49 protein-coding genes, 2 tRNA genes and 1 pseudogene (1 of these 52 running past the window's edge) are annotated in these 57,671 nt (G+C 62.3%); 28 read left to right on the plus strand and 24 right to left on the minus strand.

Annotation, left to right across the window (positions count from 1 at the left end; translation table 11 throughout):
* Both NLI84_RS01945 and NLI84_RS01950 read right to left on the minus strand, forming a co-directional pair.
* Positions 1-545, minus strand: the 5' end (the start) of a protein-coding gene (locus tag NLI84_RS01945) for an amino acid permease (RefSeq protein ID WP_255987806.1). It extends 826 nt beyond the left edge of the window; the window shows 545 of its 1,371 coding nt (coding positions 1-545); the start codon lies at positions 543-545; the stop codon falls past the left edge of the window.
* Between the two features lie 459 nt (positions 546-1,004).
* Complete coding sequence (locus NLI84_RS01950) at positions 1,005-1,409, minus strand: hypothetical protein (protein ID WP_255987808.1); 405 nt, start codon at positions 1,407-1,409, stop codon at positions 1,005-1,007.
* A gap of 1,273 nt (positions 1,410-2,682) precedes the next feature.
* Between NLI84_RS01950 and NLI84_RS01955 the strand changes: the two genes are divergently transcribed.
* Entirely contained in the window at positions 2,683-5,202 is a 2,520-nt protein-coding gene (locus NLI84_RS01955; protein WP_255987809.1) for a pectate lyase-like domain-containing protein, read from the plus strand.
* A gap of 249 nt (positions 5,203-5,451) precedes the next feature.
* Here NLI84_RS01955 and NLI84_RS01960 read toward each other — a convergent pair.
* Positions 5,452-6,550, minus strand: a pseudogene (locus NLI84_RS01960) (IS3 family transposase).
* Between the two features lie 82 nt (positions 6,551-6,632).
* On the opposite strand from NLI84_RS01960, the gene NLI84_RS01965 reads away from it, so the two are divergent.
* Together NLI84_RS01965 and NLI84_RS01970 are read left to right on the plus strand one after the other, a co-directional pair.
* Positions 6,633-6,791: a hypothetical protein gene (locus tag NLI84_RS01965; RefSeq protein ID WP_255987811.1), complete on the plus strand. Its 159-nt coding sequence runs from the start codon at positions 6,633-6,635 to the stop codon at positions 6,789-6,791.
* 1,027 nt (positions 6,792-7,818) lie between these two features.
* Positions 7,819-8,553, plus strand: coding sequence for a hypothetical protein (locus NLI84_RS01970; protein WP_255987812.1), 735 nt, complete (start codon positions 7,819-7,821; stop codon positions 8,551-8,553).
* A gap of 38 nt (positions 8,554-8,591) precedes the next feature.
* On the opposite strand, the gene NLI84_RS01975 is transcribed toward NLI84_RS01970, so the two are convergent.
* From NLI84_RS01975 to rsmI, 3 genes are all read right to left on the minus strand, one after another.
* Positions 8,592-9,260, minus strand: coding sequence for an integrase arm-type DNA-binding domain-containing protein (locus NLI84_RS01975; RefSeq protein ID WP_255987813.1), 669 nt, complete (start codon positions 9,258-9,260; stop codon positions 8,592-8,594).
* A 167-nt stretch (positions 9,261-9,427) separates the two neighbouring features.
* A tRNA-Leu gene (locus NLI84_RS01980) sits at positions 9,428-9,512 on the minus strand.
* A gap of 49 nt (positions 9,513-9,561) precedes the next feature.
* A complete protein-coding gene (rsmI, locus tag NLI84_RS01985) occupies positions 9,562-10,437 on the minus strand; it encodes a 16S rRNA (cytidine(1402)-2'-O)-methyltransferase (protein ID WP_255987814.1) in 876 nt (291 codons plus the stop codon).
* Here rsmI and NLI84_RS01990 point away from each other — a divergent pair.
* The 4 genes from NLI84_RS01990 to NLI84_RS02005 are packed head-to-tail and all read left to right on the plus strand — an operon-like array spanning position 10,432 to position 13,198.
* Positions 10,432-11,673, plus strand: a complete 1,242-nt coding sequence (locus NLI84_RS01990; RefSeq protein WP_255987815.1) for a penicillin-binding protein activator — start codon at positions 10,432-10,434, stop codon at positions 11,671-11,673. The two genes, rsmI and NLI84_RS01990, sit on opposite strands and share 6 nt — an antisense overlap.
* The gene (locus NLI84_RS01995; RefSeq protein ID WP_255987817.1) at positions 11,670-12,008 is read left to right on the plus strand and encodes a YraN family protein; all 339 of its coding nucleotides are present in this window, start codon (positions 11,670-11,672) and stop codon (positions 12,006-12,008) included. The genes NLI84_RS01990 and NLI84_RS01995 overlap by 4 nt, the downstream gene beginning before the upstream one ends.
* 19 nt (positions 12,009-12,027) lie before the next feature.
* Positions 12,028-12,618 carry a phosphoheptose isomerase gene (locus NLI84_RS02000; RefSeq protein ID WP_255987819.1) on the plus strand — a complete coding sequence of 197 codons (591 nt, stop codon included), beginning with the start codon at positions 12,028-12,030 and terminating at the stop codon, positions 12,616-12,618.
* 1 nt (position 12,619) lies between these two features.
* The gene (locus NLI84_RS02005) at positions 12,620-13,198 is read left to right on the plus strand and encodes a BON domain-containing protein (protein ID WP_255987820.1); all 579 of its coding nucleotides are present in this window, start codon (positions 12,620-12,622) and stop codon (positions 13,196-13,198) included.
* 45 nt (positions 13,199-13,243) lie between these two features.
* Here the strand turns inward: NLI84_RS02005 and NLI84_RS02010 are convergent, their stop codons facing one another.
* Positions 13,244-13,819 (minus strand): arylesterase, encoded by a 576-nt coding sequence (locus NLI84_RS02010; protein WP_255987827.1) that lies wholly within the window; start codon positions 13,817-13,819, stop codon positions 13,244-13,246.
* A gap of 64 nt (positions 13,820-13,883) precedes the next feature.
* On the opposite strand from NLI84_RS02010, the gene NLI84_RS02015 reads away from it, so the two are divergent.
* The 3 genes from NLI84_RS02015 to NLI84_RS02025 all read left to right on the plus strand — a co-directional run bounded on the left by NLI84_RS02015 (position 13,884) and on the right by NLI84_RS02025 (position 17,456).
* Positions 13,884-14,564 (plus strand): ABC transporter ATP-binding protein, encoded by a 681-nt coding sequence (locus NLI84_RS02015; protein WP_284699774.1) that lies wholly within the window; start codon positions 13,884-13,886, stop codon positions 14,562-14,564.
* Positions 14,561-17,026, plus strand: coding sequence for an ABC transporter permease (locus tag NLI84_RS02020; RefSeq protein ID WP_255987833.1), 2,466 nt, complete (start codon positions 14,561-14,563; stop codon positions 17,024-17,026). The genes NLI84_RS02015 and NLI84_RS02020 overlap by 4 nt, the downstream gene beginning before the upstream one ends.
* 103 nt (positions 17,027-17,129) lie before the next feature.
* The gene (locus NLI84_RS02025; protein WP_255987834.1) at positions 17,130-17,456 is read left to right on the plus strand and encodes a hypothetical protein; all 327 of its coding nucleotides are present in this window, start codon (positions 17,130-17,132) and stop codon (positions 17,454-17,456) included.
* Positions 17,457-17,540: 84 nt separating this feature from the next.
* Here the strand turns inward: NLI84_RS02025 and NLI84_RS02030 are convergent, their stop codons facing one another.
* The 8 genes from NLI84_RS02030 to edd form a co-directional block, all read right to left on the minus strand.
* The gene (locus NLI84_RS02030; protein ID WP_255987835.1) at positions 17,541-18,632 is read right to left on the minus strand and encodes an ABC transporter ATP-binding protein; all 1,092 of its coding nucleotides are present in this window, start codon (positions 18,630-18,632) and stop codon (positions 17,541-17,543) included.
* Positions 18,633-18,694: 62 nt separating this feature from the next.
* Complete coding sequence (locus NLI84_RS02035; protein WP_255987836.1) at positions 18,695-19,552, minus strand: carbohydrate ABC transporter permease; 858 nt, start codon at positions 19,550-19,552, stop codon at positions 18,695-18,697.
* Positions 19,545-20,444, minus strand: a complete 900-nt coding sequence (locus NLI84_RS02040; RefSeq protein WP_255987838.1) for a carbohydrate ABC transporter permease — start codon at positions 20,442-20,444, stop codon at positions 19,545-19,547. Before NLI84_RS02040 ends, NLI84_RS02035 begins: the two co-directional genes overlap by 8 nt.
* Before the next feature lie 110 nt (positions 20,445-20,554).
* Complete coding sequence (locus NLI84_RS02045) at positions 20,555-21,799, minus strand: ABC transporter substrate-binding protein (protein WP_255987839.1); 1,245 nt, start codon at positions 21,797-21,799, stop codon at positions 20,555-20,557.
* Between the two features lie 242 nt (positions 21,800-22,041).
* The gene (locus tag NLI84_RS02050) at positions 22,042-23,112 is read right to left on the minus strand and encodes a porin (RefSeq protein WP_255987840.1); all 1,071 of its coding nucleotides are present in this window, start codon (positions 23,110-23,112) and stop codon (positions 22,042-22,044) included.
* 241 nt (positions 23,113-23,353) lie between these two features.
* Positions 23,354-24,358, minus strand: a complete 1,005-nt coding sequence (gap, locus tag NLI84_RS02055; protein ID WP_255987841.1) for a type I glyceraldehyde-3-phosphate dehydrogenase — start codon at positions 24,356-24,358, stop codon at positions 23,354-23,356.
* A 222-nt stretch (positions 24,359-24,580) separates the two neighbouring features.
* Positions 24,581-25,204, minus strand: coding sequence for a bifunctional 4-hydroxy-2-oxoglutarate aldolase/2-dehydro-3-deoxy-phosphogluconate aldolase (gene eda, locus NLI84_RS02060; protein WP_255987842.1), 624 nt, complete (start codon positions 25,202-25,204; stop codon positions 24,581-24,583).
* 91 nt (positions 25,205-25,295) lie between these two features.
* Positions 25,296-27,119 (minus strand): phosphogluconate dehydratase, encoded by a 1,824-nt coding sequence (edd, locus tag NLI84_RS02065; protein ID WP_255987843.1) that lies wholly within the window; start codon positions 27,117-27,119, stop codon positions 25,296-25,298.
* A gap of 332 nt (positions 27,120-27,451) precedes the next feature.
* Here edd and zwf point away from each other — a divergent pair, with 332 nt between their 5' ends.
* The 7 genes from zwf to lpdA all read left to right on the plus strand — a co-directional run bounded on the left by zwf (position 27,452) and on the right by lpdA (position 38,869).
* Positions 27,452-28,903 carry a glucose-6-phosphate dehydrogenase gene (gene zwf, locus NLI84_RS02070; protein WP_255987846.1) on the plus strand — a complete coding sequence of 484 codons (1,452 nt, stop codon included), beginning with the start codon at positions 27,452-27,454 and terminating at the stop codon, positions 28,901-28,903.
* Positions 28,904-29,107: 204 nt separating this feature from the next.
* Positions 29,108-29,806: a 6-phosphogluconolactonase gene (pgl, locus tag NLI84_RS02075; protein ID WP_255987847.1), complete on the plus strand. Its 699-nt coding sequence runs from the start codon at positions 29,108-29,110 to the stop codon at positions 29,804-29,806.
* A 117-nt stretch (positions 29,807-29,923) separates the two neighbouring features.
* A complete protein-coding gene (hexR, locus tag NLI84_RS02080) occupies positions 29,924-30,775 on the plus strand; it encodes a transcriptional regulator HexR (protein ID WP_255987849.1) in 852 nt (283 codons plus the stop codon).
* Positions 30,776-30,814: 39 nt separating this feature from the next.
* Positions 30,815-32,461, plus strand: coding sequence for a glucose-6-phosphate isomerase (pgi, locus tag NLI84_RS02085; protein ID WP_255987850.1), 1,647 nt, complete (start codon positions 30,815-30,817; stop codon positions 32,459-32,461).
* A 106-nt stretch (positions 32,462-32,567) separates the two neighbouring features.
* Positions 32,568-35,225, plus strand: a complete 2,658-nt coding sequence (gene aceE / locus NLI84_RS02090) for a pyruvate dehydrogenase (acetyl-transferring), homodimeric type (protein WP_255987851.1) — start codon at positions 32,568-32,570, stop codon at positions 35,223-35,225.
* 112 nt (positions 35,226-35,337) lie between these two features.
* Positions 35,338-36,969, plus strand: coding sequence for a dihydrolipoyllysine-residue acetyltransferase (gene aceF / locus NLI84_RS02095; protein ID WP_255987852.1), 1,632 nt, complete (start codon positions 35,338-35,340; stop codon positions 36,967-36,969).
* 109 nt (positions 36,970-37,078) lie between these two features.
* Positions 37,079-38,869: a dihydrolipoyl dehydrogenase gene (lpdA, locus tag NLI84_RS02100; RefSeq protein WP_255987853.1), complete on the plus strand. Its 1,791-nt coding sequence runs from the start codon at positions 37,079-37,081 to the stop codon at positions 38,867-38,869.
* A 56-nt stretch (positions 38,870-38,925) separates the two neighbouring features.
* Here lpdA and NLI84_RS02105 read toward each other — a convergent pair whose 3' ends face one another.
* Positions 38,926-39,696: a class I SAM-dependent methyltransferase gene (locus NLI84_RS02105; protein WP_255987854.1), complete on the minus strand. Its 771-nt coding sequence runs from the start codon at positions 39,694-39,696 to the stop codon at positions 38,926-38,928.
* A 73-nt stretch (positions 39,697-39,769) separates the two neighbouring features.
* Here NLI84_RS02105 and NLI84_RS02110 point away from each other — a divergent pair, with 73 nt between their 5' ends.
* From NLI84_RS02110 to cysE, 11 genes are all read left to right on the plus strand, one after another.
* Entirely contained in the window at positions 39,770-39,892 is a 123-nt protein-coding gene (locus NLI84_RS02110; RefSeq protein ID WP_255987855.1) for a helix-turn-helix transcriptional regulator, read from the plus strand.
* A 123-nt stretch (positions 39,893-40,015) separates the two neighbouring features.
* Complete coding sequence (locus NLI84_RS02115; protein WP_255987856.1) at positions 40,016-40,921, plus strand: citrate synthase; 906 nt, start codon at positions 40,016-40,018, stop codon at positions 40,919-40,921.
* Positions 40,922-41,197: 276 nt separating this feature from the next.
* A complete protein-coding gene (locus tag NLI84_RS19095; protein WP_308445811.1) occupies positions 41,198-42,769 on the plus strand; it encodes a lytic polysaccharide monooxygenase in 1,572 nt (523 codons plus the stop codon).
* Positions 42,770-43,023: 254 nt separating this feature from the next.
* Positions 43,024-43,578, plus strand: a complete 555-nt coding sequence (locus tag NLI84_RS02130; protein ID WP_255987857.1) for a hypothetical protein — start codon at positions 43,024-43,026, stop codon at positions 43,576-43,578.
* On the plus strand, positions 43,575-45,368 hold the full coding sequence (locus tag NLI84_RS19100; RefSeq protein WP_255987858.1) for a M64 family metallopeptidase: 1,794 nt from the start codon (positions 43,575-43,577) through the stop codon (positions 45,366-45,368). The genes NLI84_RS02130 and NLI84_RS19100 overlap by 4 nt, the downstream gene beginning before the upstream one ends.
* Positions 45,369-45,470: 102 nt before the next feature.
* Entirely contained in the window at positions 45,471-46,013 is a 543-nt protein-coding gene (locus tag NLI84_RS02140) for a glutathione peroxidase (RefSeq protein ID WP_255987859.1), read from the plus strand.
* A 199-nt stretch (positions 46,014-46,212) separates the two neighbouring features.
* Complete coding sequence (locus tag NLI84_RS02145; RefSeq protein WP_255987861.1) at positions 46,213-47,322, plus strand: S-(hydroxymethyl)glutathione dehydrogenase/class III alcohol dehydrogenase; 1,110 nt, start codon at positions 46,213-46,215, stop codon at positions 47,320-47,322.
* A 133-nt stretch (positions 47,323-47,455) separates the two neighbouring features.
* Positions 47,456-48,295, plus strand: a complete 840-nt coding sequence (gene fghA / locus NLI84_RS02150; RefSeq protein ID WP_255987862.1) for an S-formylglutathione hydrolase — start codon at positions 47,456-47,458, stop codon at positions 48,293-48,295.
* Between the two features lie 727 nt (positions 48,296-49,022).
* Positions 49,023-49,715: an aspartate/glutamate racemase family protein gene (locus tag NLI84_RS02155; protein ID WP_255987863.1), complete on the plus strand. Its 693-nt coding sequence runs from the start codon at positions 49,023-49,025 to the stop codon at positions 49,713-49,715.
* A 1-nt stretch (position 49,716) separates the two neighbouring features.
* Positions 49,717-50,604 carry a DMT family transporter gene (locus NLI84_RS02160; RefSeq protein ID WP_255987864.1) on the plus strand — a complete coding sequence of 296 codons (888 nt, stop codon included), beginning with the start codon at positions 49,717-49,719 and terminating at the stop codon, positions 50,602-50,604.
* Complete coding sequence (gene cysE / locus NLI84_RS02165) at positions 50,588-51,175, plus strand: serine O-acetyltransferase (protein ID WP_255987866.1); 588 nt, start codon at positions 50,588-50,590, stop codon at positions 51,173-51,175. Before NLI84_RS02160 ends, cysE begins: the two co-directional genes overlap by 17 nt.
* A gap of 519 nt (positions 51,176-51,694) precedes the next feature.
* Here the strand turns inward: cysE and NLI84_RS02170 are convergent.
* From NLI84_RS02170 to rpmI, 8 genes are all read right to left on the minus strand, one after another.
* Positions 51,695-52,201: a hypothetical protein gene (locus tag NLI84_RS02170; RefSeq protein ID WP_255987867.1), complete on the minus strand. Its 507-nt coding sequence runs from the start codon at positions 52,199-52,201 to the stop codon at positions 51,695-51,697.
* A gap of 451 nt (positions 52,202-52,652) precedes the next feature.
* Positions 52,653-52,729, minus strand: a tRNA-Pro gene (locus tag NLI84_RS02175).
* A gap of 61 nt (positions 52,730-52,790) precedes the next feature.
* Positions 52,791-53,147 (minus strand): MerR family transcriptional regulator, encoded by a 357-nt coding sequence (locus NLI84_RS02180; protein ID WP_255987868.1) that lies wholly within the window; start codon positions 53,145-53,147, stop codon positions 52,791-52,793.
* On the minus strand, positions 53,113-53,430 hold the full coding sequence (locus NLI84_RS02185; protein WP_255987869.1) for an integration host factor subunit alpha: 318 nt from the start codon (positions 53,428-53,430) through the stop codon (positions 53,113-53,115). The genes NLI84_RS02180 and NLI84_RS02185 overlap by 35 nt, the downstream gene beginning before the upstream one ends.
* 61 nt (positions 53,431-53,491) lie before the next feature.
* On the minus strand, positions 53,492-55,846 hold the full coding sequence (gene pheT, locus NLI84_RS02190) for a phenylalanine--tRNA ligase subunit beta (protein WP_255987871.1): 2,355 nt from the start codon (positions 55,844-55,846) through the stop codon (positions 53,492-53,494).
* 60 nt (positions 55,847-55,906) lie between these two features.
* Complete coding sequence (pheS, locus tag NLI84_RS02195) at positions 55,907-56,899, minus strand: phenylalanine--tRNA ligase subunit alpha (protein WP_255987873.1); 993 nt, start codon at positions 56,897-56,899, stop codon at positions 55,907-55,909.
* A 121-nt stretch (positions 56,900-57,020) separates the two neighbouring features.
* Complete coding sequence (gene rplT, locus NLI84_RS02200) at positions 57,021-57,380, minus strand: 50S ribosomal protein L20 (RefSeq protein ID WP_148716753.1); 360 nt, start codon at positions 57,378-57,380, stop codon at positions 57,021-57,023.
* 16 nt (positions 57,381-57,396) lie between these two features.
* On the minus strand, positions 57,397-57,594 hold the full coding sequence (rpmI, locus tag NLI84_RS02205; protein WP_148716754.1) for a 50S ribosomal protein L35: 198 nt from the start codon (positions 57,592-57,594) through the stop codon (positions 57,397-57,399).
* Positions 57,595-57,671 lie beyond the last annotated feature (77 nt).

A 57,671-nucleotide genomic window follows, 5' to 3' on the forward strand; every position in this document is an offset into this window, starting at 1 on the left:
TCGGGGCCACCGCTGCCGGAGAACAGCATCCAGCCGCCGAAGCCTATCATGCCGACGATGGCCACCACCTTGATGATGGCGAACCAGAATTCCATCTCGCCGAACGCCTTGACGTTGGTGAGGTTGATGGCGTTGATCAGCACGAAGAAGAAAGCCGCCGACATCCAGGTGGGGATCTCGGGCCACCAGTACTGCACATAGATGCCGACCGCCGTCAGCTCGGCCATGCTCACCAACACATAGAGCACCCAGTAGTTCCAGCCCGAGGCGAAACCGGCGAAGTCACCCCAGTACTTGTAGGCGAAGTGGCTGAAGGAGCCGGCAACCGGCTCTTCCACCACCATTTCGCCGAGTTGGCGCATGATGAGGAAGGCGATGAAACCGCCGATGGCGTAGCCGAGCAGCACCGAGGGGCCCGCCATCTTGATGGTGTCGGCGATGCCAAGAAACAGGCCGGTACCGATGGCACCGCCCAATGCAATGAGCTGGATATGGCGGTTTTTCAGGCCGCGCTTCAGCTCTTCGCCATTCTGTTGAAGACTCATTCTTCCATCCTTACGCCGAAAAAATCACTCGTAAGAGTTGTTGACCCACCTACCGATGCTCAACTGACCCATCCAAAAGTCATATTTCCAATACGATATGCTTCGCTGGTTTTCTGCGTATTGCCATGGGTCAATTGACCCTTGCGACTTCACGCCATTGCTTGCCTGGATGACTTCCTGAACCCCATACCGCCCAAACCCGCCACCAGCGCCGACGGCCATGCCTTGAAATACGCGCGGACCGTCGAGGTTCTGCTGGGCCACCTTGAACGCGCCATTTTCACCGCCTGGCCGCAAGAGCGCGCTTCACGGCCGTGCCACTTGCCCACTCGGTGTTCCGGCACCGCCTTCACGACGGACGGCGGATCCGGGGCCAGCTCTGCGACGGGACTGGAATCCCGCTCCGAGCGGCCGATGACAACCATGGTCATCACCAAACTTGCAGCGATGGGATATTCATCACTTGCAGTGCATAAAGCGGGTAACTAGCCACCATGCAATCAAGCACGCCGCGGCAAGGGCTGCAGCGCCAGGCGGATAAAGCAAGCCCATCGCCAATGCGTCGTCGTCAGAAGGATGGCTATTGAAGTACCAGAGCATCAGCACGGGAAAGATATTCATCACCAACAAGGTGATCAGAAGCCCTACGCGGCGCAATCTCTTAAAGAAGGCCAACATGGCAAGTAGAAATAACGGCGCAGCCAAAAACAGATAGTTACTCAGAAAATGACCGTTTGTGATGGATTCAGATCTAAGAAAAAAAAATGTTGCCACAGCGACCGCCGGGAAAGAAAGCAATGTGGCGAGCAGCGCCCAGAAGGCAGTCTTGGGAATTCCACCTGATTTCGCGCGATAGTTTGGCATGGGCACTAGCGATTAAAGTGAGGGGCGTCGCTTGGCCAGACAGGCGACAAGCGCTCGATGCAATGGTCAGGTGCCTGAGACTGCACCAAAACCACTGCGACTTAGCCTGCATGGCGAGCGAAGCGGAAAACACGCCAAGTTTGCTCCTCACTCTTATGGAGTACGACGCTGAGCAGACACGGCCCCGTGAACTCAACTTGAACCTGCGCATATCCACTTCCCTGCCGTAAACGAGGCGGCGAATCCGGTTTCCATTTGACTGGAACGGAACTGAATAGGCCAGCCGACCACGCCCACAGAACTCCAGGCGGGATATTGCCCTCAGCTCATCGGGCGTCCGACCTACGTAGCCTTGCTTGACCGTCAACTCAAAGGCCTGTTGGAACTGCCGCGCTTCCAACTTCTGAAGGAAGTCTTGAGCCACCTGTATTGCAGCCACCGGGGGTGCTCAGACTTGGCCCACCAAACGGCAGCGCCGACTGTCGATACAGCGAGCACCACTGCTGCAAAAATTGACCACCCGGACCTTAACTGCACTTTTGAATCACCTAAAGAAAAAAATAGGGCCTTTTCGTCCCGGATGAGCGGGAGGAGGTCAAGGTCAGCGCGCCGGATGATCGCTGCTTACAGCATAGTTATGCCGACATGAGCCTCAGGCATATTGGCATGCCAGCCTTCTTAACCGTAGATGCAGCCCCCTTGGCAACTTCTTACCGCCTCAACTGGTGATAGCCACAACCTACCGTGAGTAGTCGATTGGTGACTCAGTCAATGTCTACTGTTCGGCCTGCGCCGCCGTTGCTTACAAATATCAATCCGGGAGCCCGTGTAACTGCGCTCAGCGAGCGATCAAGCGCTTATAAGGCGCTGCGACTTTGTGTTTTCATCATGCCCGGCACTACGCTTCTGACGCCGGCTTCAAACCGGGTTGAACTGAAACGGATTGCTGCAATGCAACGTAAATCCGTGCGTAAGTTGCTGACTAATTTGTATTTTTTGCGCGGTACACCTCCACCTCTCATGCACTGAAATTCAACGTCTGTCGGTTGCAACCGTGTAGTTAAGATCAATGGGCTACGGCTGTAGCCCGCGTTGCCAGCCAATGCTCGCCTTGGCGAAGGCACGCTGTAGGGTGTTGCATTTACTTGTGTCAGTTTTCGGTTCAAACAACCATGACAGCGCTTTCAAAAAGTGTGACCAGAACCGGAGGAACAATTAAATGCAAGGCAAGAACAAGTATGAAGTAGGCCGGCAACGCTTGCTGGCGTTGACGATGGCGGCCATCACCGCGATTCCGGCGCCGCTGGTGGCAGTGGGGTTGGCGGCGATTGCTCCCGCAGCCCACGCGGCAGCGACCACCGGCTACACGCAGCTTGCGGGTGGCAAGGTCCAGTTTTATGTGAATGGTGCTGCATGGGTGGATATCCACTACACCGTCGCGGGTGGCGGCCAGCTGAATGTGCGCATGACCAATAGCGGCACCAACAACACCTATACCGTGAGCGGTATCCCCACTAACGCAAAGGTCACCTATTCCTTCACGATAGGCGCGAGCGACGGTTCCGCGATCGATACCGCATGGTCCAGCTTTAACTATACCGGCGCCGCCACGACGCCCACACCGGCACCCACACCCGTACCCACGCCAGTCCCGACCCCGGCACCAACACCGGTGCCGACGCCGACGCCGACGCCATCAGCGTCTTATGGTGCAACGAAGTTGAGTGGTGGTGTCGTCGCGTTCTATGCCAATGGTGGGAACTGGGCGGACATTCATTACACGGTGAATGGCGGCGGTCAGATCAATGTGCGCATGGTCAATAGCGGCACCAACAATACGTACCAGATCACTGGCGTGCCGGCCAACGCCACCATCGTCTATTGGTACACCATCGGCCAGGCCAACGGCTCCGCCGTAGATACCCCGAAACAGACCCTCACCTACACCGGATCTCCCGCAACGCCGACGCCAACTTCGGTGCCGACTCCAGCCCCTACACCCGCGCCTACACCCGGCCCTACTCCCGCGCCGACGCCTGTACCAACGCCGGCCCCTACACCAACGCAAGTACCGTCGACACCCACTTCTGACACGCCAGACTTTGGTTCCAATGTGCAGATTTTTGACACCAGCACGCCGATCGGAACCATCCAGACTGCATTGAACAACGCCTTCAACCCGCAGCTTAGAAACCCCGATGCACAGTTTGGCCCGCAACGTTATGCCTTTATGTTCAAGCCGGGCACCTATCGCGGCGTCTATGCCAATCTGGGCTTTTATATGTCGGTGATGGGCCTGGGCAAGCATCCTGACGATGTGACGCTGACCGGTAACGTGAATGTCGACAGCGGCTGGAACTACGGCGACATCTCCAATGCCACGCAGAATTTCTGGCGGTCGGCAGAAAACATGGCCATCGTTCCGGACGGCGGTACGAATCGTTGGGCCGTCTCGCAAGCGGCGCCGATGCGGCGTATCCATGTCATGGGTAACCTGCACCTCGGGCCTTCCAACCAGGGCGATGGCCAAGGCTATGCCAGTGGCGGCTATCTTGCGGACAGCAAAGTGGATGGCAGCATCAGCTCGGGTTCGCAACAACAGTGGTACACCCGTGACAGCAATATTGGCGTTTGGTATGACGGCGTGTGGAATATGGTGTTCTCTGGCGTAGCCGGCGCACCTGCACAATCGTTCCCCGCGGTTTATGGCACCGCCAGTCCGTACACGACGCTGGCCACGACGCCGGTATCCCGCGAAAAGCCGTATCTGTATTTCGACACGGCATCGGGCAAATACCTGGTGTTCGTACCGGCATTGCGCACCAACGCTTCCGGCGCAAGTTGGGCGAATGGTTCAACGGCGGGTACAGCCATTCCGATGAGCAAGTTCTACGTTGCGAAGCCCACGGACACATCGGCCACCATCAACGCTGCACTGGCGCAAGGCCTGAACCTGTTCTTTACGCCAGGTACGTATCAGTTGTCGGCACCTATCCATATCACCCGGGCAGAAACCGTGGTGCTGGGTATAGGCTTCCCGACCCTGGTGCCCAGCAACGGTGTGACCGCCATGCAAGTGGATGATGTCAACGGCGTGCGCATTGCCGGCCTTCTGTTTGATGCCGGCACAGTGAACAGCGCATCGTTGCTGACCGTGGGCCCGGCCGGATCATCGGCAAACCATGCTGCCAATCCGACCACGATTCAGGACGTGTACTTCCGCATCGGCGGCGCTGTGGCAGGGAAGGCCACCAACAGCCTGACGGTGAACAGCAACGACGTGATCCTCGATCATATCTGGGCATGGCGTGCCGATCATGGCATCTCGCCGACCGGGTGGACCGTGAACCCGGGCGAAACGGGCGTGATCGTGAACGGGAATAACGTGTTGGCGACCGGCCTGTTTGTCGAGCATTACCAGAAGCACAACGTCGTGTGGAACGGTCAGGGCGGCAAGACCATCTTCTTCCAGAACGAACTGCCCTATGACGTACCCAACCAGGCCTCCTGGATGAGCACACCCACCACCAATGGCTACGCCGCCTATTATGTGGCCAGCCACGTGACTTCACACACGGGTTACGGCATGGGTAGCTACTGCTACTTCAACGTGAACCCTGACGTGAATGCATACCACGGCTTTGAAGTGCCCAATGTGCCCGGTGTGTCGCTGCACGACGTATTTACGGTGTCGCTGGGCGGCGTGGGTACCATCACGCATGTGGTCAACAACGTAGGCGGTATGGCGCAGGGCGTTTCGACCCAACCGCAGAACGTGCTGAACTACCCCTGATCTGGCACTGGATCAGCCAGGGGCGGCGTAACTACCAGGCCCTCCTGGCCCATAGCCATAAGGGACTCAGCCTGATGATGAACCCCGCATCGCAAGATGCGGGGTTTTGTTTTACCCAGGCTGCCCGACGCAATCATGCTGAAACACCCTGGTTTTCATGGCCAGTCCATGGCCGCTTTCCGGGGTAGAGCAAACTTGAGCTGCCGGGCGCATCAACTGACCTCCCCCTGGCTAACCGAGCGGTCGAACCTAGAGATTCCCAGCTTCAAGGTGGGCGAGTCGGAACTCGCTCGGGGTCAGGTCTCCCAGCGAACTGTGCGGCCTGAATTCGTTGTAATCCGGTCGCCATCGTTCGATCTTGTCACGCGCATCATCCAGCGACAGAAACCAGTGCACGTTCAGGCACTCGTCCCGCTGACTGCCGTTGAATGACTCGATAAACGCATTATCCGTGGGTTTGCCAGGACGCGAGAAGTCCAGCGTCACCCCATGCGCATACGCCCATTGATCCAGCGCCACCGAAATGAATTCGCTGCCATTATCGACCCGAATCCGCTGCGGTAGCCCGCGCAGCGCTTGCACATGCCGCATCGTCGCCACCACGTCAGCGGCTTTCAACGCAAAATCCACCGTGATCGCCAGACTCTCCCGGCTAAAATTATCGACCACAGTTAACGCCCGGATTTTCTGGCCGTTGAACAACGGATCGGCGACGAAATCCATGCTCCAGCACGCGTTCAAGCTGGAGTCACCGGTCGCTCCTGTCGGTGCGCGGCGGCCACACGGCGTCTCGGTCGTTTACGCCGCAGATTCAGCCCTTCCTCGCAGTAAATCCGGTAGGTCTTCTTGTGATTGATCAGCCAGCCCTCGCGCCGCAGCAGTACGTGGATACGTCGCGCCCCATACCGGATACGCGTGGCGGCAACCTCCCGGATCCGCTGGCGCTCGGCGCGATCATCGCGTGGCCGTGGCCGATAAAAATAGGTGCCTTGGCGCAGTTGAATGACTGCCGTGGCGCGTCGAATGCTGACGCGGTAGGCGCCAATCAGGAAGTTCGCCAGCTCGCGTTTGCGAGCCGGCTTCACAGTTTTTTTTGGATGACCTCCTGCAGCATCTGCTTGTCCAGGCTCAGGTCGGCCACCATGCGCTTGAGGCGGGCGTTTTCTTCTTCCAGCTGTTTCAATCGTCGCAGCTCGGTCACGCCAAGACCGCCGTACTTCTTCTTCCAGTTGTAGAAGGTCGCTTCGCTCACGCCCATCTTGCGGCATACCTCCGCAACCGTCGTGCCCGACTCGGCCTGGCGCAGCGCAAACGCGATCTGCTCTTCGGTGAACTTCGATTTTTTCATGACAAATCTCCTGCCCGGATGGGCTCAAATTTGCCAGAGATCTCTACTTTCCAACGCTACGGTTTTTCGGGAGGAGGTCACAATGAAAACAATTTATCTATTATTTATTTCTATCACCTTCAGCACCACTCTCGCTTTTGCAGAGTCTCGCCCTTTGGCAAGTAGAGAATCGGCGAAAAGATACGCACAGGCAACTCACTTTGAAAACGTCGTACTTGAAGTGCTGGGCTCTTACGTATGATCCTCTGAAATCCCCATGAATCAAAGGATAGCGACGGCAAAGTTTGTCCGAAGCCATTTGGACGAGAAAAAATTCTAGGCATATATATAGATATTCTGGTATCTGAGCACACCACCGAAGAGCTAAATGCACTTGCCGATATTTACTCAAGCCCGATTGCTTTTAATTTTCGTTCGAAACACCTAGCTGTAAAAGACAATTACTGGATATTTGACGGAGAATATCGGCGTACGACAAAGCAAGCACAAGCATCTGCCGAGTTGGAAGTGCAAGAAGCCGAGGCTAGATTAGATAAGAATGAAGCAGAGCTTCAGCCAGAGATCGAACAATCAATCCTTTCGGCTGTGGCTACGACGGTATTAGCTCCATCTCCACCGAGCTGGCCAGCCCGCCCCCGCCCAAGGCGTGGGCAACTCTCACCACCAGCCAGCCCTCACCGTCGATTTCTGGCTTGAAACCCGATACCGTGACCGGAGTTTCCGGGTATAGGTTCGGCCGGCCGTGTGCCAGGGCTGACGAAAACTGCGTGGTGTATGTCGCTATGCTAGCCTGACTTACCCGGGGTTTTCCTTAGGCCCTTGGTCAGGCAGATGATTGCAAAATGCAATACGGCTGCTATACCCACCAACATCGCAGAAGCAATGAAGGACACAGAGTGGACACCTTTGGCCCCCCACGTGACAACGCCCCATTCATGCCCCCAGTCAATTCCACGCAGCCCTATCACAACGGCCAAAAGCCGCAGAGCATTTTTGGCTCAACGTCTGGAATCTCATCTTATGGAGGCCTCCCCGGCCTCCCCGGCCTCCCCGGCCTCCCCGGGATGCCCGGGATGCCCGGGATGCCCGGGATGCCCGGGATGCCCGGGATGCCCGGGATGTCCGGAATGCCGGGATTCGGCGGTTCCCAAAGCCATCCCGTGCAGTCGTATCACTCCCCTTCTATTTTTCAGACGCAACCGCTGCCCTCCAGTTACATACCACACTTTGGAGGAGTGCAATCTCCTGTTGAAACCATGGAACAACCCATGGAGGAGGAAAAGCGAACAGGCAAGGGGATACGCATTTTGCCGAAACGCCTCAGTGACGAGAAGATCCAAAACAAGATCGATAAAACAATTACAGCGCAAGGCCAGCTTGACGACAATCAGAATCGACTTCATCAAGCCATGCGTGATTCGATGAGCTCGCGAAATCGCAATCTATCTGATGCACAAAAATACCACGGCCTAGCCAAGACCGCAGAAACATCCAAACAAAGAGAACAATATAAAGATGAGGCCGACAAGCATGAGCGATTTGCAGCTGGCTGGTACAACGAAGCACGACAGTACTACTCATATTTCAAAAAATATGGAAATTTGTCCAATGAAGAAAAAGGGCAACGAGCATACTTCCCTCAAGTCCAATTATCCAATCAAACAGAGGGCAAACTACGCTACCCTGACCTATTGAAGGTAGTAAACAAAAATGGCTTGCAACACAATTCATTTGTTGAGTTCAAAACCACTCGACCAGAAATGGATCAACAACAAGCCGTTTATCGAATGCTGGATAAATCAGCCACGCGTGTTCAGGCGGGGGGCCAGTCAAGTACCGTGCAAAACCTAGGAACGATAAAAAACTATAAAATAGCGTTCTCTTCCGCGCCTGGCATTTCTCAGACACAACGTACTGATATTACTAACGAACATAAATCTACGCCAGATCGAATGCCACTCGCCGTGCCGCTATCGATAAAGCAAATTCCAACCAAGCGTTAACCTCGGACAAGGCGACAATTGCCGATGTCGCCCTTGATCTATTGTGCGAGCTCCAATTCAACCGCACTGGTCAGCCCGCCCCCACACAAGGAGTGGGTCACCCTCACCACCAGCCAGCCCTCTCCATCGATTTCCGGCTTGAAGCCCGACACCATGACGGGAGTTTCCGGGTACAGGTCCGGCCGGCCGTGGGCCAGGGTGAGCGAGAACTGGGCGACGCCGCGCTGTAGCGGCTCCCATTCCGCTTTTGCTGCCCGCGTGGCGGTGGCCTTGGTGGCGTAGGTGTGGCGCAGCACGCGGACGTTGTCGGCGCTGGGATCTGTGCCTCGCCCTGGTGTCACCCCTTTCCGATCCACTGTCACGCTCTGTTTCTTCGCCGCCTTGGCATCGTGGTAGTAGGCACGCACGGACGAGAATGCATCCCGATCGGCGAAAGTGAAGCGGTGGCTATCGCCGCTGGCGCGGGTGATGGTGACCGTGAGGATCGGCTGGCCGCTGGCTGTTTGCGCCTGGCCAGCCCGGCAGAACAACAGGCGGTCAGCCTTCACCGTAGCGATGGCATCGCACTGCTGGGCGAGGCGCGTTTTCAACCGCAAGTAGCGCGAGCCGCTGGGGTTCACCAGCAGGAACAGCCCTTGGCCATCGGCCAGCTTGGTTGGCTTATCGGTCGGCGCAGTGTTACGGATTTGCAGGTCTGTGAGTGGCATTTGGGGGTAACTCATAATCGAACCGGTTACACCCCCAAAGTTACCCCCCCCCACACCTCCCTGGATTCAATCGGAATGCGCTAGACGGTGCTGGAATAAAAAACCCCCGTAAAGCTAGGCTTTACGGGGGTTTTCTGGACTTCCCAGGATAACCTAGGAAGGGTGTCTGGTGCCCGGGGTCGGACTCGAACCGACACACCTTGCGGCGGGGGATTTTGAATCCCCTGCGTCTACCGATTTCGCCACCCGGGCAGGGAAGAGCGCGATCATAAACGCGCGGCTCGACGCTGGCAAGCGCGAATCAGTCGCCTCCGCTCTGTTGCTTGAGCGCGAGTGCGCGTTGGTAGAGCGCGTTGCGCGGCGCGCCGGTGATGGATTGGGCGAGTGCGACGGCCTGCTTCACCGGCAATTCGGCGACCAGGGGTGCGAGCACATGATCGTGCGCACCCTCCTCGCCTGCATCGTCTTGCTCGGCTGCGGCGTCGATCAGCAGCACGAATTCACCACGCTGCTGGTTGCTGTCGGCTTCGACGAAACCCGCGAGCGCCCCCAGCGGTGCCCGGCGTATCGTTTCGAAGGTCTTGGTCAGTTCGCGCGCCAGCACGGCGGTGCGCTCAGGACCAAAAGCGGCGACGAGATCAGCCAGCGTATCGAGGATGCGATGCGGCGCCTCATAGAACACGGTCACGTGCGGCTGGCCCGCCAGCGGTGCCAGCGCATCCTGGCGCTGCTTGGCCTTGGGCGGCAGAAAGCCATAGAACAGCGTGTGCGGGCAGGTGAAGCCGGCGGCGGAGAGTGCAGTGGTCAGCGCGCTGGCGCCAGGCACCGGCACCACCGGGTAACCGGCGGCATGTACGGCGGCAACCAGCACCGCGCCGGGGTCGGAAATGGCCGGCGTACCCGCGTCCGACACCTGCGCCACGGCCTCGCCAGCGGCGAGACGGGCGATGATGCGCTCGGCCATCGCGCGCTCGTTGTGCTCGCGCACGCTGATCATCGGCGTGCCGATGCCGAAGTGCTTGAGCAAGTGGCCGGTCACCCGCGTGTCCTCGGCGGCGATCACGTCCACCTGGGCGAGGACTTCGCGCGCACGCGACGAAAAATCCCGCAGATTACCGATGGGCGTGGCCACCACATATAATGCAGGCCTTGTGATGATGAAGGGCTCGTTATGCACGCTCTCGGTCTCCTTGCCCGGCCATGGCGCCGGCTGATCGCGCCCGTACTATACGGCGCAGTACTGGCTGCGGCCAGCGGATGCGCCAGCCAGCAGGCGCCGCACCGTGAAACGCCGTTGGTATTGCGACCAACGCCGATGCCGACTCCGGTGGTGGAGCTGCAACCGCTGACGGACGCAGCCGCACCGGCGCCAGCCCCTGTTGCCACCCCGACAGCGGCACCGGTGGTGCGGGGGCCGGACTATATCGCGCTGTTGCTGCCCACCCGGGCCAAGAACTGGCGGGTAGCGGCCGAGACCATCCAGGCCGGCGTACTCGCGGCCCAGCGTACGCTGGCGGCCCAGTCCACGCCACCGGTGCGGACCATCGAGACCGAGGACAACGAGCAGGACATCCTCGCGGCATTCCAGCGCGCCAGCCAGGATGGTGCCGTGGCGGTGATCGGCCCGCTTTCCAAAACCGCGATCGGGCTGATCGCCGACGGGGCCGACATCGACATCCCGGTGGTGGCGTTGAACGCCTTTTCCGAGGAGACGCTGCGTCGCCCCAACCTCTATAGCTTCAATCTGGCCGTCGAAGGCGAAGCACAGCAGGCAGCGCGGCTGGTGGCCGATCGCGGCGTGCAGCGCCCGGCGGTGATCGTCGCCGACGGCAGCCTCACCCAGCGCATGGCGCAGGGCTTCAGCACGGCTTGGCGCGCTGAGCGTAACGCGCTACCTGTGGTGCTGCCGATTTCCAGCGCCAGCAACTTCAACGACCTGCGTGCCCGTATCGATGCGTCCGGTGCCGATGGCGTGTTCCTTGCCACCGACAGCCGTACCGCGCGCCGCCTGCGCCCCTTCATCGGCAACGACCTGCGCGTGTTCGCCACCAGTCAGATCGATCCGGGCAACCTGGGCTCGACCGCGTTGGTCGATCTTGCCGGCATCAGCTTCTACGACATCCCCTGGCTTGCCCGCAAGGATGACCCGACCTACGACTTCTACGCCCGGAAACGCACGCGCTCCAACGATCTTGAGCGGCTGTTCGCACAAGGCGTCGACGCCTATCGCCTGGTGATCGCCCTGCGCAGCTCGCTACCGGCCAACGTGCGCATCGACGATGGCCTCACCGGCAAGCTCAGCATCGACGCCAACGGCGTCATCCAGCGCGAGCTCACCGTGCGCACGCTGGTCGCCAATCCGGCCGAGCTGCCGCCCGAACCCACGGTCGAACCGTTGCCGACCTTGCAATGACGCAGGATGGCGCCGCCGCCGAAGAGCGCGCAGCCCAGTACCTGCAACACCAGGGGCTGCGCATTGTGGATCGCAACTGGCGTTGCCGGCGCGGCGAGATCGACCTGATCGCGCGCGACGGCGTCACGCTGGTGTTCGTCGAGGTGCGCGCCCGGGCCAGCCGCGCCTTCGGCGGTGCCGCCGCCAGCATTACCGCCGCTAAACGGGCGCGCATCATTGCCGCCGCAGAGCAATACCTGCTCGGCGTGCGCCCCACTCCGCCATGCCGGTTCGACGCGGTCTGCATCGACGGCAACGAACTCGACTGGCTGAAGAACTGTTTTGACGCGGGCTGAACCCCGCCCAAGGAAGACGATGGATTTGAACGAACGCGTGCACCGGCACTTTCTGGACAGCATTGCCGCCCAGGAAGCCACGGCCGCACTGGCGACACCGGCGATTGCCGCTGCCGCCGAGAAACTGATGCAGGCGCTGATCGCCGACGGCAAGATCCTTGCCTGTGGCAACGGCGGCTCCGCCGCCGACTCGCAGCATTTCGCCGCGCAGATGGTGGGCCGCTTCGAGCGTGAGCGGCCGGGCCTGGCCGCACTGGCACTGACCACCGATAGCTCCGTGCTCACCGCGCTCGGCAGCCACGACGATTTCGACCTGGTGTTTTCCAAACAGCTGTACGCACTGGGTCGCGCCGGCGATGTGCTGCTGGCGATTTCGCCCTCCGGCAACGCTGCCAATGTGATCTCCGCCGTGCACGCTGCGCACGACCGGCACATGAGCGTGATCGCCCTCACCGGCCGCGATGGCGGGCAGATCGGGGAACTGCTGGGCGGCGACGACGTCCACATTTGCGTGCCCGCAACCCGCACGGCCCATATCCACGAGGCGCACATCACCGTGCTGCACGCGCTTTCGGATGCCGTGGACTATCTGCTCCTGGGAGGAGAATAAGTTGTCGAAGAAGCCCCTCATCATCACCCTGATCGTTGCCGCACTGGGCCTCACCGCCTGCGTGCCAGCCGTGTTCGTTGCCGGCGCCGCCGTGGGCGCACTAGTCGGCTCGGACCCGCGTTCGCCCCAGACCCAGACCAGCGATCTGAAGATCGGTGCCGAGATCAGCGCGCGCATCATCGATGCCTACAAGGAACGCGCGCACGTCAACGTGAACGTGTTTGGCGCTCGCGTGCTGCTGACCGGCGAAGTACCGGACGATGCGGCACGACAGAACATCGCGCAACTGGCGTCGACCTACCCCGGCGTGCGGTTCGCGCACAATGAAACCGTGGTGGCGCCCCCGTCCTCGACCACCGATCGCCTCAACGACACCCAGCTCACCGCACGCGTGCGGACCGCCATCCTCACCGACGCCGGGGACGCCCATGCCATCCACTTCCTGGTCACCACCGAGCGCAAGGCGGTCTACCTGATGGGCCAAGCCAGCCCCGCCTTGACCGATATCGCGGCACGCGCCGCCAGCTATATCAGCGGGGTGGAGCGCGTGGTTAAGTACGTGGACGTGAAACAGCCATGAACCAAGGGCGCCTTAGGGCGCCCTTTTTGCTGGATGGCCTGCGCGTTACAACAGGGGCTTGATATCCCGCACAATCATCTGCATCAGCAGCGGTTGCCCCTCGGCGGTAGGATGCAGCTGGTCCCGCTGGAACAGTGTGGGCCTAGTGATCACCGGCGCGAGCAGAAAGGGCGTGAGGCCCGTCTTGTACTCCTTGGCCAGCGCCGGGTAGATGGCGGCGAAGGCGGTGGTGTAGTCCGGACCGTAGTTGGGCGGCATCTGCATACCCACGACGTGCACCTTGGCGCCGGCCCGCTGCGCGGCCTGGATCATGGTGGCAAGATTGGCCTTGGCGGCGGAAACCGGCAACCCGCGCAATCCGTCGTTGGCGCCAAGCTCGATGATCACCAGCCTGGGCTGGTGCGTTTTCAGCGCCTGCGGGAACCGCGTGACGCCACCCGCGGTCGTTTCACCGGATATGCTGGCGTTCACCACGCGGTAGGGCTTGCCCTGGCGCTTGAGCTCCGATTCCAGCAAGGTGGGCCACGCCGATCGGGCGGCAATGCCGTAGCCTGCCGAGAGGCTGTCGCCAAATACCAGCAGCACCGGATCGGCGGCGTACGCCGCGATCGGCAAGACCAACAACAATCCGGCCACGCGCAATGCGTACCGGGACAACCATCTGCAAAGGCCCGTCATCGTGACCCTGTCTCCCATACTCGAAGCCGAGGCACTCGGCAAACACGTGGCTGCGGCCACAGAAGAACTCGACATCCTGGCGGGCGTTTCGTTCTCGCTGGCCGCGGGTGCCAGTCTAGCCATCGTTGGTGCCAGCGGCTCGGGCAAATCGACCTTGCTGTCGCTGCTGGCCGGGCTAGATACGCCCACGCGCGGCACGGTGAAGCTTGCCGGAGAAAGCCTCGGCGCGCTTGATGAGGACGGCCGCGCCCGGCTGCGCGGCCGCGCTGCCGGCTTCGTGTTCCAGTCGTTCCAGCTGCTGCCTGAACTGACCGCGCTGGAAAACGCCATGCTGCCGCTGGAACTCGCCGGCCGCCACGATGCGGAAACAGTGGCCGGCAGCTGGCTGGATCGTGTCGGGCTCGGTAACCGCAAGCATCACACGCCACGCACGCTGTCCGGGGGCGAGCAGCAGCGCGTGGCGCTGGCGCGTGCGTTCGCGCCGGGGCCGCAGATCCTGTTTGCCGACGAACCCACCGGCAGCCTCGACACCCATACCGGCGAGCGCATCGCCGATCTGCTGTTCGAACTGAATGCCTCGACCGGCACCACGCTGGTCCTTGTCACCCATGACGAAAAACTGGCGGCGCGCTGCAGCGCACGGCTGCGGCTGGCCGCCGGCCAGGTGATCGAGCAGGTGGGCGTATGAGGGCCGTCGCCACCCTGGCATGGCGTCAGTTCCTGCGCGGGCTGCGGGCAGGCGAGCATCGCACGCTGATCGCCGCGCTCGCCGTCACCATCGCCGCGCTGACCGCCGTGGGCCTGTTCGCCGGGCGGGTGAACGGGCTGCTCAACAGCGAGGCCAACAACCTGCTCGCCGCCGACGCGGTCGTCTCGGCCGACCACCCGCTGCCTGCCCACTTCGCCGCCAGCGCCAGGCAGCGTGGCCTGACCCTTGCCCACACCCAGTCGTTCTCGTCGATGGCTGCAGCCGGTGACGACGCCGTGCTGGCCAGCGTCAAGGCACTGGATGGCCCCTACCCCTTGCGTGGCACCCTGCTGCTCGCCACGGCACAGGGTGAGCGCGCCGCGCGCGCGGCTCCCCGGCCAGGCGAAGTCTGGATCGACGATCGCCTCGCCGCGCGACTGCGACTGAAGGTGGGCGACACCTTGCGCCTGGGCACGCTGCAGCAGCGCATCGGTGCGCTGATCGTGCGCGAGCCGGATCTGGCGCTGGAATTTTCCGGGCTGCAACCCCGGCTGATCATGAACGCGACCGACCTGCCGCGCTCGGGCTTGATCGGCTTTGGCAGCCGCATCCGCTACCGCCTGCTCGTCGCTGGTGACGCCAACGCCGTCACCGCCTGGCGCGGCACGACCGAGGCTCGGCTCGATCGCGGAGAGCGGCTGGAGAACGTGCGCGAATCGCAACCGCAGGTGCGGCGTGCACTGGAGCGCGCGGAAACCTTTTTGCGCCTCGTCACGCTGCTCGCCGCGACGCTGGCCGGCACGGCCGTGCTGCTGGCAGCCCGCCGCTACAGCACGCGCCAGGCCGATGCGGTCGCCCTGTTCGTCACGCTGGGCGCCACACGGGCGCGTATCCGTGGCCTGCTGTTCATCGAGCTGGCCTTGATCTTCGTACTGGCCGCACTGCTGGGCGGCGCCGTCGGCTGGGTTACGCAGGAAGCACTGTCCTGGCTGATCCGCGACAGCCTGCCCAAGGCCTTGCCAGCGCCGACGCCCCTGCCCTGGCTCGCCGCCTGCGCGCTGGGCCTCACGCTGCTGGCTGGCGTGGCAGGGCCCACGCTGATGCAGCTGGCACGCACGCCGCCGGCCCGGGTGCTGCGACGCGAGCTGTCGGCCCCGCCACGCCTGTGGCTGAGCCTGTCCGCCACGCTGATCGCTGCCTGCGCCGTGTTCTACTGGGTGGCCGGCAGCGCCAAGCTGGCGCTCCTGGTGGCCGGCGGGATCGCCGGCGCGCTCGTCGTCGCGGGTCTCTTGGGCTGGCTGCTGCTGAAGGGAATGTCGCGCTTCGCACGCGGCTTCGCGGCGAGGATCGCGCTGCGGCAACTGGCCAGGCGCAGCTGGCTGTCCGCCGCGCAACTGGGTGCCCTGGCAATCGGCCTGTTGGGACTGTGGCTGCTGACGGCGGTCGAACGCGATCTGCTCTCGGCATGGGAGCAACGGTTGCCAGCGGACGCACCCAATGTGTTCGCCTTCAATATCCAGCCCGACCAAGCGCAGGCTTTCCAGACGACCATCGCCGCCGATGGCGTATCAGGCGCGGTGCTGCAGCCGATGATACGCGGGCGCTGGCAAACGCATAACGGCAAGCCGGTCGAGCCCAAGCGCTACGACGACGACCGTGCCAAGCGCTTGTCCGAGCGCGAATTCAACCTGTCCTGGGGCGAGATGCTGCGCGCCGACAACCGCCTCACCACAGGCGCACCGCTTGCCGATTCTGGCTGGTCGGTGGAGGTAGGCCTCGCCGAAACACTCGGTATCCAGGTGGGCGACACGCTGGGCTTCGATGTCGGCGGCACGCCCATAGCCGCCAGGGTGGTGAACCTGCGCACCGTGGAGTGGGATTCGTTCCGGGTGAACTTCTTCGTCGTTGGCACCGGCCCCATGTTCGCCGATGCCCCGACCAGCCTGATCACCAGCTTCCACCTGCCGCCCGGGCGCGACAACGCAATGGCGCAATGGTCGCGCGCCTATCCCAACGTGACCTTCATCGACGTGGCCCAGGTGCTGAACGAGGTGCGGCGCGTGCTGGGCCTGTCCGCCAGTGTGCTGCGGCTGGTGTTCGTGTTCTGCCTCGCGGCCGGCATCGTGGTGCTGCTGGCGGCGCTGGAAACCTCGGCACCGGAGCGGCGGCGCGAAGCGGCCATCCTACGCGCGCTCGGCGCGCACAGTCGCCAGATTGCTGCGATCCAGTGGTGGGAAGGCGCGCTGATTGGCGCCACCGCCGGCCTCGTCGCCGGTTTGGCTGCCGCGGTAACCGGCTGGGCGGTCGGCACCCAGGTGCTGGGGCTGACCGTGGCGATCAACTGGCTGCTGCCGCTCTACAGCACCGCCGCGGGCCTCGCGCTGGCGGCGCTCGTCACCGTGTGGGAGCGCCGCCAGCTGGCACGCTCAAGTGCGCTGGCGCTGATCCGCGATCCGGGCTGAGCTGGCGCGCCATGCGTGCCTGGCATGGCGCAGTTGCAGCGCCAGCATTCCGTGCGCACGCGGCTTTGGTTATGCTGCAACCATCAAACAGGGGAGAACAATGATGGCTGCAGGCTGGTTCGTGGATACGGTGGTACCGGCGCTGATCGTGACCAGCATCGTCTGCCTGGTTGGCTATGCGCTGCTGGCGCGCCTGGTATACGACTACATTGCGCGCAACTATGGCGACCTGCTGCCGCAGCGCGATAGCTGGGTGCAGGGCGACGACATCGCCATGGGCTTCGTCACCGCGCTGGGCCACATCAATCGCACGGGCGGCTGGCGCCGCATCGAAAGCGTGTTCTGGCGCCGGCTCTATCTGCTGAACCGCGCGCTGGGCTGGATTGGTTCGATCGCGCTGGCGATTTTCCTCGCGGGCTTCTTTGTCTGACCGCGCCCGCAGCGCGCGGGACGGCACGGCAAAAAAAAGCCCCGCTCCAGGCGGGGCACAAGCCGTACTCGATCTGCCGGTCGGTCAGACCAGGCGCAATTCGGTTTGCGGGTCGAACAGCACCACCTTGCCCATGTCGAGCTTGAGACGCATCGTCTCGCCCGGATGACGCGCGGCGCGCGGATGCACGCGCGCGACCACTTCCTTGCCATTCACCTGGGTGAAGATCATGGTGTCCGGGCCCGTCGGTTCGGTCAGGTGCACCTTGCAGGCGAGGCCAGGCTCGCCCTCTTCGGCGACTTCAATCTGCTCCGGGCGCACGCCCAGGATCACCTTCTGGCCGATACGATCGGCCAGGCGCGCACCGTTGGGTAACGCCACGAAACGCGCGTCGCCCTCGCTTTGCAGGCTCACGCCGTATTCACCGCCCTGCTCGGCCAGATGGCATTCGACGAAATTCATCGACGGCGAACCGATGAAACCTGCGACGAACAGGTTGGACGGGCGCTCGTAGATCTCTTCCGGGCTGCCGAACTGCTGGATGATGCCATCCTTCATCACGGCGATCTTGTCGCCCAGCGTCATCGCCTCGATCTGGTCATGCGTCACGTAGACGATGGTGGTCTTCAGCCGATGGTGCAGCTGCTTGATCTCGGTGCGCATCTCGACGCGTAGCTTGGCATCGAGGTTGGACAAGGGCTCGTCGAACAGGAACAGCTTGGGGTCGCGCGCCAGCGCCCGGCCCATCGCCACGCGCTGCCGCTGGCCACCCGAGAGCTGGCCCGGCTTGCGATCGAGCAGGTGGTCGATCTGCAGCATCTTGGAGACACGGGCGATGATCTCGTCCTGCTCTTTCTTGGGCACGCCGCGCGTTTCCATGCCAAAGGCAATGTTCTTGCGCACATTCATCGTCGGGTAGAGCGCATAGCTCTGGAACACCATGGCGATGTCGCGATCCTTGGGCGCGACGTTGTTGACGATGCGCTCGCCGATATGGACTTCGCCCGTGGTCGGAGCCTCCAGCCCGGCGATGATGTTCATCAGCGTCGATTTGCCGCAGCCCGAAGGTCCGACCAGGATCAGGAATTCGCCGGCCTCGATATGGATATCGATGCCCTTGAGGATGTGGGTGTCACCGAAGCTCTTGGTGACATTCTTGATGGCGAGTGCGCCCATGTGTTTCTCCGTTTTTGGCCCGAACGGCGCAGCCGGCGCCGTCAGATTCCGGTGTTGTTCGATCAGCCCTTCACGGCGCCGGCGGTCAAGCCGCGCACGAAATACTTGCCGGCCAGCACATAGACGATGATGGTCGGTAGCGCCGCGATGATGGCCGCGGCCATGTCGACGTTGTATTCCTTGACACTGGTCGAGGTATTGGCGAGGTTGTTCAGACCCACGGTGATCGGCTGGCTGTCGCCGCTGGAGAACACCACGCCGAACAGGAAGTCGTTCCAGATCTGCGTGAACTGCCAGATCAGCACCACCATCACGATGGGCGTCGACATCGGCAGCACCACCTTGAAGAAGATGCGCCAGAAGCCGGCGCCATCGAGGCGCGCCGCCTTGATCAGCTCATCCGGAATGCCCACGTAGTAGTTGCGAAAGAACAGCGTGGTCGAGGCAATGCCGAACACCACATGCACGAACACGAGGCCGGCGACCGAGCGCGCCATGCCGAACCAGCCCAGCGTCTGCGCCATCGGCAGCAACACCACCTGGAACGGGATGAATACCCCGAACAGGATCAGCGCGAAGGTGAGCTCGGAGCCGCGAAAGCGCCACTTGGACAGCACGTAGCCGTTGATGGCGCCCAGCGTGGTCGAGATCAGCACGGCCGGGATGACCATCTGCACCGAGTTCCAGAAGTAGCGCGACAGGCCGCCACATTCCACGCCGGTGCAAGCGGTGGCCCATGCCTTGCCCCAGGCATCGAAGGTGATGCTCATCGGCAGCGCGATCAGGTTGCCGGCACGGATCTCGTCCATGCTCTTCACCGAGGTGGTGGCCATGATGTAGAGCGGCAACAGGTAGTAGACGGCGGCGTACACCAAGACCGCGTAGAGCGCGACGCGCCAGAGCTTGTTTTGATTATCCATTGCGGCTGCCTCGCAGTTCCGAATACAGGTAGGGCACGACGATGGCGGCGACCGTCATCAGCATCATCATCGCGCTGGCGGCGCCGACGCCCATCTGGCCGCGGGTGAATGCCGTCGAATACATGAAGGTGGCCGGCACATCGGACGAGAAGCCCGGGCCTCCGCCGGTGAGCGCCATCACCAAGTCGAAGCTCTTGATCGCGATATGCGCGAGGATCATCAGCGTGGAGAAAAACACCGGACGCAGCGCCGGCAGCACGATCTTCCAGTAGATGCGTGGCAGGCTGGCGCCATCAATCTGGGCCGCCTTGATGATCGAATCGTCGATGCCCCGCAGGCCTGCCAGGAACAGCGCCATCACGAAGCCGGACGACTGCCAGATGCCGGCGATCACCACGGTGTAGATCGACATGTCCGGATTCACCAGCCAATCGAAGGTGAAGTTGGTGAAGCCCCAGTCCTGCACCAGCTTCTCCAGGCCCAGCCCGGGGTTCAGCATCCATTTCCAGGCGGTACCGGTGACGATGAACGACAGTGCCATCGGGTACAGGTAGAGGGTGCGCAGCGCCCCTTCCTGGCGCACTTTCTGGTCGAGCAGCACAGCGAGAAAAATACCTACCGCCATCGCGCCGCCAATGAACAGGCTGCCAAAGATGAAGAGGTTCTTCACCGCAACCCACCAGCGTTCGTTCGCGAACAGCGTGGTGTACTGGGCTAGCCCCGCCCACTCGTAGTTGGGCAACAGGCGCGATGTGGTGAATGACAGGTAGCCATTCCACAGAATGAAGCCGTAGACGAAGACCAGCGTCAGCAAGAAGGACGGTGCCAGCACGAGGCGCGGCAGCCAGCGCTCCGCGAAGCCGTACTGCGCCGGTCCGTTATAGGAAGTCATGATCGTTTCTCCAGACACCCGGAATCGGGGTCGTGAGCCGCGCGCTTGTCAGGGTGCGGCTAGCTCACAGAGGGAGCCGGTCACCGATCCGGTGACCGGCAGGCGTGCAATTACTGAACCTTGGCAGCGGCGGCGAGCTTGTCCGCAGCTTGCTTGGCGGTCATCTTGTCGTCGTTCCAGAACTGCGAAACAACGTCATAGATCGCGCCTTGCGTGGCCGAATGGACCGCCATGCCATGCGCCATCGACGGCTGCAGCGTGCCCTTCTTGTTCGTGGCCTGGAAATCCTTGGCCGACTCCTGGCCGCAGGCGTCGAACTTGGCCATGTTCATGCCTGAACGAACCGGGATCGAGCCCTTGTTCAGGTTGAACACTTCCTGGAACTGCGGGCTCATCACGGCCGAGGCGAAGTCCTTCTCACCCTTCTCCGCATCCTTGTTCGGCAGCTTGAACATGGCGAAGCTGTCGATGTTGAAGGTGTAGGCGTTGGCGGTGCCCGGAGCCGGTACGCACAGGAAGTCCTTGCCTGGTACCTTGCCGGCGGCCAGGAATTCGCCCTTGGCCCAGTCACCCATGAACTGCATCGCGGCCTTGCCGTTGATGACCATGGCAGTCGCCAGGTTCCATTCGCGACCCGGAGCGTTCTTGTCGGTGTACGGCTTGATGCGCTTGTAGGTTTCCAGCGCCTTCACCATGGTCGCGCTCTTGAGCGTGTTCTGGTCCAGTTGCACCAGCGACTTCTTGTAGAAGTCCGCGCCGCCCACGCCCAGTACCACCGATTCGAACACGGTGGCGTCCTGCCACGGTTGGCCACCGTAGGCCACCGGCTGGATGCCAGCCTTCTTCAGCGCTTCGGCGGTGGCAAAGAATTCGTCGATGGTCGTCGGAACCTTGGCGTTGGCCTTCTTCAAGAGTTCCGGATTTACCCACAGCCAGTTCACGCGGTGCACGTTGACCGGCACGGCCACGTAGCTGCCCTTGTACTTCATCACGTTGGAGACCACCGGCGGCAAGAGCTTGTCCCAACCTTCCTTCTTGGCCACGTCATCGATCGACGCCAGCACGCCCTCATCACCCCATTCCTGGATCGCAGGGCCCTTGATTTGCGCGGCGGTCGGCGCATTGCCGGATACCACGCGCGTCTTCAGTGCAGTCATTGCGTTCTCGCCGGCACCGCCCGCGACCGCGAAGTCTTTCCACTTGTGGCCCTTGGCTTCGAGCATCTTCTTGAGCTCGGCAGCGGCCTTGGCCTCGCCGCCAGACGTCCACCAGTGCAGCACTTCCACTTCAGCAGCATTGGCCGCAAAAGCCACCGCCATCGTGGCGGCACACAGCGTCATACGCAAAGCTTGCATTTGTTGTGTCTCCTTGGCACGAGCCGCCCCATGGCGTGCCCGATGCAGCCACTGTAGTCACAAGCCAAATGCTACGGAATGAGGTGTGCCATGTAAGGCGTTTGCCGTATTGGCGAGAAGAATACGCAAAGCAGGCAGAAAAGGATCAAACAGGGGTCACGTATGGTGCAAGCAAGCAAAGAAAAAGGGCAGCCGAAGCTGCCCTTTCTCATGACTGGAACTAATCGGTTCAGATGAACTGATTAGAAGCCGGTCCAAGTACCAACCAGGATACGGGTGGCATTGTCTTCCGATGCAGCCAGGCCGTCGGCGTTTTGCCAGATAACAGCGTTGCTGTTCCAGTCAGCACCAACCATGTTGTGGCGGATCTGCAGGAAAGCACCGGTGTTCTTCGACAGGGCGTAATCCCACTGGAAGCCGATGGTTTCGAAGGTGTTGTCGTCTTGGTTAGCGCCATCAAGCTCGGATTCTTGCCAGAAATAACCCAGGCTCAGAGCGTTCTTGCCGAACGAGTAGGTGCCACCGATCAGGTAACCGATTTGATCGGCATCCGCACTACCGGCGTCGAGGCTCGCACCACGGACAGCTGCGCGCAGGGCGAAGTCACCGAAGGTTGCACGGCCACCGACGATCCAGTTCGCGTAATCAACACCGTTCACTTCGCTCAGACCGTTCGGGCGGGTGCTCGACGGGCCGCCGGCCCAGTCACGACCAGCAGGAACCGGGAGGCCGTCTTTGGCAGCGTAGTAGCCAGCATCCAGGTTGAAGTTGCCAGCGGCGAAGTGACCAGCCACTTCGTAGGCTTGCACGTCGCTACCGTAGGCATCACCGATGTCGTACACGGCGGAGAAGTTGAAGCCACCGAAGTTCGGCGAAGCGTAGCCGATACCTTGACCGAAGCCAACGTTAGGCACTTCACCCACGGTACCCGAGAAGCCCTTCGAGCCATACGGCCAGTCTTGGATCAGATAGGTTTCGGACCATTGGTTACCGAACTTCAGGGTACCCCAGGAACCACCGTAAGCGATCCAAGCTTCACGGATGCCCCACGAATCGAAACGATCCGGGGTAGCAACCTTCTGAGCCAGGCGCCACGACAGCACGTCGCCCGAATCCAGCTTGTCCTTGCCGTCAACGTTGATCACGATGGCGATTTCTTGCAGCAGCTTGCCGCCGGTGTCGCCATTGCCTTTGTCATTGTTGGTGCGATAGAACAGATCCATTTCAGCCGAGCCGCTGATGGACACATCAGCAAAAGCCGGGGCAGCGAAGAGTGCTGCGACGGAAGCAGCAACCAGAGCACGCTTGAACATTTATAGGTCTCCTGAATTAAGAAGTTGGTGGTTTACACCAGCTTGTAGCGGTGAAGCCATCGTTACCTCCGGCTTAACCCTGAGGCAGAGAATAAAAGAACGAGCGGGACAGTCGCAAACCGGGAACGGTCTTACAGCTAACTTTGTCGCTTGTACGCAACAAACAGCCGCTCATCCGACTCACGGGCAAAACAAAACCGCCGGCGAAGCGGCGGTTTTGTTGGCTTGGCGGGATTACCGTCTAGTGCTTGGCCATCACGCGGACCATTTCCAGCACCTTGCTGGAATAGCCCCATTCGTTGTCATACCACGACACCAGTTTGACGAAGGTCTTGTCGAGTGAAATGCCGGCAGTGGCGTCGAACACCGAGGTGCACGACTCGCCACGAAAGTCGGTGGAGACCACTTTCTCGTCGGTGTAGCCGAGCACACCCTTCAGCTCGCCTTCGGAGGCGGCCTTGAGCGCGGCGCAGATTTCCTCGTAGCTCGCTTCCTTGTTCAGCTCGACCGTCAGATCGACCACCGAGACGTCGGACGTCGGCACGCGGAACGACATGCCGGTCAGCTTGCCCTTCACCGACGGAATCACTACGCCCACGGCCTTGGCGGCGCCGGTCGACGACGGGATGATGTTTTCCAGGATACCGCGACCGCCGCGCCAGTCCTTGTTGGACGGGCCATCGACCGTCTTCTGTGTCGCCGTGGTGGCATGCACGGTCGTCATCAGGCCGCGCTTGATGCCGAACACGTCATTCACCACCTTGGCCAGCGGCGCTAAGCAATTGGTGGTGCACGAGGCGTTGGAGATGATGGCCTCACCGGCGTAGGTCTTGTGGTTCACGCCGTAGACGAACATCGGGGTATCGTCCTTCGACGGTGCGGACAGGATCACCTTCTTGGCGCCGGCTGCCAGATGCTTTTCGGCGGTTTCCTTGGTCAGGAACAGGCCGGTCGATTCGACCACGATGTCCGCACCGACTTCGCCCCACTTCAGCTCGGCCGGATCCTTCACGGCGGTCAGCCGGATGGTCTTGCCGTTGACCACCAGGTGGCCGTTCTCGACCTTCACGTCGCCCTTAAACTTGCCGTGCACCGAATCGTGCTTGAGCATATAGGCGAGGTAATCCGGCTCCAAAAGATCGTTGATGCCGACGATCTCGATGTCGTCCGAGAAATTGTAAACAGCGGCACGGAATACCATGCGGCCGATCCGGCCGAAGCCGTTGATGCCTACCTTGATCGCCATGAATCTTCTCCGAGAGAGTAGTGGGACCGAGCGAGCCCGGGATGATTGAATGCTGCCGCAGCACCGCCACGCGATTCTTAGTGTCAGGACAAGATCGCGCGGGCGGAGCGAAGCAACTGATCCAGCACTCGCTGCACCCAGCCTTGCAGCGAGTTTACGTCTGTCATGTTACAGCATGCCCGGTGGCTAGACCGGACGGGAATGCCCTAATCCGGCAACCGATCAGGGGCGCAGCGCAGCGGCTTCGCGCGCCAGCGCGGTGATGGCTGCCCAGTCGCCAGCGTTGACCTTGTCCTTGGGCGCGAGCCAGGAGCCGCCGACACAGCCAACATTAGGCAGGGCCAGCAGCTTGGTCGCCGATTCCGGCGTGACACCGCCGGTTGGGCAGAACAAAGCCTGCGGCAGCGGCCCGCCCAGCGCCTTGAGCATGCCCAGACTCCCCGCCTGCTCGGCAGGAAACAGCTTGAGTGCGTCGAACCCCAATTCCAGCGCGGCAATGACTTCGGACGGTGTCATCACGCCCGGCAGCAGGGCAACATCGGCGGCCTTGGCCGCGGCGGCGAGCTTCTCGGTCAGGCCTGGCGTCACGGCAAACTTGGCGCCCGCCGCCTTGGCCTCGGCAAACTGCTCGGGGCGCACCACGGTGCCGACCCCGACGATCGCATCGGGAACGGCCTCGGCAATCGCCTTGACCGCACCGAGCGCCGCCTCGGTGCGCAGCGTCACTTCCAGCACCTTGATCCCGCCATCGACCAGCGCCTGCGCCAGCGGCACGGCGTGCTCGACCTTTTCGATCACCAGCACCGGCATCACCGGGCAGGAACGCATGATTTCGCGGATGTTCATTGTTTAAGCTCTTCTCAGAAAGATTGAACAATAGGTCGGACGACCCGGCCAAGCCCTGCGCCGGCTGCCCGGCAACCAATACCAAGCCTTGTTAATGCGCCAACCCCATCGAGATGGCCCCTTCCTCGGCCGCGGTCGCTGCGGCACGGAAAGTCGCGAACAGCTCCCGGCCCATGCCGTGCGCGTTCTTCGACAGATCCATCGTTGCCACCTCGCGCGCAGCCCATTCGGCGGCATCGACCATGGCTTCGATCACGCCGGCCTCGGCATCGAGCCGCATGATGTCGCCGGTACGTACCTTGCCCAAGAGGCCGCCGGACGACACTTCCGGCGTCATGTGGATGGCGGAGGGCACCTTGCCCGATGCGCCGGACATGCGGCCATCGGTCACCAGCGCCACCTTGAAGCCGCGATCCTGCAGCACGCTAAGCGCCGGAGTGAGCTTGTGCAGTTCCGGCATGCCGTTGGCACGCGGCCCTTGGAAGCGCAGCACCGCGATGAAATCACGATCGAGCTCGCCTTTCTTGAAGGCTTCGAGCACATCATCCTGATCGTCGAACACGATAGCCGGCGCTTCGACCAGACGATGCTCGGGCGCCACCGCCGAAATCTTGATCACCGAACGCCCCACATTGCCCTGCAGCAGGCGCAAACCGCCATCGGCGCTGAAGGGATGGGCCACGGTGCTCAATACGTTTGCATCGCCACTGGCACTCGGCGCATCGCGCCACTCGACGCGACCCTCGATCAGGAACGGCTCCTGCGCGTAGCGGCGCAGCCCAAACCCGGCATTGGTCAGCACATCGTCGTGCAGCAGCCCGGCATCGAGCAGCTCACGAATCAAAAAGCCCATGCCGCCAGCGGCATGGAAGTGGTTCACATCGGCCGACCCGTTGGGATAGACCTTGGCCAGGAGCGGCACGATCTGCGACAGGTCGTCGAAATCGCTCCAGTCGATCACGATGCCGGCGGCGCGCGCCACGGCGATCAGGTGGATAGTGTGGTTGGTCGAGCCGCCCGTCGCCAGGAGGCCGACGATGCCATTGACGATGGCCTTCTCGTCGATGACCTTGCCGACGGGAATATATTCATTGCCCAGCGCAGTGATCTGTCCGGCGCGGCGGGCGGCAGCGGCGGTCAGCGCATCGCGCAAGGGGGTGTTCGGATTGACGAAGGCCGCGCCCGGCAGATGCAGGCCCATCACTTCCATCAGCATCTGGTTGGAGTTCGCCGTGCCGTAGAAGGTACAGGTGCCCGCGCCGTGGTAGCTACCTTCTTCCGAGGCCAGCAACTCCTCGCGATCGCACTTGCCCTCGGCGAACAGCTGGCGAATCTTGGCCTTTTCCTTGTTGGAGATGCCCGACGTCATCGGCCCGGCCGGAATGAACACTGCCGGTAAGTGGCCGAATTGCAGCACGCCGATCAACAGGCCCGGGATGATCTTGTCGCACACACCCAGCGCCGCCACCGAGTCGAATACGTTGTGCGACAGCGCCACCGCCGTGCTCATCGCGATCACGTCGCGGCTGAACAGCGAGAGTTCCATGCCCGGCTGGCCCTGCGTCACGCCGTCGCACATCGCCGGCGTGCCGCCAGCAAATTGCGCGGTGGCGCCGACTTCATGCGCCGCCGCCTTGATGATGGCGGGGAAAGTCTCGAATGGCTGGTGCGCCGACAACATGTCGTTGTACGACGACACGATGCCCACGTTGGGCGTGCGCATCTCGCGCAGCATGATCTTGTCGTTGTCAGGCGCCGCCGCCCAGGCATGCGCCTGGTTGGTACAGGCGAGCCCCTTGCGTACCGGTTCCTTTTGCGCCGCTGCCTCCAGTCGCTGTAAGTAACGCGCGCGCGAGGGCCGGCTGCGCTCGGCAATGCGGGCGGTCACCTCGGCCAAGCGGGGATGGATGGACATGGCTGACTCCGGAGCGGTAGGACTTGGGGCGAGTAGCGACCGGGCACGGCACTACATACTATGAGGCGTAGTTTTACTACAACGGCTTAACAACTTCAACCCACCACCACCCGACGAACGTCGTTGTTGCGGTGCAACAATTACCAGCATCGGCGCGGCCTGTAGCCCGTGAATTGCCGAGAACCCCAATCGAATCAAAGGCTCGGGAGAAACCGTTTGCGCCGATTTTTGAGTACGTAGTAAGATTACACAGTCTTACTACATCGGCAGCCTTGCGGCTGCCCGCAGCTGCCTGGCCCGCGAGAGGCCACTCGCAATCACGAAGGATAGTCATGACTCCGATCGACGCATTCGACATGGTGCTGTTTGGCGGCACCGGCGACTTGGTAATGAGAAAGTTGCTGCCCGCGCTATATCACCAGCACCAGGACGGCAACCTGCCCGCCGCGGGTCGCATCATCTGCCTGGGCCGTAGCGTATCCGACGCCAGCGCCTACATCAGCAAGGCCCATGCCCTCGCCCAGGGTTATCTCGGCAAACACTACAACGACGCAGACTGGACCAACTTCGCTGCCCGTATCGAATACCTGAAGGTCGACGCCACCATTCCGGAAGACTTCGGCAATCTGGCCAAAGTGCTGGGCGAATTCCCGCAGCGTACCCGCGTGTTCTATCTGTCGACCGCGCCCGACCTGTTCGCGCCGATCTCCAAGTGCCTCGCCGGCGTTGGCCTCAACGCAGGCAACGCCCGCGTGGTGTTGGAAAAGCCGCTGGGCCACGATCTCGAGTCGTCGAACAAGATCAACGACGAAGTCGGCGAATACTTCAGCGAGCAGCAGATCTACCGGATCGACCATTACCTGGGCAAGGAGCCGGTGCTGAACCTGATGGCACTGCGCTTTGGCAATACGCTGCTTGAACCGCTGTGGCGCCGCGAATGGATCCGCGACGTGCAGATCACCGTGACCGAGCAGGTCGGCGTCGAGACCCGTGCCGATTTCTACGACAAGGCCGGCGCGCTGCGCGACATGATCCAGAACCACCTGCTGCAGCTGTTGACCATCGTCGCGATGGAGCCGCCCGCCAGCATCGACGCCGATGCGGTGCGCGACGAGAAGCTGAAGGTGCTGCGCGCACTCAAGCCGCTGACGCCGGAAACCGTCCATACCCAGGTGGTGCGCGGCCAGTACCGTGCCGGCGCCATTGCCGGCAAGCCGGTTCCCAGTTACCTGGAAGAGCCGGGCGTGCCGGGCAACTCCAAGACCGAGACCTTCGTCGCGCTCAAGGCCGAAATCCAGACCTGGCGCTGGGCCGGCGTACCCTTCTTCCTGCGCACCGGCAAGCGCCTGCAGGAACGCCTGGCCGAGATCGTCATCAACTTCCGCGAAGCACCGCATTCCATCTTCGGCCGCCATGGCACGCCGAACCGGCTGGTGATCCAGCTGCAACCCGATGAATCGGTCCGCCTCTACCTGATGGCCAAGGAGCCGGGCAACCAGTTCCGCCTGCGCCCGGTCCACCTCGACCTCGACTTCAAGGATTTCTTCGCCTCGCGCAGCCCGGAGGCGTACGAGCGCCTGCTGATGGACGTGATCCGCGGTGACCAGTCGCTGTTCGTGCGCCGCGACGAGCAGCGCGCCGCATGGCGCTGGGTCGAGCCCATCATGGATTCGTGGGAAAACAGCAGCGAGCCGCCCAAGCCGTATACCTCGGGCACCTGGGGACCGGCAGCGTCGTCGGCGCTGCTGTCCCGCGACGGCCTGTGCTGGCACGAAGAAGGCTAAAAACTTGCTGCGCGGCGGCCTGGCGTTGTCGCGGGCGGGCTCGACATCCTCATGGGCATCGAGCCCATTGCGGTGTCTCGACCTTCCGCTTCGCGCCCTGGCACCGCTCGCTGCGTTTTGCTCCGGCACGCAGCAGGCACTGATTGTTGTATGAGGCCGCGCCGAACCCAGTTCGGCGCGCGGCCCATCCACCCGAGGTAAGCAATGTCTTTGCAATGGCATGATTTCCCGTCCAAGGACGAACTCGATGCGGCGCTGGCCGCCAAGATCGCGTTGGACCTGAACGCAGCGATCGCCGCGCGCGGTGTCGCCAGCATCGCCGTTTCCGGCGGCCGCACGCCGGCCGGCCTGTTCAAGGCGCTGTCGGAACAGGACGTGGCGTGGGACAAGGTCGTCGCCACGCTGGTCGATGAGCGCTGGGTGCCGGTCGAGCACGCCGACAGCAACGAGCGCACCGTGCGCCAGAACCTCCTGGTCGGCGCTGCCAGCGCCATCCGCTTCGTGTCGCCGGTTTCCTCCGCCGCCACGCCGCACGAAGGCGAGGCCGAGATCGAGGCGCGCTTTGCTAAGATCCCCGCACCGTTCGACGTGCTGATCCTCGGCATGGGCGACGATGGCCACACGGCGTCCCTCTTCCCTGCCGCAAGCGAACTGGAACACGCTTGCGCTGCCACCTCGCGCGTCGCCGCGGTAACGCCGCCAGTGGCGCCGCACAAGCGCATCACGCTGACGCTGCCGACCATTGCCCAGGCGCGCGAAGTAATTGTCCACATCACCGGCGAAGGCAAGAAATCGCTGCTGCAAACTGCGATGACCGAGCATAAAGCGGTCACCGAGCAATACCCGATCCGCCGCGTGCTCGACGCGGTGGCGTCAAACAAGCATGTATTCTGGACCGCGTAAGCGTCAGCCAGACCGGGGACGGGGCCGCAAGGCCCCGCCTTTACAAGGGCCCCACGCGGCCCTGAACCTGGAATCAGGCCTACTCGGCCCGGTTCCGCCGTTTGAGTGAGAACAACCATGCTCGAACGCATCAAGACGGTGATCGACTCGCTTTCCAAATCGGAACGCAAGGTCGCCGAGCTGGTGCTGGCCCAGCCCAATCTGGTCGCCAACGCGCCTATCGCGCAGATCGCCGATCTTGCGGATGTCTCGCAACCGACGGTGATCCGCTTCTGTCGCAGCCTGAATTGCTCGGGGTTGCAGGATTTCAAACTGCGCCTCACCCGCAGCCTGGTCTCCGGCGTGCCCTACGTGCACTCCATGGTCTCGGCCGACGATTCGGCGCATGACCTTGCCAAGAAACTGTTCGACAACAACATCTCGCACCTTTTGCGCTGCCGCAACGAGCTCGATACCGAGGCGCTGGAGCGCGCGATCAAGGTGCTGTCGAACACGCACAAGATTGAAGTCTGGGGCCAGGGCCAGTCTGGCGCCGTCGCCATCGACGCCCAGAACAAGTTCTTCCGCCTGGGCGTACCCACCGTGGCCTACACCGATCCGCACATGCACGGCATGAGCGCGTCGATGCTCAAGCCCGGCGACGCCGTGGTGGCCGTGTCGAACTCCGGTCGCACGCTCGACCTGATCCGCTCGGTCGAGATCGCGCGCGACGCCGGCGCCGACGTGATCGGCATCACGCACAGCAAGAGCCCGCTCGCCAAGCGCTGCTCGATCTGCCTGTATGCCGATACCATGGAAGATCCTGATCTCTATACGCCTATGATCACCCGCATCGTCCACCTGGTGATCATCGACGTACTGGCGGTCGGCGTCGCGCTCAAGCGCGGCCCAGAGCTGATCGACCAGCTCGAGAAAATGAAACGCAACCTCAAAGAAAAGCGGGTACGCGGCCAGGACCACGGTTACTGAGCCCTACCCTTCACGCCTAGTCCGAAAGGAAGTTTTCCGATGTCCAAGCTCCTCACGTCGCCCGCCTGGCAAGCCCTGGTCGAGCATCACAAGCAAATTTCACCGTTGCACCTGCGTGATCTGTTCGCCCAGGATCCGCAGCGCTTCGAGCGGTTCTCGCTCGAATCCGGTGGCCTGTTCTTCGACTACTCGAAGAACCGCATCACCGAAGAAACGATGACATTGCTGTTCGATCTGGCCCGCCAGACCGGCGTGACCGAGCGCATCCAGCGGATGTTCTCGGGTGAGAAGATCAACATCACCGAAAACCGTGCCGTGCTGCACGTGGCGCTGCGCAACCTCGACAAGAACCCGATCGTGGTCGACGGCGAAGATGTGATGCCCAAGGTCAACGCGGTCAAGGAGAAGATGTTCCAGTTCTCCGACGAGATCCGTTCGGGCGAGCGCACCGGCTACACCGGCAAGGCCTTCACCGATATCGTCAACATCGGTATCGGCGGCTCGGACCTGGGCCCCGTGATGATCTGCAACGCGCTGAAGAACTTTGGCCACCAGCGCCTGACCATGCATTTCGTCTCCACCGTCGACGGCGACCAGGTCGTGTCGACGCTGAAGAAGCTGAACCCGGAAACGACGCTGTTCATCATCGCGTCCAAGACCTTCACCACGCAGGAAACCATCACCAACGCCCGCACCGCGCGCAAATGGTTCCTCGACCGCGTGGGCAACGAAAGCCACATCGCCAAGCATTTCGTCGCCGTGTCGACCAACGCCAAGGCCGTGAGCGAGTTCGGCATCGACACCAACAACATGTTCGAATTCTGGGACTGGGTTGGCGGGCGCTACTCGCTGTGGTCTGCCATCGGCCTGCCCATCGCCATTTACCTCGGCAAGCACGACTACCAGGATCTGCTGCATGGTGCCTACACCATGGACGAGCACTTCAAGAACAAGCCGCTCGAGCAGAACCTGCCGGTGATCATGGGTCTGCTCGGCGTGTGGTACATCAACTTCTTCGGCGCCAACACCCAGCTGATCTCGCCGTACAACCAAGCGCTGCAACGCTTCCCGGCCTATCTGCAGCAGCTGGACATGGAATCGAACGGCAAGACCGTCGATCTCGATGGCAACCGCGTCGACTACCACACCGGCCCCGTGGTCTGGGGCGATGCCGGCATCAACGGCCAGCACGCCTACTACCAGATGCTGCACCAGGGCTCGCAGTTGGTACCGATCGACTTCATTGCCAGCGTCGAGCATCCGGACATCCCGGAACCGCACAGCACCATCCTGATGGCCAACTACTTCGCGCAAACCGAAGCCTTCATGCGCGGCAAGAACGAGGCCGAAGTGCGTGCCGAGCTCGACAAGGCCGGCATCACCGGCACCGCACAGGACGCTCTGGTGCCGCACAAGATCTTCGAAGGCAACCGCCCGACCAATTCCATCCTGATCCAGCGCCTCACGCCGCGCCGCCTGGGCGCGCTGATCGCGCTCTACGAGCACAAGATCTTCGTGCAGGGCACGATCTGGAATGTCAATTCGTACGACCAGTGGGGCGTCGAGCTCGGCAAGCAGCTCGCCAAGGCCATCGAGGGCGACCTCACCACCCCGGGCCTCACCACCTCGCACGACGCTTCGACCAACGGCCTTATCAACTACTACAAGCGTAACGTGCCGCGATAAGCGCACCGCAACGCCACATGGCTCGCCCGGCTACACGCCGGGCGATGCATCGCCCGGCCGGCATACAGGCCGGACGATAGTCCAACTCACCACATAGGTAGACAACATGGCAGAGCAAACGCACGACCACGATCCGCAGGAAACCCGGGAGTGGCTGGAAGCACTGGATGGCGTACTGGAAAATGAAGGCGCCGAACGCGCCCACTTCCTGGTTGAGCAACTGATTGATCACGCCCGGCAGGACGGCGTGAACATCCCGTATACGGCCACCACCGCGTACATCAACACCATCCCGCAGCATCTGGAAAGCCGCAGCCCCGGCAACCACGCCTACGAGGAGCGCATTCGCTCCTACACGCGCTGGAACGCCGCGGCCATGGTCGTGAAGGCCAACCGCGACCCCGCGGAGCCCGGTGGCCACATCACCTCGTTTGCCTCTGCCGCTACCCTTTACGACGTGGGCTGGAACCACTTCTGGCATGCGCCGAGCGACGAGCACGGCGGCGACCTCGTCTACTTCCAGGGCCACAGCGCGCCCGGCATGTATGCCCGCGCCTACCTGGAAGGCCGTATCAACGAAGACCAGCTGAACAAGTTCCGCCGCGAAGTCGACGGCGGCGGCCTGTCCAGCTATCCGCACCCGTGGCTGATGCCCGATTTCTGGCAGTTCCCCACGGTGTCGATGGGCCTGGGGCCCATCATGGCCATCTACCAGGCCCGCTTCATGAAGTACCTGGACGATCGCGGCTTCAAGCAAAAGGGCGACCGCAAGGTCTGGGCCTTCATGGGCGACGGCGAAATGGATGAGCCCGAATCGCTCGGCGCGATCTCGCTGGCCGGGCGCGAGCGCCTCGACAACCTGGTGTTCGTCATCAACTGCAACCTGCAGCGCCTGGACGGCCCGGTGCGCGGCAACGGCAAGATCATCCAGGAGCTGGAAGGCGACTTCCACGGCTCGGGCTGGAACGTGATCAAGGTGGTGTGGGGCTCGGGCTGGGATGCCCTGCTCGCCCGCGACAAGAAGGGCCTGCTGCAGCAGCGCATGATGGCGGTGGTCGATGGCGAATACCAGACCTACAAGTCCAAGGACGGCGCCTTCGTGCGCGAGCATTTCTTCAACACGCCGGAGCTGAAGGCGCTGGTGTCCAGCATGTCCGACGATGACATCTGGCGCCTGACCCGCGGCGGCAACGATCCGCACAAGGTGTACGCCGCCTACAAGGCTGCGGTCGAACACAAGGGTGCCCCCACGCTGCTGCTGGTCAAGACCGTCAAGGGCTACGGCATGGGCTCGGCCGGCGAATCGCAGAACGTCGCCCACCAGACCAAGAAGCTGTCCGACGACGACATGCTGCACCTGCGCGACCGCTTCAAGATCCCGCTCTCGGACGAACAAGCCAAGGCCTGCGCCTTCTACCTGCCCCCGAGCGACGCGCCGGAAATGCAGTACATGCACGAACGCCGCCAGGCGCTTGGTGGCTATCTGCCGGCGCGCAAACCGGTCAATGAATCGCTGCAGGTGCCGGGGCTCGACGCGTTCAAGGCGCAAATCGAGAGCACCGGCGAGCGCGAGATGTCGACCACCATGGCCTTCGTGCGCATCATGGGCACGCTGATCAAGGATAAAAACATCGGCAAGCGCGTCGTGCCCATCGTGCCGGATGAGTCCCGCACCTTCGGCATGGAAGGCATGTTCCGCCAGCTCGGCATCTGGTCGCATGTCGGCCAGCTCTACGCGCCACAAGATGCTGACCAGCTGATGTTCTACAAGGAATCGAAGGACGGCCAGATCCTGCAGGAAGGCATCAACGAAGCCGGCGCCATGGCCGACTGGATCGCCGCCGCCACCAGTTACGCCAATCATGGCGTGACCATGATCCCGATCTACATCTACTACTCGATGTTCGGCTTCCAGCGCATCGGCGATCTGGCGTGGGCCGCGGGCGACCTGCGCGCGCGCGGCTTCCTGGTTGGCGGCACGGCCGGGCGCACCACGCTGAACGGCGAAGGCCTGCAGCACCAGGATGGCCACGGCCACCTGTTCGCCGACTTCATCCCGAACTGCGTCTCGTACGATCCGACCTTCGCCTATGAGCTCGCCGTGATCGTGCAGAACGGCATGAAGCGCATGTACCAGGATCAGGAAAACATCTACTACTACCTGACGGTGATGAACGAGAACTACGCGCACCCGGCGATGCCGGAAGGCGCCGAGGAAGGCATCATCAAGGGCATGTATCTGTTCCGCGAAGGGGCGAAGGATGCCAAGCTCAAAGTACAGCTCCTGGGTTGCGGCACCATCTTCCGCGAAGTGATTGCCGCGGCTGATCTGTTGAAGGCTGACTTCGGCGTCGACGCCGACATCTGGTCGACCACCAGCCTCAATGAGCTCAAGCGCGACGGCATGGCCGCCAGCCGCTACAACCTGCTGCACCCGACCGAAACCGAGCGCGTTCCGTACGTGACGCAATGCCTGCAAGGCCGCGTGGGCCCGGTGATCGCCGCCACCGACTACAAGCGCATCTTCGCCGACCAGATCCGCGAATACGTGCCGCAGAAGATGATCACGCTGGGCACCGACGGCTTTGGCCGCTCTGACAGCCGAGCAGCGCTGCGCCGCTTCTTCGAGGTCGATCGCTATTACGTCGCGGTCGCCGCGCTAAAGGGTCTGGCCGACGAGGGCAAGCTTGAGCGCAAGGTCGTCGCCGACGCGATCGCTAAGTACGGCATCGGCACCGACCGACCGGCCCCCTGGACCGTTTGATTTGAGTGAGGCGCGAGGTGTGAGGCTGGAGGCGTGAATGCCCCATCTCGCACCGAGCGCTGGCAGGAGCGGTCTTCCGCTCCTCACCCTCACCCCTCACAGGATTTATCCCATGAGCAACGTCATTGAACTGAAAGTGCCCGACATCGGTGGCCACGACAACGTCGACATCATCGAAGTGATGGTCGCCGCGGGCGATCGCGTCGAGGTCGAGCAAAGCCTGATCACGCTGGAAACCGACAAGGCGACCATGGAAGTGCCGGCCACCGCTGCCGGCATCGTCAAGGAAGTGAAGGTCAAGGTCGGCGACAAGATTTCCGAGGGCGGCGTGGTCGTGTTGCTGGAAGTGGCCGACGTGGCCAGCGCGCCTGCTCCTGCACCCGCTGCTGCTGTCGCGCCGGCCCCCGCAGCAGCGCCAGTCGCCGCAGCACCGCAGGCCGGTGGCGCCGTGGTCGAAGTGCGCGTGCCCGACATCGGCGGCCACGACAACGTCGACGTGATCGAAGTGCTGGTCAAGCCCGGTGACGCCGTGGCCAAGGAACAATCGCTGATCACGCTGGAAACCGACAAAGCGACCATGGAAGTGCCCTCGACCACCGCCGGCGTCGTCGAAAGCGTCGTGATCAAGGTCGGCGACAAGGTGTCCGAAGGCGCGTTGATCGTCACCGTCAAGAGCAGCGGTGCCGCAGCGCAGCCCGCTGCGGTTGCAACGCCGGCGGCCGCCCCTGCCCCGCAGGCAGCGGCTCCGGCCCCCGCCAAGGCAGCACCGGCGCCCGTCGTCGCGGCGCAGACCAGCGCCCCGGCCACGGTCGACGAAGCCGGCTTTGCCAGCGCCCACGCCTCGCCGTCGGTGCGCAAGTTCGCGCGTGAGCTCGGCGTCGACCTCGGCCGCGTCAAGGGCTCCGGAGCCAAGGGCCGGGTACTGCACGAGGACGTGCAAGGCTATGTGAAAGCGGTGCTGTCCGGCGCGACCGCAGCTCCCGTCGCCGCAGCAAGCGGTGGTGGCGCAGGGCTCGATCTGTTGCCGTGGCCCAAGGTCGACTTCGCCAAGTTCGGTCCGATCGAAGCCAAGCCGCTGTCCAAGATCAAGAAGATCTCCGGCGCCAACCTGCACCGTAACTGGGTGGTGATCCCGCATGTCACGTTCAACGACGAATGCGATATCACCGAGCTGGAGGAATTCCGCAAGACCATAGGCCGCGAATGGGAGAAGTCCGGCCTCAAGCTCTCGCCGCTAGCCTTCATCATCAAGGCGGCCGCCGAGGCACTGAAGGCCTTCCCGGAAATGAACTCCTCGCTCGATGGCGACAACCTGATCCTCAAGCAGTACTACCACATCGGTTTCGCCGCCGACACGCCGAACGGCCTCGTAGTGCCGGTGATCAAGGATGCCGACAAGAAGGGCCTGAAGCAGATCGCCAAGGAGCTGACCGATCTCTCGGCGCTCGCCCGCGAAGGCAAGCTCAAGCCGACCGACATGCAAGGCGCCACCTTCACCATCTCGTCCCTGGGTGGCATCGGCGGCACCAGCTTCACGCCCATCATCAATGCGCCGGAAGTCGCGATCCTTGGCGTGTGCAAGAGCCAGATCAAGCCGGTGTGGAATGGCAGCGCGTTCGAGCCGCGCCTGCTGTGCCCGCTGTCGCTGTCGTTCGATCACCGCGTGATCGATGGCGCAGCCGCCGGCCGCTTCACCGTGCATCTGGGCAAGCTGCTGAGCGATATCCGGCGGCTGGTGTTGTGAGGCGTGAGGTGTGAGGAGTGCGGCGTTCCGCCCACTCCCGCACCCCGCGCTGGCAGGTGGCAGGGGTTACCCCTCCCACCTCTCTCCTCGCTCTCACAGGACTCATGCTATGAGCAACACAATCGAACTGAAAGTCCCCGACATCGGCGGCCATGACAACGTCGACGTCATCGAAGTGTTCGTCAGCGTCGGCGATACCGTCGCCATCGAACAAAGCCTGATCACGCTGGAAACCGACAAGGCCACCATGGAAGTGCCGGCTACCCACGCTGGCGTGATCAAGGAGCTGAAGATCAAGGTCGGCGACAAGGTGTCCGAAGGCACCGTGATCGTTGTGATCGAAGCCACCGCAACGGCCAGCGCACCGGCCCCTGCAGTCGCGCCCGCGCCGCAGGCCGCCGCACCGGCGCCGGCCCCTGTCGCGGCCGGCAGCTACACTGGCCCCGTCGATCTCGAATGCGACATGCTGGTGCTCGGCGCCGGCCCCGGCGGCTATTCGGCGGCGTTTCGCGCTGCAGATCTCGGGCTCAAGACCGTGCTGGTCGAGCGCTATGGCACGCTGGGTGGCGTATGTCTGAACGTCGGCTGCATTCCGTCCAAGGCGCTGCTGCACAATGCAGCGGTCATCGACGAAGTGGCCCACCTCGCCTCCAACGGCATCAAGTTCGGCAAACCGGAAGTCGATATCGATGCGCTGCGCGGCTACAAGGAAAAGGTCATCGACAAGCTCACCGGCGGTCTGGCCGGGATGGCCAAGATGCGCAAGGTCGAGCAGGTGCGCGGCATCGGCAACTTCCTCGATGCCTACCATATGGAAGTCCATCTCACCTCCGGCAGCGCCAAGGACCTGAACGGCGAGAAGAAGGTCGTGAAGTTCAAGCAGGCCATCATCGCCGCTGGCTCGCAGGCGGTGAAGTTGCCCTTCATCCCGAACGATCCGCGCATCGTCGATTCGACCGGCGCGCTGGAACTAGCGAGCGTTCCCAAGCGCATGCTGATCATCGGCGGCGGCATCATCGGCCTGGAAATGGGCACGGTGTACTCGACGCTGGGCGCGCGTCTCGATGTGGTCGAACTCTCCAACGGCCTGATGCTGGGTGCCGACCGCGATCTGGTGAAGGTCTGGCAGGACTGGAACAAGCATCGCTTCGACAACATCATGCTGGAGTCGAAAACCACCAGCATCGAGCCCAAGGAAGACGGCGTCTGGGTCACCTTCGAAGGACCGAAAGTGCCGGAAGGCCCGCAATGCTACGACCTGGTGCTCTACTCCACCGGCCGCTCGCCCAATGGCAAGAAGATCGGCGCAGACAAGGCCGGCGTGTTCGTTGACGAGCGCGGCTTCATCCCGACCGACAAGCAGATGCGCACCAAACGGGCTGATGGCAGCCCTGTCCCGCACATCTTCGCGATCGGCGACGTCATCGGCCAGCCCATGCTGGCACACAAGGCGGTGCATGAAGCGCACGTCGCAGCGGAAAACGCCGCCGGCCACAAGGCGTTCTTCGACGCCCGCGTGATTCCCGGCGTCGCCTACACCGATCCGGAAGTGGCCTGGGTCGGCCTCACCGAAGACCAAGCCAAGCAGGACGACATCAAGATCACCAAGGGCGTGTTCCCCTGGGCGGCGTCCGGGCGCGCCATCGCCAATGGCCGCACGGAGGGCTTCACCAAGCTGATCTTTGATGCGGAAAACGGCCAGATCCTGGGTGGCGCCATCGTCGGCCCGCACGCCGGCGACATGATCGGCGAGATCTGCCTCGGCATCGAGATGGGCGCGGATGCAGTGGACATCGGCAAGACCATCCACCCGCATCCCACCATGGGCGAATCGATCGGCATGGCCGCCGAAGTCGCCAAGGGCGTATGCACGGACCTGCCGCCGCAGCGCAAGAAGTAAGGCTTATCGGCCAAGAAAAAACCGCACCCTTCGGGGTGCGGTTTTTTCTTGCACGTTCACGCCGGCTTGCGGCCGATTAACAGGAACATCCGATGCGGCACATCGAATGGATCGACCGGAAATCGCTCCGCCAGCAACTGCGCATGCTCGGCGTCGAACTTGGCGACCGCCGCTTCATCCAGGCTGGCCGACACACCGGCGCTGGCACGGATGCGGCCGCGCCATCCTTCGTGCGTATAGCGCTGCGCATGGTCGAACGATTGCGACTCCAGCGCGATGAAGCCGGCCTCGGCCAAGTGCGCAAAGCCAGCGGTGTGGATGCCGCAGCCGCCAGCACCGCGCCACTGCGGGTTGTGCGCGAGGATCAGCTGCTCGCTCGCCTCGGCGACGCTGCCCGGCAATGGAAGCCAGTCGTAGTGGGCAATCAGGAGCGTGCCACCGGGGCGTAACAGGCGCCCTGCCTCGCGCGCGGCGGCAGGCCCATCGAACCAGTGCCAGCACTGGCCGGCGCAGACCAGGTCGAACTGCGCGTCAGGCAGACCGGTGTGCTCCGCCGCCGCTGCGAGGTACTGGACCTCGACGCCGGCTTCCTGATCCAGCGCTCTCGCCGCCGCCAGCATCGCTGGCGCGATATCAAGGCCGGTCACGCGGCAACCGCGCTGAGCCAGGCCCCGCGCCAGCGTGCCGGTACCCGTGCCCAGGTCGAGCACGCGCGAGCCTGCACCGCCTAACCCCCAGGCGGCGAGTCGGTCATAGAACGCGTCGGGAAACCCGGCACGGTGAATGCGATAGTCGTCAGCCGTCAGGCCAAAGTCGATGGTGTTCATGGCTTTCCTCTCAGGATGGGAAAGCGGCGCCGCGTGCTGGTATTGAATGTGCTGCTGCGATATACCGTCAATCTTGATCAAACCAATCAAGTTGCCGATGTTGCGCTATCTCTACGCCGATGATGCCGCCCGCCTGCTCGGCATCAGCCGCACCACGCTATATAGCTATGTCAGTCGGGGCCGGCTTGCCGTGTAGCGCGCCGGCGATGATCGCCGCAGCCGCTATCTGCGCGAGGACATCGAGCGGCGGCTGCGGCTGAAAGCACCCGGACGCAAGCCCGATCGCATCGCCGCGGCCAGCCTGGCCTGGGGCCAACCGGTGCTCGACACCGGTTTGAGCGGCGTCGCCGAAGGCCGCTTGTGCTATCGCAGCCAGCCCGCCTCCACGCTGGCCGATACCGCCAGCCTGGAAGAGGTGGCCGCCCTGTTATGGACTTGTGACGCAGCAGCGTTCGATGCTCCCGCTCCCGATACGGGGCCGGCCTGGGCGCAGTTGAACCAGTCCCTGCAATCGGCAAGCTTCGCCGATCGGGCCATTGCCCTCACCGCGCTGGGCCGCAATGGCATCGCAGAAACTGATCCTGCCGCCGCCGCGGTGGCTCATATGCGTCTCGTGACCGCCAGCCTGCTTGGCACCGCGCCTTGCCGGCAAGCTATCCATCGCCAGTTCGCAGCGGCATGGTCGCTCGATGCGCCGGCGAGCGAGCAGGTTCGCGCAGCGTTGGTATTGTCGGCCGATCACGAGCTGAATGTGTCGACCCTCACCGCGCGCTGTATCGCTTCCGCCGGGGCCGATCTCGGCGCCTGCGTGCTGGGCGGGCTATCCGCCGTCAGCGGCACGGCGCATGGAGGCCAGAGTACCGAAGTGGAAGCCTGGTTGGACCAGATGGCCGGCGGTGCCCCGCTCGAAGCCAGCGGCCCTGGCTTTGGCCATCCGCTGTATCCGGCGGGCGATCCGCGCGCGACGAAACTGTTGTCGCTGCTGACGCTTGATTCATCGATGGCGCATCTGCTTGCGCAAGCCGCAGCCAGAGGCTGGCCGCCACCCAACATCGACCTCGCCTTGGTGCTGTTGCGCCGCCAGCTGGGCCTTGTGCGTGGCGGCGCCTTCGCCCTGTTCGCTGCCGGCCGCACCGTCGGCTGGCTGGCTCACGCGCTGGAGCAGCGGCGGGACGGCCATCTGATCCGGCCACGCGCCCGCTATCTGGAGCGGGTCGGTCCCTAGCCGCAGTGGTATTGGCACAAAAACCGGCCGGCCACTCGTCGCCGTGAGCCGACCTGTTGTCACATAAGACTGAACTAATACGATTGCTCGTTCCTTGCACGGCCTTGCGTCGCGCGCGGCGGCTTACTCGCACGCAAGTGGTATTAACTCGATCACGCCTTGTATCCACTCCGGTGCATCAGTAAGCTAGCGCGCACTGCTTCAGAGTGCAGCCAGGCGCCGGATACCCAATAAGAATCAGATCGCGGCGCCGCCCCCAGACAATGAGGAGACAACATGAACAAGCGCTTCAAGCCCACGCGTATTTGCCTGTCGTTGCTGCTGGCATTGCCCGGCGCCGTGCTCGCCCACGGCTCGATGGAAGTTCCGGTCAGCCGCGTGCTCAATTGCTTCAACGAAGGCCCCGAGGCACCGAAGTCCGCCGCCTGCCAGGCTGCCGTGGCCATTTCCGGCCCGCAGATGCTGTATGACTGGAACGGCGTGAACCAGAATCCGGACGGCAACCACCAGGCCTTCGTACCCGATGGCCAGTTGTGTGCCGGTGGCAAATCCAACTACGCCGGCCTCAACCTTGCTCGTACCGACTGGGTCACCTCGCCGATCGCCCCGGATTCCAACGGCAACTTCGAGTTCGTCTACAACGCCCCGGCCACACATGCGACCCGTGATTGGGTGTTCTACGTGACCAAGGACAGCTGGAACCCGACCCAGCCCTTGAAGTGGAGCGACCTGGAGCAGTTCTGCAAGCTGGGCAACGTGCCCGCCGACGCGACCAAGCGCTATCACCTCACCTGCCCGTTGCCCAAGAACAAGAAGGGCTACCACGTGATCTACAACACGTGGCAACGTTCGGACAGCGCCGAAGCCTTCTACTCGTGCTCGGATGTGACCTTCTCGGCTGTGGTCTCCAATTACAAGGAGCTGGGCCAGATCCGTTCGGCACAGGACATCGCCGCGGAAACCAACGTCACCTTCCGCCTGTTCGACGCCAATGGCGGCGATCTGGAAAGCTTTACCGTCAGCATGGGCTGGGACAGCGTCACCGGCGAGAAGATGTATCTGGCCGCCAACTGGCCGTACTACCTGGCGCAGAAGGTCAATAGCTCGTCGCGTTACATCTCGGTCGGCGTGCTCGCCACCAATGGCAGCATCGCCCCGGTGAAGAGCACGCAGGACAACCGTGTGTATTCGCGTGATGGCGTCAGCTACACCTTCCGTGTCGACGTGAACGGCACCACGGTGCCAACCCCGTCGCCAACGACCCCGACTCCGTCGCCCACCACACCGACGCCATCGCCGGTCACGCCGACGCCAGTCACACCTACGCCGATTCCGGTCACCCCGACCCCGGTCACCCCCGTCCCGACCACGCCGACTCCGGCACCGGGCGCCTGCTACACCGCCTGGGCCGAAGGCCGCAACTTCACCGCCGGTACGCTGGTGACCTACAACGGCCGTAACTACCAGGCCCTGGTAACCCACACCGCCTACGTGGGCGCTGGCTGGAACCCGGCTTCGAGCAACACGCTGTGGAAGGATGTCGGCGCCTGCACCGGCTCCGTGCCGACACCGACTCCGGTTACCCCGGCCCCGGTGACGCCGACCCCGGTGACGCCGACCCCGGTAACTCCGGCCCCCGTGACACCGGCGCCGGTTACGCCGACTCCGGTCACGCCGGCGCCGTCGAGTTGCAACCCGGTGTGGAACGCCAGCACCGTGTATGCAGCCACCGGCACCAAGGTGACCTACAACGGCCGCAACTACCAGAACAAGTGGTGGACGCAGGGCGATAACCCCAGCCAGTCCGGCCAATGGGGCGTGTGGCAGGACATCGGCGCCTGCAACTGATTCCGGCCCCGTACTGAATAGGCCCTCCCTGGTGGAGGGCCTTTTCATTGGTATCGACGCACCAAAAGAAAGCGGTTTCATGCACGCCACCGCCGGTCATCCCGGCAAAGCGGGGGCTTCATCGGAAGCGCAGCTCGTCGGGGACGGTCGCCCTTGGTTGGCGCACGCCATCCCATTAGCATCCGCTGACCTTGCCCGGTTTGCGCAACCCGCGCCCGGAACAGGCAGATCGACAAGAACAGCGAGGAGAGGCCGTGAAACATTATCTGACCGGGGCATGCATCGCCGCCGTGCTGGGGCTGTCCGCCCCGGCCTCGGCCGAGCCGGTGCTACTGCTGCAACTGGCGCTGGACGACCTGGGCGTACACATCGTCAGCCAGGAAGTACGCGATATCGACTACAAGCCGTCGCGCAGCGAAGCGCGCGAGCGCAAACAGGGCCGCGTGAAACGCGCGGGCCAAGGCTGGCTGGCGCAGATCGTCCGTAGCGACGGCAGCGTAGAGCGCGAGATCGCCATCGAGAACCCGCGGCTGGTACGCGGTGAGTTTTCCGATCACGCCAAGCCGGGCGACGCCAACGAATACGTCGAATCGAAGCGTGATACCGGCTATTTCGACCTGCAGATTCCCGTCTCCGCCAGCGACGTGACCGTGCGCATCATCGAGCGCAAGCCGGCGCCGCAGGCCAGTGCGCGCAGCGCCACCGCCAATGTCGACAGCGTGATGGATGCCAGCGCGGCATCGAGCGCCAGCGGCGTGCACGATGCAGTGCAGGGCGAGATCAAGGTACAGGGAGGGCGCGCGCAATGAAGCTGCGTCCACAACTCCTGCCGCTGTTGCTCGCCGGCGCGCTGGCGCAACCGGCCATGGCCCAGTTGTTCGAGCACAAGGTCAATGGTGGGCGCGACAAGCGCGTGAACATCCTGTTCGTCGGCGACGGTTACCTCGCCAGCCAGCAGGCCCAGTTCAAAACCGATGTCGCCACCTTCCACAACGCGTTGCTCGATGGCCCTTGGGGTAGCAGCTACGCGCGCTACTTCAATACCTACGGGCTGTTCATCGCCTCCAACCAGGCCGGCGCCGACAAGGAAGACGGCAGCACGCTGAAGGACACCGCCTTTGACTGCACCTACTGGACCAGCAATCTGGAACGGCTCGGCACCTGCAGCACCAGCAAGGTGAACAGCGCCAAGAACCAGTATCTGCCGGAAGCCGACATCGTTGTTGTCATCATGAACAGCAGCAAGTACGGCGGCAGCGGCGGTAGCATCGCCGTGGCCAACCGCAGCTCGCCCGATATCGTCGCGCACGAGGTGGGACACAGCTTCGCCAAGCTGGCCGACGAATACGAATACGCCGGCACCACGCCGCGCGAAGCACCCAACGCCACCCAGACCATCCTGCCGCGCACCAGCCTGCGCTGGGCACATTGGGTGGAGGCCAGCACCCCCATCGCCACGCCGGAGACCAGCACCTACGCCAGCATCATCGGCGCGTTCGAAGGCGCCGCGTACAACCCCACCGGCTGGTGGCGGCCCACGCTGGACAGCCGCATGCGCAGCAATGGCAAGCCGCTGGGCCCGGTCAATGCCGAGCAGTTCGTGTTGGCGATGTACGACCGCATCTCGCCGATCGAAGCGTTCAGCCCTGCCGCCGGCACCGTCAGCTGGCGCGGGCCGGGCACGTTGTCGGTCACGACTATGCAACCGAGTAGCCACGCGCTCGCCATCGAATGGTGGGTGAACGGCGCCAGGAGCGCCGAAACCGGGACGATATTCCAGGGCAGCCTGCTGCCGCTGTCCGGCAACGCCACCGTGCAGGCCAGGGTGATCGACCGCACCAGCTGGGTACGCAAGGACAGCAATAACCTGCTCAATGACAGCGTCAGCTGGACCGTGCAGGTCAGCGCGCCGACGCCGGCACCCACGCCCAGACCGACCCTGGTGCCGACGCCAACACCCAAGCCGACTGCTGTCCCCACGCCGACGCCCAAACCCACCGTGGTTCCGTCACCGACACCGAAGCCGACGGCGGTCCCCACGCCGACGCCCCGGCCCACCGCCGTACCGACCCAGGTACCGACGCCGACGCTCACGCCTCGGCCGGCCACCCCGGTACCGGTGACCCCGACGCCCGTGCCCAGCAGCTGCTACACCGCCTGGGCGGAAGGCCGCAGCTATGCCGTCGGCAGCTTCGTCACCTACAACGGCCGCAACTACCAGGCGCTGGTCACGCACACCGCGCACGTCGGCGCCAACTGGAACCCGGCCGCCACCAACACACTGTGGAAGGACGTCGGCGCTTGCAGCAGCAACGCGCCGATACCCGTTCCCGCCACGCCGACGCCGAGACCAGCGACGCCGATTCCGGCCACGCCGGCACCCGTTACCCCGACGCGCTCTCCAGTCACGCCCCCTGTCGTCACTCCGGCGCCGTCAGCCTGCAACCCGGCCTGGAATGCCGGCACCGTGTATGCCACTGCCGGCACCAAGGTGACCCTAAACGGGCGCAACTACCAGAACAAGTGGTGGACGCAGGGCGACAACCCCGGCCAGTCCGGCCAGTGGGGCGTGTGGCAGGACATCGGCGCGTGCAACTGAGTTGAGCACGCCATGTAGAAAAGCCCTCCCTCGCGGAGGGCTTTTTCTTGGCCACCATCGCTGCCATGATGATGACGCCAACGCCACGACCGGAGCCCTCCCATGAAACTGTCACGCCACTTGCTGGCCACGCTGCTGCTGGTTATGGCTGCCGGAGCCGGCGCCGCCTGCCCGCCGCTGCTCGATGCCCGCTTCAAGACGCTGCAGGGCGAACCGTTCGATCTGTGCCAACACGCCGGCAAACCCATCCTGGTGGTGAACACCGCCAGCAAGTGCGGCTTCACCCCGCAGTTCGAGAAGCTGGAAGCGCTGTATCGCAAGTACAAGGATCGGGGCCTCTTGGTGATCGGCTTCCCGTCCAACGATTTCAAGCAGGAGCTTGCCACCAACAAGGAAATCGGCGATTTCTGCAAGCTCACCTATATGGTGCAGTTCCCGATGATGGAAGCGTCGAGCGTCACCGGCAGCAGCGCCAACCCACTGTTCCAGCGCCTGACTGCCGCCAGCGATACATCTCCCAAGTGGAACTTCTACAAATACCTGATCGCGCCCGACGGCAAGACGGTGACCGCGTTCAACTCCAGGGTCGCCCCGGACGACGCCCGCATCGTCGACCAGATTGAAGCCTGGCTGAAGCCACGCTGATCGATGACCACGACGCCGCCACAGATCGGCACCACCGCAAGCCTGGGCATCCGCCAGCGCCAACGCCTGTGAGCACGCGCGACTGGCTGACGCATTGCTCGACCAGCCCTGCGCTGCAGGCACGCCTGCAAGACATTGCCGATGCGCCGCACGGCAGCCCCACCCACGATCACCGCCCCAACGCTTAGGAGTTATCACCATGAAATCACGTGCAGCCGTCGCCTTCGGCCCGGGTAAACCGCTGGAAATCGTCGAGCTCGACGTGGCGCCACCGAAGCAGGGCGAGGTGCTGGTGAAAATCACCCATACCGGCGTCTGCCATACCGATGCGTTCACGCTGTCTGGCGACGATCCCGAAGGCATCTTCCCAGCGGTGCTCGGCCACGAGGGCGGCGGCATCGTGATCGAGGTCGGCGTAGGCGTGAGCAGTGTAAAGCCCGGCGACCATGTGATTCCGCTCTACACCGCCGAATGCCGCGAATGCAAGTTCTGCAAATCTGGCAAGACCAATCTGTGCCAGGCGGTGCGCGCGACGCAAGGCAAGGGACTGATGCCGGATGGCACCACGCGCTTTTCCTACAACGGCCAGCCGGTCTACCACTACATGGGCACCAGCACCTTCAGCGAGTACACAGTGGTGCCGGAAATCTCGCTAGCCGTGGTCAACCCAGAGGCGCCACTGGAAAAGGTGTGCCTGCTCGGCTGTGGCGTCACCACCGGCATCGGCGCCGTGCACAACACCGCCAAGGTCCAGGCGGGCGATACCGTCGCCGTGTTCGGTCTCGGCGGCATTGGCCTTGCGGTGATCCAGGGCGCGGTGCAAGCCAAGGCCGGGCGCATCATCGGCATCGACACCAATCCGGGCAAGTTCGAGCTGGCGCGGCAAATGGGCGCCACAGACTGCGTCAATCCCAAGGAGCACGATAAGCCGATCCAGGACGTGATCGTCGGCCTCACCGACGGCGGCGTGGATTTCAGCTTTGAATGCATCGGCAATGTCGACGTGATGCGCGCGGCGTTGGAGTGCTGCCACAAGGGCTGGGGCGAGAGCGTGATCATCGGCGTCGCCGGTGCCGGCCAGGAGATCCGCACCCGGCCGTTCCAGCTGGTGACCGGCCGGGTCTGGCGCGGCAGTGCCTTCGGCGGCGTGCGCGGCCGCACGCAGTTGCCGGGCATGGTCGAGCAGGCCATGCGCGGCGAGATCCAGCTCGACCCCTTTATCACGCACACGCTGCCGCTGGAGCGCATCAACGAGGCGTTCGAGCTGATGCATGAAGGCAAGTCCATCCGCACCGTGATCCATTTCTGATTTAGAGCCGTTAGCAAAACCCTGCTGGCGGCGTTGCGCTCACTGGTCGTACACCTCGTACTGCCTGGTTTCGCGCGCCTTGCCAGCACCATTTCACTGGGTTTTATTAACGGCTCTTGCCCGAGGAAACAGCATGCAACGACTGGAACAGCACCTCTGCTTTGGCGGCAACCAGGAAGTGTGGCAACACGACTCCAACGAACTTGGCAACCCTGCCCGCTTCGCCATCTACCTGCCGCCGCAAGCCGAGACCGACCCCGTGCCGGTGCTGTATTGGCTCTCTGGCCTCACCTGCACCGAGCAGAACTTCATCACCAAGGCCGGTGCCCAGCGCTATGCCGCCGAACGCGGTATCGCCCTCGTCGCGCCAGACACCAGCCCGCGCGGCGAGAACGTGCCCAACGATCCAGGCTATGACCTGGGCCAGGGCGCGGGCTTCTACGTCAATGCCACACAAGCGCCGTGGGCCACGCACTACCGGATGCACGACTACGTGGTGCACGAGCTGCCCGCACTGATCGAAGCGCACTTTCCGGTGACCACCGCGCGGAGCATCAGTGGCCACTCGATGGGCGGACATGGCGCCTTGACCCTCGCGCTGCGCAACCCGGGGCGCTATCGCAGCGTCTCCGCGTTCTCACCCATCGTTGCGCCGAGTCAGGTGCCGTGGGGCCGGAAAGCGTTCACCGCCTATCTGGGCACCGATCAAGCGGCCTGGGCCGCCTACGATGCCGTCGCGTTGATCCGGGACGCCAAGGAGCGACTGCCATTGCTGATCGATCAAGGGGAAGCGGACGAGTTTTTCGATACCCAGCTCAAGCCCGAACTGCTGGCTGCCGCCTGCCAGACTGCCAACCACCCCCTCACGCTGCGCCAGCATCCGGGCTACGACCACAGCTACTACTTCATTGGCAGCTTCATCGGCGAGCATATTGCCCATCATGCCAGCGCGTTACACCTGGGGAATCCCTGAACAAGTCACCGTCAGCCTTGAAACACAGACCCCAATGGGACAGTTGCGTCGAATCGGACGGATTTAGGCCAATCCGCCATTCCCGCCCACCTTTCCAGTACTGCAGACGGAAACCCTGGTCACGTTGCAGTGCCCGCCTCGCCAGATACAGCGTCGTTGGTGAAGAACTCAGTCGATAGCACCCCGCCAAAAGCCGGCGGCACAAATGGGCTGTGAGGGGTCTGGCTTTCCCGGCAGCAAGCTCAGGAAGAGCGTTGCATCACCCGCCCAAACGGTTGAGCACCCGGCATAGCTGGGTGCTTGATGCCGGTTGCTGTAGCACAACGGGCCGCAAGGCCATTCCTTCCGCCTCATGTGACACCACCGCAGCGTGTCGCCGACAGCGACTCTGCCTCGCTGACGGCTTCCTGCAGCAACCTTGGGCGTGTTGTTCTGATCCGTATTTCGTCTGTGCCATCTTCCCGAGTCATGGCGGGAACACGCAGGCGGACGTGGATAATGCTTACATACATTCCGTAACATAGTAAGTGTTGGTGAATTTTAAACAGCAACGTAACTTACGTAAAACTTTTTATTAAGTAATATTTTCTCCATCCAGCCCCCGTGCATGCTTGATTACGTCGCATACCTGGAACGATGTTTTCAGCTGGCTCAATGATACACACCGCGATCTCGTGCACGACGCAAAATCGTCTTTGTAATTTGTTGCACCTTGCAAAGGAAACAAGTGAAAAAAATCGGCCTAATTGGCGGGATGGGCTGGGAGTCCACCGCAATTTATTACGCAACGATCAATAAAATAATGAATGAGAAAAAAGGTGGGCATCACACCGCAAACATCATTTTGTCATCGATTGATTTTGGCCAGGCTTATCCATTGATCAAGAACAAAAGGCATGAAGAGCTGGCCAGCCTGATTGAAGACAGCATCAGCACCATTCATGCATCCAATTGCAGTCATGCACTGATTTGCTGCAACACGGCACATCAAGTCTGGCCATATTTGAGCGAAAAATCCAAGGCCAGCCTTTTGCATATCACGGATTCTGTTTCCGAAAAAGCCGTGGCGCTGAAGTTGAAAAAACTTGGGTTGCTTGGAACCTGGTCTACCCTGGAAAGCACGCTGTATGACGAAAGATTGAAGGCTGCGCAAATTGAATGCATCAAGCCGGGCAAAGAAGATGCCCAGGAAATAGATAGGATAATTTTCGAAGAATTGATGTTTGGCAACATCAATGAAGCGTCAAAATCATTCGTACATCAGTGCATAAATAAAATGACGCGCGAGGGGGCGGATGGCGTTATCCTGGGCTGCACGGAGTTGCCTATGCTGGTCAAGCAACACGAATACAGCATTGCCGTTCTTGATTCCGTTCATCTTCACTGCCTAGCTGCCATCAGGGTGGCACTGGGTCATTGACATGAAAAGATATCTTGCATTCATTGTGGGTATGTTCATCATTGGCAGTTTCTTTGTGGCAAACAAATTGATCGTGATCGATGTACCTGTTTTTGTCGCGTCGGAAATCAGGCTTGCCACAGGGGCGATTCTTCTTTTTCTTGTGTCGATCTTCTACACTGGCGCCTCCTTCAAAATAGACACAGGTGATTTGAAAATCATCGTCCTCCAGGTGTTTTTTGGGGTATTTCTGTTCAGCATTTTTTCGCTGAACGGAATAAAAAGCACAAGCGCAATAAACAGCGGGATCATCATGGGCATGACCCCGGTGGCCATGATGCTGCTGGCCATTTTTGCCAAGAAAGAGAAAGTAGGCGGAACTGCTATCGTGGCGGGCCTGATTGCGTTTGCAGGGGCGGTCAGCTTGAATCTGGCTAATGCAACGAACAATAGTGGGAGTTCGCTGCGTGGAGATGGGCTGGTCTTTCTCGCCATGTTGGGCGAGGCGGTATTCATCACAGCTGGAAAATTTACCCGCAACCAGATCAACCCGCTGATCATGTCGGCGCTGATGGCCGGAATCGGGGCCTTGATGTTCCTGCCTTTGGCGCTGATTTCCGCACACAATCTCAACTGGTCTGAAATCAGCATGACATCGTGGGTACTCATGCTTTACAGCGGCATCGGAATTTCTGCGCTTGGCGTATTGCTGATGAATTATGGCTCCAGAAAACTGCCTATCTCGACTGCGGCATCCCTGACCGCATTGATGCCTGCCAGCACATGCATCCTGGCAGTTGCATTTCTCGATGAAAAGTTCAAGTCGGCCCATATACTGGGGTTGGGGTTGATTTTTGCAAGTGCCTTGCTTTCCGGCTTAGGGGCAAAGAAAAATGCTCAGAACATTTAGAACCTTCCTAAGACTGACTTATTCAGATGCAACACATATTCTCTCGATAGATCCTGCTGCAAGGTCGATCGTTGAGATTTTTTTCTGCTACCCCGGTTTTCAAGCGATCACCTGGCACAGAATTGCACGAATGCTTTGGCAGCAGGACATAAAATTCCTGGCAAGAATATGTTCTTCCATCGCGCGCTGGATGACCGGTGTGGATATTCATCCCGCAGCACGGATAGGCAACAGGGTATTCATCGATCATGGCATGGGTGTGGTGATCGGAGAAACGGCAGAGATTGGCGATTCGTGCATCATTTTTCACGGCGTGACATTGGGGAGTGCCAATCTGACTCGGGGCAAGCGGCACCCCCAAGTTGGCGCCAACGTCATCATCGGTGCCGGGGCAAAAATCCTCGGCAACATCACGATAGGCGACAATGTGAAAATCGGTGCAAATTCGGTCGTGCTTGAGGACATCGCTGCTGGTGCGACGGTAGTAGGCATTCCGGCAAGGCTGGTAAACGACGAATATGCCCCGGTATTTCACAATGCCTCGAATGGCGTACCCGCCCTGGTCGAGTAAGTGCCGCTAACAAAATCCTGCTGGCGGCGTTGCGCTCGCCGGTCGTATACCTCGTACAGCCTGCGACCGAAGGGAGTCCGATTCACCGCCTTTCAGGGCGACCGAAGGGAGTCCGGCTCTCCGCCTTTCAGGGCGTTTCGCGCGCCTTGCCAGCACCATTGCGCTGCTTTTGTTAGCGACTCGAAGTGTGGAACCTTGGAGCCCGGGGCCAAGTCGAGGGCCCTACGCGAACGACCTCCCCCATGAACAGCCCGCCACAAGGGCGGGCTGGCTACCAGGGCAGTTTGCAATCGGCCGGGGCGGCATAAGCACTATACCGCCTAGCCCCAGCCCCCCGCCCAGAAGAACAACACGGCCAGGGACCAATGGCGTGAAACCAACGCTCGCATCACACTCGGGCGACATCCTGGCCGCTACATTCCGGTTTCCTGGGCCAGCGACAGGTGCGTCGGATCGGTGGGACACCGATAGCACCCATCGGGCCGCCGCCCAGCCTACAAACCAGGTACAAGCAGCGCTTCAGCTGCTGGAGCGCTGGTCGATCCGCGCCCATGAAGCGCGAGCGGCTTCACGGACGTCGTCCCATTCCAAATCCGAATCACCACGATGGGCATAGTAGTCGGCGCGCAAATCGCCCTCGGCAGCATCGAAGCTGTGGTCGGAAATACGACTGCGGCCCAAATAGCCGGTGCGATACGCGGCAGCGTAGCGATCATAAGCACTACCGACCTCCACATACGGCTCCTTGTCATAGTTGCTGCGCCAGTATTCATCCTCTTCGGTCGGGTTCACCGCCTCGCCTACTTCCGAGCCGATCAGGCCACCCGCCACTGCGCCGACCGCGGCGCCCACCACCGCACCGACGGGGCCCAGCACCACACCGCCGCCGGCGGCAGCGGAAGCCGCAGTGGCAATGCCGGCAATGCCGCCCACCGCCGCACCCAGGCCCGTCGTCGCCGGGTGAGCGCCGGGCTCATCGGTGATCGGGTCGCGATTTGCATGCTTGTTGTCGTCCTCGTGTGCCATTTGGGAATCTCCTTTCGCATGGCACGCCGCTGTTGCCGCGCGCCGGTTGGTGAAGTTAGCCAGGTTGTCACCGGACTTGACCTCAGCCTACGCCGCGCCATTTTTCATGCCTGTAGGCGCATGCCGCAAAGCCATGCAGGACGCACGCGGCCCCCACGGTGGCACCCGCACACGCAAGTGCCCAAGGCGGTATGTCGCGGCTCCACTTTGAGGAAGGAAATCCTGCGCAGGCCAGGTGCGACGAGCACGGCTTGCGGCTACAGATCGGTATCGGCGCGCACAGAAGTCTGCATGATCGGGGGCGATTGAAGCGGTGGGGATCCCGCTAAGCGAGGTGCGGCTGGTGCTGCCGGAGCGGCAGAGAAGGAGGGAGTCGAGCTGAGTCTGAGCCCGTACCAACAGAGGCCAAAAAACAACAAGGGGCTAGCTTGCGCTAACCCCTTGTTTTGTCTGGTCGGAATGGCGGGATTCGAACTCGCGACCCCTTGCACCCCATGCAAGTGCGCTACCAGGCTGCGCTACATTCCGAGAGAGACGCGATTATAACGAAGCCCGATCGGCTTGCCTAGCGGCTTGTGTGGCGGATATTTCAGTCTTCCAGCCAAGCCAGCAATGCCTGTAATTCGCCGCGCACTTCGCCGATCACATCGACCTCGGGCATTTCCTCACCGGGGTGGGCCAGCTGGTTGCGCGCACCGCTGATGGTGAAGCCCTGCTCATACAACAGCGAGCGGATGCGCCGCACCAGCAGCACCTCGTGGTGCTGGTAGTAGCGCCGGTTGCCACGGCGCTTCACCGGCTTCAGTTGCGTGAATTCCTGCTCCCAGTAGCGCAGCACGTGCGGCTTCACGCCGCACAGCTCGCTTACCTCACCGATGGTGAAGTAACGCTTGGCAGGAATCGATGGCAGTTCACTGGTCGGAACGACGTTGCTGCTGTTTTGCATAGTGGACTTCCACCAGTCCCTTCAGCTTCTGACTCGCATGAAAAGTGACAACGCGACGCGCAGAAATCGGAATTTCCTCGCCGGTCTTGGGATTGCGCCCTGGGCGCTGTGGCTTGTCGCGCAGCTGGAAATTGCCAAAGCCGGAAAGCTTCACCGAATCGCCCTGAGCCAGGGCGGTACGGATTTCCTCGAAGAAGGCTTCGACCATGTCCTTCGCTTCGCGCTTGTTCAAACCCACCTTGTCGAACAGTAGATCGGCAAGATCCGCCTTGGTGAGCGTCATTGTTGTATTTTCGGTACTGCTCGAGGGCATAGAAGGACGAAACGGGAAATTCATAAGGGTCTCAAACTCTCAATGTCGCGCCTGCAGCCTCCGCTTGGCGAACGAGCTTCGCCACTGCGGCATCGACTTCTTCATCGGTCAGAGTTTTGTGAGTATCTTGCATTAACACCTTGAAAGCAAGGCTCTTTTTTCCCTCTACCACACCCTTGCCACGGTAGACGTCAAATAGCGCGATCTCAGTCACAAAGCCAGCTGCAGCGGATTTCAGCGTGGTCAGCAGGCTGCCAACCTCGACAACATCGTCGACGATCAGCGCCAGATCGCGGCGCACGCCCTGGAACTTCGAGACCGGCTTGGCCTCGACCTTGGCCACGGCAACGAGCCCGGCCACCGCGAGTTCGAACAGCACCGGCGCGCTGACGAGCTCATAGGCCTGCACCCACTGCGGATGCAACTCGCCGATCACACCGATCGCGCGGCCTTCCAGCACCACTTCGGCGCTGCGGCCCGGATGCAATGCCGGGTGGCTGGCACGACTGAACTCGGCGACGCGCGGCGCGAGCAGCGCCTCCACATCGGCCTTCACGTCGTAAAAGTCGACGCGCTCCTTGCCCTCGCCCCACTGCTCGGCCTCCCGCGTACCCCAGGCGAGGCCGGCGATCAGCTCGGGCTGGTCGGCCGCATCGCGGCTCTTGAACACGCGCGCGAGTTCGAACAGGCGCACGCGATCATGCTTGCGATTCAGGTTGTGCTTGAGTGCGGCCACCAGGCCACCGATCAGGGTCGAGCGCATCACGCTCATCTGGCTGGCGATCGGATTGATCAGCTTCACCGGGCTCACGTTGCCGGCGAAATCGGCTTCCCACTTTTCCTCTACGAAGGCGTAGTTGATCGCCTCCTGGTAATCGCGCGCCACCAAAATGTTCTTGAGCGCGGTCTTGCCACGGGCGTCGCCCGGCTGCGGCAGCATGGCGAGCTTGGCGTTCGATGCGGCCACCGGCACATTGTCGTAGCCGTAGACGCGCGCGATCTCTTCGATCAGGTCTTCCTCGATCTCGATATCGAAGCGATAGGACGGCGGGGTTACGGTGATGACATCACCGGCCAGCTCGGTACCAAGGCCAAGGCGTTGCAGGATGGCAATAATGTCGGCGGCGGGTAACGTCACGCCCAGCACACGGGCGACGCGTGAAACGCGCAGCGCCACCGGATTGCGCGCTGGCAACTCGGCGATGCTCTCGACGATAGGGCCCGCCTCGCCGCCGCACAGCTCCAACACCAATTGCGTCGCGCGCTCGAGCGCTTCGCGACAGTTGCCAAAATCGACACCGCGCTCGAAGCGGTGCGACGAATCGGACGAGAAGCCCAGGCGCCGCGCCTTGCCGGCGATCACGGCCGGCGCGAAGAAAGCAGATTCCAGAAAGATGTCGCGCGTGGCTTCGGTCACGCCGGTGTCGGCGCCACCCATGATGCCGGCGAGTGCCACGGGCTTCTTGTCGTCCGCGATCACCAGCATGTCGGCGTCCAGCGTCAGCTCCTTGTCGTTGAGCAGCGTGAGCTTCTCGCCCGGCTGCGCCAGCCGCGCGGTGATGTCGCCTTCGAGCTTGGCAAGATCAAACGCGTGCATGGGCTGGCCGAGTTCCAGCAGCACGTAGTTGGTGATGTCGACGATGGCCGAGATAGCCCGGATGCCCGAGCGCGCCAGGCGCTGCTTCATCCAGTCTGGGGTGGCCGCGGCCTGATTCACGTTCTTCACCACGCGGCCGGCGTAGCGCGGGCAGGCGGCAGGCGCGCCCAGCGTTACACTGCGCACGTCGTCGCAACGCGGTGCCACCGGGGCGATCACGACCGGGGTCTGCGTGGCGCCGGTCAGCGCGGCGACTTCACGGGCAATGCCCTTGATCGACAGGCAGTCAGTGCGATTGGGGGTGAGCTTGAGCGTCAGCAGCTGGTCGTCGAGCTGCAGATAGTCGCGCAGCGGCGCGCCGACCGGTGCATCGGCCGGCAGCACGAGCAGGCCGTCGACACCATCGGGAATGCCAAGCTCGTCGCCCGAGCACAGCATGCCGAACGATTCGACACCGCGCACCTTGGCGCGCTTGATCTGGAAGTCGCCCGGCAGGCTGGCACCGATGCGCGCGCACGGCACCTTGAGGCCGGGAGCGACATTGGGCGCGCCGCAGACAATCTGCAGCGGCTCGGCTTCGCCGACGTTCACGCTGCAGATATTGAGGCGGTCGGCATCCGGATGCTTGCTGGTCGACAGCACTTCGGCGACGAACACGTTGTCGAAGGCCGGCGCTGCGGCCTCCTGCTCTTCCACTTCCAGCCCCGCCATCGTCAGCAGGTGCGAGAGTTCGTCGGCGCTCAGGGCCGGGTTCACCCAGCTGCGCAGCCATTGTTCGGAGAATTTCATATTGAGGATTCCGCTCGATGTCGTCGCACAGCGGCCGGCACACGCCGGCCGCTCATGGCATTAGGCTTGTTTGAACTGGCCGAGGAAGGACAGATCGTTCTCGAAGAAAAGACGCAGATCGTTCACGCCGTAATACAGCATGGCGAAACGATCGAGGCCGATGCCGAAGGCGAAGCCGGTGTACTTTTCCGGATCGATGTTCACGTTGCGCAGCACATTGGGGTGGACCATGCCGCAGCCCCCCACTTCCAACCAGCCGCGCTTGCCCATCACGTCGATCTCGGCCGAAGGTTCGGTGAACGGGAAGAACGAGGGGCGGAAACGCACTTGCAGCGTGTCGTCTTCGAAGAAGTTGCGCAGGAAGTCGACGATCACACTCTTCAGATCGGCGAACGACACGCCTTCGTCAACCCACAGCCCTTCCATCTGGTGGAACATCGGCGAGTGGGTGGCATCTGAATCGACACGGTACACGCGGCCCGGCGCGACGATCTTGATCGGCGGCTGGTTGTTCAGCATGTAGCGCACCTGGATCGGACTGGTGTGCGTACGCAGCACTTCGCCGCCTTCGACATAGAAGGTATCCTGCATCGCCCGCGCCGGGTGATCCTTGGGGATATTGAGCGCTTCGAAATTATGGAAATCGGTTTCGATTTCCGGACCATCGGCGACTTCGAAACCAATCGAGCGGAACAACGCCTCGATCCGTTGCTGCACCAGCGTCACCGGATGCAGGCCACCGGCGGCGCGACCGCGGCCTGGCAGCGTCACGTCGAGCGCTTCGGCGGCGAGCTGGCGCGCCAGCTTCTCGGCGGCCAGCTCCTCGCGCCGGGCGGCAAGCGCCGCTTCAAATGCCTGCTTGGCCTGGTTGACGGTGGCACCGAAGGTCTTCTTTTCCTCCGGCGGTAGCGTCGCCAGCTGGCGCAGCAACGCGGTGATCGCACCTTCCTTGCCGATGTAACGCGCCTTGGAGTTTTCCAGCTCGACTGGATCGTTCGTCGCAGCCAGCGCGGCGAGGCCTTCGTCGAGGATGTGTTGTACGTGGGCAGCCATGAGGTCTCTCTTCAGAAACGATTGCGCAGCGTGCGCCGGGTGCGCGCTGGGCAATCGGGCCTGGTGCATTGCGATCAATAAAAAAGGGAGGCTATCGCCTCCCTTTTAAACCACTTGCCGATCAGGCAGCGAGGCTCGCCTTGGCTTGTTCAACAAACTTGGCAAAAGCCGGCTTGTCGAACACGGCGAGGTCGGCCAGGACCTTGCGGTCCACTTCGATGCCGGCCTTCTTCAGACCGTTCATGAAGCGGCTGTACGCCAGACCCAGTTCACGCGAGGCGGCGTTGATACGCGCAATCCACAGCGTGCGGAACTGACGCTTCCTTTGACGACGGTCACGGTAGGCGTATTGACCGGCCTTCATCACCGCTTGCTTGGCGATCCGGTATACGTTCTTGCGACGGCCGCGATAGCCCTTCGCCAGATTCAGGATTTTCTTGTGACGGGCGCGTGCCGTTACACCACGTTTAACGCGAGGCATGTTCTATCTCCTTTGGTTACGCGTAGGGCAACATTGCGCGCACGTGACCCATATTGGTCGCGTCGATCTGCGAAGTACCGCGCAGCTGGCGCTTGTTCTTGGTGGTTTTCTTGGTCAGGATGTGGCGCTTGAACGCGTGAGCGCGCTTGATGCCACCGCTACCCTGAACCTTGAAGCGCTTCTTGGCGCCACTCTTGGTTTTCATCTTGGGCATGGAAATGCTCCTAGGACGTTAGATTTGGCGACAGGCGCCCCTGAGGGACTTGATGCCTGGCACCACGCTTTTGTTGC

It is taken from the genome of Chitinolyticbacter albus (genome assembly GCF_024437655.1).
GTDB lineage: Bacteria > Pseudomonadota > Gammaproteobacteria > Burkholderiales > Chitinibacteraceae > Chitinolyticbacter > Chitinolyticbacter albus.

Bases quoted from the DNA above. Each gene is read 5' to 3' on its own strand.
- lpdA (WP_255987853.1), top strand. From the start codon at position 37,079: ATGAGCAACACAATCGAACTGAAAGTCCCCGACATCGGCGGCCATGAC.
- NLI84_RS01970 (WP_255987812.1), top strand. From the start codon at position 7,819: ATGGAGGAGGAAAAGCGAACAGGCAAGGGGATACGCATTTTGCCGAAA.
- NLI84_RS02180 (WP_255987868.1), bottom strand. From the start codon at position 53,147: ATGCAAAACAGCAGCAACGTCGTTCCGACCAGTGAACTGCCATCGATT.
- NLI84_RS01950 (WP_255987808.1), bottom strand. From the start codon at position 1,409: ATGCCAAACTATCGCGCGAAATCAGGTGGAATTCCCAAGACTGCCTTC.
- eda (WP_255987842.1), bottom strand. From the start codon at position 25,204: ATGAACATCCGCGAAATCATGCGTTCCTGCCCGGTGATGCCGGTGCTG.
- NLI84_RS01990 (WP_255987815.1), top strand. From the start codon at position 10,432: ATGCACGCTCTCGGTCTCCTTGCCCGGCCATGGCGCCGGCTGATCGCG.
- pheT (WP_255987871.1), bottom strand. From the start codon at position 55,846: ATGAAATTCTCCGAACAATGGCTGCGCAGCTGGGTGAACCCGGCCCTG.
- NLI84_RS02185 (WP_255987869.1), bottom strand. From the start codon at position 53,430: ATGACGCTCACCAAGGCGGATCTTGCCGATCTACTGTTCGACAAGGTG.
- NLI84_RS02040 (WP_255987838.1), bottom strand. From the start codon at position 20,444: ATGACTTCCTATAACGGACCGGCGCAGTACGGCTTCGCGGAGCGCTGG.
- aceE (WP_255987851.1), top strand. From the start codon at position 32,568: ATGGCAGAGCAAACGCACGACCACGATCCGCAGGAAACCCGGGAGTGG.
- NLI84_RS02030 (WP_255987835.1), bottom strand. From the start codon at position 18,632: ATGGGCGCACTCGCCATCAAGAATGTCACCAAGAGCTTCGGTGACACC.
- zwf (WP_255987846.1), top strand. From the start codon at position 27,452: ATGACTCCGATCGACGCATTCGACATGGTGCTGTTTGGCGGCACCGGC.
- rpmI (WP_148716754.1), bottom strand. From the start codon at position 57,594: ATGCCCAAGATGAAAACCAAGAGTGGCGCCAAGAAGCGCTTCAAGGTT.
- NLI84_RS02045 (WP_255987839.1), bottom strand. From the start codon at position 21,799: ATGCAAGCTTTGCGTATGACGCTGTGTGCCGCCACGATGGCGGTGGCT.
- gap (WP_255987841.1), bottom strand. From the start codon at position 24,358: ATGGCGATCAAGGTAGGCATCAACGGCTTCGGCCGGATCGGCCGCATG.
- NLI84_RS02140 (WP_255987859.1), top strand. From the start codon at position 45,471: ATGAAACTGTCACGCCACTTGCTGGCCACGCTGCTGCTGGTTATGGCT.
- NLI84_RS19100 (WP_255987858.1), top strand. From the start codon at position 43,575: ATGAAGCTGCGTCCACAACTCCTGCCGCTGTTGCTCGCCGGCGCGCTG.
- NLI84_RS02035 (WP_255987836.1), bottom strand. From the start codon at position 19,552: ATGGATAATCAAAACAAGCTCTGGCGCGTCGCGCTCTACGCGGTCTTG.
- NLI84_RS01995 (WP_255987817.1), top strand. From the start codon at position 11,670: ATGACGCAGGATGGCGCCGCCGCCGAAGAGCGCGCAGCCCAGTACCTG.
- rplT (WP_148716753.1), bottom strand. From the start codon at position 57,380: ATGCCTCGCGTTAAACGTGGTGTAACGGCACGCGCCCGTCACAAGAAA.
- pgl (WP_255987847.1), top strand. From the start codon at position 29,108: ATGTCTTTGCAATGGCATGATTTCCCGTCCAAGGACGAACTCGATGCG.
- hexR (WP_255987849.1), top strand. From the start codon at position 29,924: ATGCTCGAACGCATCAAGACGGTGATCGACTCGCTTTCCAAATCGGAA.
- pgi (WP_255987850.1), top strand. From the start codon at position 30,815: ATGTCCAAGCTCCTCACGTCGCCCGCCTGGCAAGCCCTGGTCGAGCAT.
- pheS (WP_255987873.1), bottom strand. From the start codon at position 56,899: ATGGCTGCCCACGTACAACACATCCTCGACGAAGGCCTCGCCGCGCTG.
- NLI84_RS01975 (WP_255987813.1), bottom strand. From the start codon at position 9,260: ATGCCACTCACAGACCTGCAAATCCGTAACACTGCGCCGACCGATAAG.
- NLI84_RS02170 (WP_255987867.1), bottom strand. From the start codon at position 52,201: ATGGCACACGAGGACGACAACAAGCATGCAAATCGCGACCCGATCACC.
- cysE (WP_255987866.1), top strand. From the start codon at position 50,588: ATGCTCAGAACATTTAGAACCTTCCTAAGACTGACTTATTCAGATGCA.
- NLI84_RS01955 (WP_255987809.1), top strand. From the start codon at position 2,683: ATGGCGGCCATCACCGCGATTCCGGCGCCGCTGGTGGCAGTGGGGTTG.
- aceF (WP_255987852.1), top strand. From the start codon at position 35,338: ATGAGCAACGTCATTGAACTGAAAGTGCCCGACATCGGTGGCCACGAC.
- NLI84_RS02020 (WP_255987833.1), top strand. From the start codon at position 14,561: ATGAGGGCCGTCGCCACCCTGGCATGGCGTCAGTTCCTGCGCGGGCTG.
- NLI84_RS01965 (WP_255987811.1), top strand. From the start codon at position 6,633: ATGAAAACAATTTATCTATTATTTATTTCTATCACCTTCAGCACCACT.
- edd (WP_255987843.1), bottom strand. From the start codon at position 27,119: ATGTCCATCCATCCCCGCTTGGCCGAGGTGACCGCCCGCATTGCCGAG.
- NLI84_RS02145 (WP_255987861.1), top strand. From the start codon at position 46,213: ATGAAATCACGTGCAGCCGTCGCCTTCGGCCCGGGTAAACCGCTGGAA.
- NLI84_RS02025 (WP_255987834.1), top strand. From the start codon at position 17,130: ATGGCTGCAGGCTGGTTCGTGGATACGGTGGTACCGGCGCTGATCGTG.
- NLI84_RS02160 (WP_255987864.1), top strand. From the start codon at position 49,717: ATGAAAAGATATCTTGCATTCATTGTGGGTATGTTCATCATTGGCAGT.
- fghA (WP_255987862.1), top strand. From the start codon at position 47,456: ATGCAACGACTGGAACAGCACCTCTGCTTTGGCGGCAACCAGGAAGTG.
- NLI84_RS19095 (WP_308445811.1), top strand. From the start codon at position 41,198: ATGAACAAGCGCTTCAAGCCCACGCGTATTTGCCTGTCGTTGCTGCTG.
- NLI84_RS02000 (WP_255987819.1), top strand. From the start codon at position 12,028: ATGGATTTGAACGAACGCGTGCACCGGCACTTTCTGGACAGCATTGCC.
- NLI84_RS02050 (WP_255987840.1), bottom strand. From the start codon at position 23,112: ATGTTCAAGCGTGCTCTGGTTGCTGCTTCCGTCGCAGCACTCTTCGCT.
- NLI84_RS02105 (WP_255987854.1), bottom strand. From the start codon at position 39,696: ATGAACACCATCGACTTTGGCCTGACGGCTGACGACTATCGCATTCAC.